This window comes from Pseudomonas sp. GW821-FHT02H09 (assembly GCF_059421425.1).
Window position 1 is genome coordinate 1 of record NZ_JBWKVA010000030.1, and the last position, 56,453, is coordinate 56,453.

The following is a 56,453-nucleotide window of genomic DNA, read 5'->3' on the forward strand; positions in this document are numbered from 1 at the left end:
GACTGGATCCGACTTGCCCGCGAAGAACAATGACGCGGTCATTCTGTTGCACCGCGTTGCTTTCATCGCGGGCAAGTCGGATCGCCGCACCGCTCGCTCCTACAAGAGACAGGTGCTTGACGTATACGTCAAGCAGCCATTAGCTTAGTGCCAGGACCTTTCTTGAGCGCTTCCATGAGCAGCCAGACTTACAGCATTTCCGACCTCGCCCGCGAGCTCGACATCACCACCCGCGCCATTCGCTTCTATGAGGAGCAAGGTCTGCTCGCCCCCGAGCGGCGTGGCCAGGAACGTATCTACTCGCCCCGCGACAAAGTCAGCCTGAAGTTGATTCTGCGGGGCAAACGCATTGGCTTTTCGCTGGCCGAATGCCGCGAGCTGATCGAACTCTACGACCCCACCAGCGGCAACCAGAAACAGTTGCACAGCATGCTGGCGAAAATCGCCGAACGTCGCGAACAGCTTGAACAGCAAATGCTCGATATCGAACAGATGAAGCTGGAACTGGACACGGCTGAAGAGCGCTGTACCCAGGCGCTGGAACAAACCATCGAGAATCAGAAAGCCATTCAATGATCGTTCCCACGCTCTGCGTGGGAATGCATCCCGTGACGCTCTGCGTCACATCCAACAGCGGACGCGGAGCGTCCAGGGCGGCGTTACCACGCGGAGCGTGGGAACGATCACATTACAAAAAACAGGTGACCTCCTTATGTCTCTCCCAACCCATGTGCGCCTCATCGAAGTTGGCCCTCGCGACGGTCTGCAAAACGAAGCCCAACCCATCAGCGTGGCGGACAAAGTGCAACTGGTCGACGCGCTGACCGCCGCCGGTCTTGGCTATATAGAAGTCGGCAGTTTCGTTTCGCCCAAATGGGTGCCGCAGATGGCCGGTTCCGCCGAGGTCTTCGCACAGATCCAGCGCAAGCCGGGCGTGACCTACGGTGCGCTGGCACCGAACCTGCGCGGTTTCGAAGACGCGCTGGCGGCCGGGGTCAAGGAAGTCGCGGTGTTTGCCGCCGCGTCCGAAGCGTTTTCCCAACGCAATATCAATTGCTCGATCAGCGAAAGCCTGGAGCGTTTTGTACCCATCATGGACGCCGCCAAACAGCACGGCGTCAGTGTGCGCGGTTACGTCTCCTGCGTCTTGGGTTGCCCATATGAAGGTCATGTGGCGCCCGAACAAGTCGCCTACGTGGCCCGCGAGCTTTACGCCATGGGCTGCTATGAGGTTTCTCTGGGTGACACCATCGGCACCGGTACCGCCGGCGCCACGCGCACAATGTTCGACGTCGTTGGCGCACAGGTGCCGCGGGAAAAACTGGCCGGACATTTCCACGACACCTACGGCCAGGCGCTGGCCAATATCTACGCCAGCCTTTTGGAAGGCATCGCGGTGTTCGACAGCTCCATCGCCGGTCTGGGTGGCTGCCCATACGCAAAAGGCGCCAGCGGTAACGTCGCCACCGAAGACGTGCTGTACCTGCTCAACGGGCTGGGGATCACAACCGGGATCGACATGGATCGCCTGATCCTCGCCGGCCAGCAGATTTGCACGGTATTGGGACGCCCTACGGGTTCTCGCGTGGCCAAGGCCCGAAGCGCAGTGTGAGGGGGACGGGTGTGTCTGGGTGTTACCGCCAGCTCTAGCCCGTATCAAAAACGAGTAACACGGAAACAGATGACTGGGTTCTGGCAGATTGGATTTTCTTACAAAACTACCAAGCCATTGATTTTAAAGGACTTTATAAAGTTGGCATGGCTTCTGCTATCTCTATGGCATAACAAGAATAAAAAAATTGCAGCAACCCCAATAAAAACAAGACGTAACGACTCTGGCATAACAAAAACAACACGGCAGAGACGCAGCTAACAGATTTTTTTGGAGAAGGTGTGCTTTTCAGGGTGCTTTTCGAAGTAACCCGCAACCGGGCAGAGAACAATAAAACTACCTTCAGGTAGCTCCCGAACTGGTTGGATCGCTCAGCGAAAAAGCAGATCAGCGCTCAAAAAAATACGTTTGCTCTTGATCCCGGATGGGGATCGACAATAACAGCGGTAAAGGGCCACGGTTGCCAAAAACAACAACAGACCGCCCCTCAATAATAAAAAAAGAGCACGTAACAACAAATTAAAGGGGAGCTTCGGCTCCCCTTTGTGCTTTCTGGCTTCTGACGAAATCACCCCAGTGACCTGCAGGAGCGAGGCTTGCCCGCGATGGGAACACCGCGATCCAACGGCCTCCCCATCATCGTTCAGCGCGGGCAAGCCTTGCTCCTACCGTTACTCGGCGTTGCCTCGCAGCTCCTCGATGCTGATCTCCCTCATCCGAAACTTCTGAATCTTGCCGGTCACGGTCATCGGAAACTCTTCGACGAACTTGAAGTAACGCGGCGTCTTGAAGTGCGCGATGCGTTCCTTGCACCAGGTTTGCAGTTCCTGTTCGCTGGCGCTGTGGCCGGGATGGAGCTTGATCCAGGCCACGATTTCTTCGCCATACCTGGCATCCGGGATGCCGATGATCTGCACATCAGCCACCGCCGGGTGAGTGAAGAAGAACTCTTCCAGCTCACGGGGGTAAACGTTTTCGCCGCCGCGAATGATCATGTCTTTGTTGCGCCCGGCGATGCACACGTAGCCTTGCTCGTTCATGCTCGCCAGATCACCGGTGTGCATCCAGCCGGCCTGATCGATGGCCTCGGCAGTGCCTTGCGGATTGTTCCAGTAACCGAGCATCACACTGTAACCACGGGTGCACAGCTCACCCACCTGACCGCGCGCAACCGTGTTGCCAGCCTCATCGATGATCTTGCTTTCCAGCTGCGGCTGGGTTCGACCGACCGTGGTGACACGTAACTCAAGATCGTCCGCAGGACCTGTCTGCAATGACACCGGACTGGTTTCAGTCATGCCATAGGCGATCTGCACTTCACTCATGTGCATTTCGCTGATGACCCGGCGCATCACCTCGATAGGACAGGTCGCTCCAGCCATGATCCCGGTGCGCAGGCTCGACAGATCGAACTCGGCGCGCCGTGGTTGATCGAGCATGGCGATGAACATGGTGGGCACGCCGTACAACCCCGTGGCCTGCTCTTCAGCGACGGTGGTCAAGGTCAGTAACGGATCGAAGGCATCACCGGGGTAGATCATGGTACTGCCATGGGTCACACACCCCAGGTTGCCCATCACCATACCGAAGCAGTGATACAGCGGCACCGGAATCACCAGACGATCCGCAGCAGTCAGCCCGAGGCTTTCGCCGACCATATAGCCGTTGTTGAGAATGTTGTAGTGACTGAGGGTCGCGCCTTTGGGAAATCCGGTGGTGCCCGAGGTGTACTGGATGTTCACCGCCTGATCGAAATGCAGGCTGTTTTGCCGGGCATGCAATCGTTCGGTCTGCACCCCGGCACCCAACGCAGACAACTGTGACCACGGCAGGAAACCCGATGGCGGCTGCGCATCAAGGCTGATGACGCCGCGCAAGTCCGGCAAGCGTTCGCTCTGCAGCTGGCCGATGGAGTGTTCTGCCATTTCCGGGACCAGGCTCTGCAGCATGGCGTGGTAATCAGAGGTCTTGAAGGACCCGGCACAGATCAGCCATTGGCAGCCGGATTGCTTGAGCACATATTCCAGCTCGGAACTGCGGTAGGCCGGGTTGATATTGACCAGAATCACACCGATCTTCGCGCTGGCGAATTGACTGATACACCACTGGGCGCAATTCGGTGCCCAGATTCCGAGGCGCTCGCCAGCCTGCATACCCAGCGCCAGGAACGCTCTGGCATGCAGATCGACAACCTCGGCCAATTGTTTCCAGCTGTAGCGCAGTTGCTGATGGCGAACCACCAACGCTTCTCCTTCTGGATACCGCGCTACAGTGTTATCGAACGCCTGACCAATGGTCTGCGCCAGTAAGGCTTTGTCCTGCGAGCCACGGGTGTAGCTCTGATTTGGGTAAGAACCTGGTTGATCCATAACGACCCCTATTGTCTTTATTGGCGGGTGTGTAGTGGGAGTCGGGCCTGCCCCAGTGCCATGTAGGAGCGAGCTTGCTCGCGATGGACGTTAACGATAACGCGTGTTTTCTGAATAAACGCGTCGCCCTTGAGTCCATCGCGAGCAAGCTCGCTCCTACACATCCCCTTACTGACCGCCTCGCTCCTACAGAAAGCCTCTCTACTCTCGCTCAAGTTGACGTTAACGTAAAGGGTGATTGACAGCCGCCCATCGCAGGCTTACGTTAACGTAAAGGTGAGAGCTGATCAGGCGCTCTCCACTCCTGACAAAAAGACCAAAGGTGACCCATGAACTACCCGACCCTGAACTTCGCCCTGGGCGAAACCATCGACATGCTGCGCGATCAGGTTCAGTCCTTCGTCGCCAAAGAGATCGCGCCTCGCGCCGCACAAATCGACATCGACAACCTGTTCCCCGCTGACCTGTGGCGCAAGTTCGGTGACATGGGGTTGCTCGGGATCACCGTGCCGGAAGAGTACGGCGGCGCCGGCCTGGGCTACCTGGCCCACGTGGTAGCCATGGAAGAAATCAGCCGCGGCTCGGCCTCGGTCGCCCTCTCCTACGGCGCGCACTCCAACCTGTGCGTCAATCAGATCAACCGTAACGGCAACCATGAACAGAAAACCAAATACCTGCCGAAACTGATCAGCGGCGAACACGTCGGCGCCTTGGCCATGAGTGAGCCGAATGCCGGCTCGGACGTGGTTTCGATGAAATTGCGCGCCGACAAACGCGGCGACCATTTTGTCCTCAACGGCAGCAAGACCTGGATCACCAACGGCCCGGATGCCAACACCTATGTGATCTACGCCAAGACCGACCTGGAAAAAGGCCCCCACGGCATCAGCGCCTTCATCGTCGAGCGTGACTGGAAAGGCTTCAGCCGCAGCAACAAGTTCGACAAACTCGGCATGCGCGGTTCGAACACCTGCGAGCTGTTCTTCGACGACGTCGAAGTCCCGGAAGAGAACCTGCTGGGCGCCCTCAACGGCGGCGTCAAAGTCCTGATGAGTGGCCTCGATTACGAGCGCGTGGTGCTCTCCGGTGGCCCGACCGGGATCATGCAAGCCTGTATGGACCTGGTGGTGCCCTACATCCATGACCGCAAACAGTTCGGCCAGAGCATCGGTGAGTTCCAGCTGATCCAGGGCAAAGTCGCCGACATGTATACCCAACTCAACGCCAGCCGAGCCTATCTCTATGCCGTGGCCCAAGCCTGTGAGCGTGGCGAAACCGCCCGCAAGGACGCCGCCGGGGTGATCCTCTACAGCGCCGAATGCGCGACCCGAATGGCCCTCGACGCGATCCAGATCCTCGGTGGTAACGGCTACATCAACGAATTCCCGGCAGGCCGTCTGCTGCGCGACGCCAAGCTGTATGAAATCGGTGCCGGCACCAGTGAGATCCGTCGCATGCTGATCGGTCGTGAACTGTTCAACGAAACCCGCTAAACGGAGCTGTCCATGGCTATCCTGCATACCCAGCTCAACCCGCGGTCGGCGGAGTTCGCGACCAATAGCGCGGCCATGCTCGAACAGGTCGACGCGCTGCACACCCTGCTCGCCCAGGTCCAGCAAGGCGGCGGCCTCAAGGCGCAGGAGCGCCACACCTCGCGGGGCAAACTGCTGCCGCGCGAGCGAATCAATCGCCTGCTCGATCCGGGTTCAGCGTTTCTGGAAATCAGCCAATTGGCGGCCTATGGGGTGTACGGCGAAGATGTTCCGGCGGCCGGAGTGATTGCCGGGATCGGCCGGGTCGAAGGCGTCGAATGCATGATTGTCGCCAACGACGCCACGGTAAAAGGTGGTTCCTACTACCCGTTGACCGTAAAAAAACACCTGCGCGCGCAAACCATCGCCCAGCAGAACCGCCTGCCGTGCATCTATCTGGTGGACTCCGGCGGCGCCAACCTGCCGCGTCAGGATGAAGTGTTCCCGGACCGCGAGCACTTCGGCCGAATCTTCTTCAACCAGGCCAACATGAGCGCCATGGGCATTCCGCAGATCGCCGTCGTCATGGGCTCCTGCACCGCCGGTGGCGCCTACGTGCCGGCCATGGCCGACGAAGCGATCATGGTCCGCCAGCAGGCCACCATCTTCCTCGCTGGCCCACCGCTGGTGAAAGCGGCCACCGGTGAAGTGGTCAGCGCCGAAGACCTCGGCGGGGCCGATGTGCACTGCAAGATTTCCGGTGTCGCCGACCATTACGCCGACAGCGATGAACACGCGCTGGCACTCGCTCGACGCAGCGTCGCCAACCTCAACTGGCGCAAGCTCGGTGAGCTACAACAGCGCGCACCGATTGCCCCGCTGTTCGCCAGCGATGAGCTGTACGGCGTAGTGCCGGCCGACGCCAAGCAACCGTTCGATGTGCGTGAAGTCATCGCCCGGCTGGTAGACGGCTCGGTGTTCGATGAATTCAAAGCGCTGTTCGGTACCACGCTGGTCTGCGGTTTTGCCCATCTGCACGGCTATCCGATTGCGATTCTCGCCAACAACGGCATCCTCTTCGCCGAAGCCGCGCAGAAAGGTGCGCACTTCATCGAACTGGCCTGTCAGCGCGGCATTCCCCTGCTGTTTCTGCAGAACATCACCGGCTTCATGGTCGGTCAGAAATACGAGGCCGGTGGCATCGCCAAGCACGGCGCAAAACTGGTGACCGCTGTGGCCTGCGCCAAGGTGCCGAAGTTCACCGTGATCATCGGCGGCAGCTTCGGTGCCGGTAACTACGGCATGTGTGGCCGCGCCTACGATCCACGCTTTTTGTGGATGTGGCCCAATGCACGAATTGGCGTGATGGGGGCAGAACAGGCCGCCGGCGTACTGGTGCAGGTCAAGCGTGAACAGGCGGAACGCGGCGGTCATCCCTTCTCCGACGCTCAGGAAGCCGAGATCAAGCAACCGATCCTCGACCAGTACGAACGGCAAGGCCATCCCTACTACTCCAGTGCACGGTTGTGGGACGACGGCGTCATCGACCCGGCGCAGACCCGCGATGTCTTGGCCCTGGCCTTGTCGGCCTCGTTGAATGCCCCTATCGAACCGAGCCGCTTCGGTGTGTTCCGCATGTGACTTGGAGCGAAAAAACATGAACGACTTCAACACCCTCGAACTGCTGACCGACTCCCGTGGTTTCGCCACGTTGTGGCTCAGCCGCGAACAAAAGAACAACGCCTTCAACGCCGAGATGATCCGCGAACTGATCATCGCCCTGGATCAGGTCCAGAGTGACACGAGCCTGCGTTTTCTGCTGGTGCGCGGGCGCGGCAAGCATTTCAGCGCCGGCGCCGATCTGGCCTGGATGCAGCAGTCGGCCGAACTCGACTATCACACCAACCTCGACGACGCCCGCGAGCTCGCAGAGCTGATGTACAACCTGGCCAAGCTGAAGATCCCGACCCTGGCGGTAGTGCAAGGCGCGGCCTTTGGCGGTGCGCTCGGCTTGATCAGTTGCTGCGACATGGCTATCGGTACTGACGATGCGCAGTTCTGTCTCTCGGAAGTGCGCATCGGCCTGGCGCCGGCGGTGATCAGTCCGTTCGTGGTCCAGGCCATCGGCGAGCGCGCGGCGCGGCGCTATGCCCTGACCGCCGAACGTTTCGGTGGGCAACGGGCACGGGAAATAGGCTTGCTTGCCGAAAGCTATCCGGCCGCCGAGCTTGAGCAACAGGTCGAGCTCTGGGTCAACAACCTGCTGCTCAATAGCCCCTGCGCCATGCGCGCCAGCAAAGACTTGCTGCGCGAAGTCGGCCACGGTGCTCTGACCCCGGCACTGCGTCGCTACACCGAAAACGCCATTGCGCGGATCCGCGTCAGCCCCGAAGGTCAGGAAGGCCTGCGCGCCTTCCTGCAAAAACGTCCGCCAAGCTGGCAGCCCGACACGACCACCAAGGAGCCGCGTTGATGAGCGCCCCTCTTCTTACCACCCTGCTGGTGGCCAACCGCGGCGAAATCGCCTGCCGCGTGATGCGCACCGCCAAGGCCCTGGGCCTGACCACCGTTGCGGTGCACAGCGCCACCGACCGCGATGCACGGCACAGTCGCGAAGCCGATATCCGCGTCGACCTGGGCGGCAGCAAAGCCGCTGACAGCTACCTGCAGATCGACAAACTGATCGCCGCTGCCAACGCCAGCGGCGCCCAGGCCATTCACCCCGGTTACGGTTTCCTCTCGGAAAACGCCGGGTTCGCCCGCGCCATCGAAGCCGCGGGTTTGATCTTCCTCGGCCCGCCCGCGTCGGCCATCGACGCCATGGGCAGCAAGTCCGCCGCCAAGGCCCTGATGGAAGCCGCTGGCGTGCCGTTGGTACCCGGTTACCACGGCGAAGCCCAGGATCTGGAAACCTTCCGTGACGCCTGCGAGCGCATCGGCTATCCAGTGCTGCTCAAGGCCACGGCCGGTGGCGGCGGTAAAGGCATGAAAGTGGTCGAGGATGTCAGCCAGCTGGCCGAAGCCCTGGCCTCGGCTCAGCGTGAAGCGCAATCCTCGTTCGGCAATTCGCAGATGCTGGTGGAGAAATACCTGCTCAAGCCTCGCCATGTGGAAATCCAGGTGTTCGCCGATCAGCATGGCAACTGCCTGTACCTCAACGAACGCGACTGCTCGATCCAGCGCCGCCACCAGAAAGTCGTCGAGGAAGCGCCGGCGCCGGGTCTGAGTCCCGAACTGCGCCAGGCCATGGGTGAGTCTGCCGTGCGCGCGGCTCAGGCGATTGGTTATGTCGGCGCGGGCACCGTGGAATTTTTGCTGGATTCGCGCGGCGAGTTCTTCTTCATGGAGATGAACACGCGCTTGCAGGTCGAGCATCCGGTCACCGAAGCCATTACTGGCCTCGACCTGGTGGCCTGGCAGATTCGCGTCGCTCAAGGCGAAGCGCTGCCAATGACTCAGGAACAGGTCCCGTTACGGGGCCACGCCATCGAAGTGCGGTTGTATGCCGAAGATCCGGGCAATGATTTTTTGCCGGCCACTGGCCGTCTTGATCTGTATCGCGAATCGGCAGCAGGCCCGGGACGTCGCGTCGACAGCGGCGTGGAAGAAGGTGACATTGTTTCGCCGTTTTACGACCCGATGCTCGGCAAGCTGATCGCCTGGGGCGAGAACCGTGAGCAGGCGCGTTTAAGGTTACTGAGCATGCTCGATGAGTTCGCCATCGGCGGGCTGAAAACCAACATCAGCTTCCTGCGACGTATCGTCGGCCACCCGGCCTTCGCGGCGGCGGAACTCGATACCGGGTTTATTCCGCGCTATCAGGAACAACTGCTGCCCGCACCGAACGAGCTGAACGATGAGTTCTGGCAAGCCGCGGCTCAAGCCTTTGCTCAAAGCCTGCCGGACACCGTGCGTGAAGATGACCGCAGTTCGCCGTGGGCGATTGCCAGCGGTTTGCGTTTCGGGTTGCCGGCACAAACCACCCTGCATTTGACTTGTGAGGGGCAGGACAAAGCGGTCACCCTGGACATTGCCGGCACTCGCTCTGCCGAGCTTTCGGGCGAGCAGTTACTGATCGAGCGCGACGGCCTGCGTCGCCAACATCGGGCAATACGCCACAGCGATACGCTCTATCTGCACTGGGAAGGCGATCTGCGCAGCATCAAGCCTTACGATCCGATTGTCGAGGTCGAGGCCAGCCACAGCCATCACGCAGGCCTCACAGCACCGATGAACGGCAGTATCGTGCGAGTGCTGGTGGAGGTCGGCCAAACCGTCGAAGCCGGCGCGCAATTGGTGGTACTGGAGGCCATGAAGATGGAACACAGCATTCGCGCACCCCATGCCGGAGTGATCAAAGCGCTGTATTGCCTGGAAGGCGAGATGGTCAGCGAAGGCAGTGCATTGGTGGAATTGGAGGAGTAAGCGCGGTGAAGCGATCGGTCCGACGCGTTGCGCAGGACCGATCAGGCTAGAACTTCATCGTGGCTTGCATCACCACGCCGATGATTCGGCATTCATCGGTGTAGAGGGTTTTCGGATAAGTCGGGTTGAGCGGGACGAGATAACGTTGTCCGCTCTCCTCGATCAACTTGCGAAAGGTCGCTTCAGCGCTGCCCGGCCAGCGAGCAATAACCAGTTTGCCTGGCACCGCTTCAACGGCCGGATCGACCAGAATCAGCATATCTTGCGCAATACTGATGCCGCTCGGGGCGGTCATCGCGTCCCCGACCACTACCAGCCAGAACGCCGCGCCCCGAGCATGATAATCGGACAGCTCGTAGCGCCCGCTGGAATAGCCCGCAGGCTCAGTCTCGCGCGCTTCGCACGCACCTTGCCAATCACTGACCGGATAGCGGAAATACGGGTTGTACTTATCTGCCAGTGAAAGTTCGTAGCCCTCGTGCCCGCCCTCCTCATTATTCGAGACTGAGGGTTCCTTGATTACCAGCGCCACTTCCAGAAACCCCAACCCCAGCTCCTGAAGAACACGGTTCATGTCTTCAATCTTGGGTTGGCGACGTTTGCTCAGCCAGTGGCCGACGCCGCCCTGGGACATTCCGAGGCGCTCTGCGAGTTTCTCTTGAGTGATCTTCAGATCACTCATTTTGGCCTTGACCAATTCGATCCATTTATCCATGGCCGGAACAATACTTTGTGTACTCGGGCTCTCAATACACATATTGTAGTATTTAAATTATCGTCACAAATACACTATGTACTAGTCTTGGATCTACTGACTTGACCCATCATTAGAGCACCCGCAATCATGATCAAACCCAGCAATGACTCGTCGGAAATGGAAACAGACGTCGCCCTCACCTCGTTCAAGGGCAACGCCGCAGCGCAGCGCGCCCTGGACTATTACTTGAAACCAGCTGTTTCAGAATCCGAAGTCGAGGAAAAACTCTTTGATGTCAAACGCGGTATCAGCAGCGAAGAAGCCATGGTCCACGCCTCGGGCCTGTTGCGTTGCGCAGCGGCAACCGCTTATGAATCCGCGGAAAACCTCTGTGGCACACACCGCGATCTGGCGTTCTCTGTGGTGCATATGATTGATTTGGCCAAAGCCATGGTGGACAGATCGCTGGATGGAAACCTCGCCGATTGAATAGCGTAGCCGGCACGGTCAACGAAATGACGACGTGATGGATTCAATGCGCAGGCGTATTGGAGCGGACAGGAAAAAGATTTCCAATAAGGCGAGGGAAAACATTTGACTTGCAAATGATAATGATTATTATTGCATGCAGCTGGTCGCGAGATCAGTCGATAGCCCAAGAGACCTTAGGTCGGACTCCTGGAATATCTCCTCATCAGGCTAATCACGGTTTTTGACCCGGCTTTTTGCCGGGTCTTTTTTTGCCAGTTTTTCTGGCTTGGCTTCAGGCTAATGAAGTCTGGGTACTGCGCTGTTCGAAGGCGGCGATGATATCAAAAGAATATCGCTTTGCAAGAGAGCCTTCCCCCGGCAACGCCGGGAAAATCCGCCAAAAATTAACACTTGAGAACCCACCACACAGTCACTAAGCTGCTGCTGCGTCAAGGACGACGCCCCCCCTTCTTTTTCCCGAAATTGCCCCCTGTTTCCTCCCCCCTTGCGTGTAAAGTAGCCGTCATAAAAATCATACCCAGGTATCCAGACTATGGCCGCGGTTCAAGGCTCATTTCAAATTACTGCCAACTTCGACAGCGGCAATATCCAGGTGCTGGACACCAGCAATCCGCTGCAAGTGCTGCTGGCTATCAAGCCAGACACTCGCAGCCCGCACTTCCAATGGTTCCACTTCAAAGCCAGCGGCCTGCATGTGGGTCAGGAACATTGGTTCCGTCTGAGCAACGCGAGCAAATCGTCCTATAACAAAGCATGGGACGGTTACCAGGCCGTCGCCTCCTACGATCACGTCAACTGGTTTCGTGTGCCGACGATTTTCGAGGGCGACACCTTGCGCTTCAGCCTCGAAGCCAGCGCAACGCATGCCTGGTTCGCGTATTTCGAGCCCTATAGCCGTGGACGCCACGACTGGTTGATCGAGCAGGCGCTGACCAAGGCCGGCACCGAACTGCTTGCTACCGGCAAAAGCGTCGAAGGCCGCGACATTCAGCTGTTGCGCAAGGGCTCCGGTGCCGAAGGTCAACGCAAGGTCTGGATCATCGCTCAACAGCACCCCGGCGAACATATGGCCGAGTGGTTCATGGAAGGCGTGATCGAGCGCCTGCAGTTGCGTGAAGATCGCGCGATGAAAAAACTCCTGGCCAGCGCCGACCTCTATCTGGTGCCCAACATGAACCCGGATGGCGCTTTCCATGGCCATCTGCGGACCAACGCCATGGGCCAGGACCTCAATCGCGCCTGGCAGAGTGCGAGCCAGGAAATCAGCCCTGAAGTGTTCTTCGTTCAGCAGCAAATGGAAAAGTACGGTGTCGACCTGTTCCTCGATATCCACGGCGACGAAGAAATCCCCTATGTCTTTACCGCCGGCTGCGAAGGCAATCCTGGCTACACGCCACGGATCGAGAATCTCGAAAGCCATTTCCGCAGCCACCTGAAACACCTGACCCGCGATTTTCAGACCACCCACGGTTACGCCCGTGACAAACCGGGCAAAGCCAATATGACTCTGGCCTGCAACAGCGTCGGCGAGAAATTCGATTGCCTGTCGTTGACCCTGGAAATGCCGTTCAAGGACAACAATGATGCGCCGAATGCGCTGACCGGTTGGTCGGGCAAGCGTTCGATGGACTTGGGTAAGGATGTATTGAGTACGATTGCGGATATGGTCGAAATATTGCGCTAAGCCTGCTTTTGGACTGCATGCCATCAACAGAGGGCTCGCAGTCCACTCACTCCACCGCCACCCGCCGACAATCCTCAGGCCCCAACAACCGCCCATCTTCAGCGCGCAACTCCAGGCGCCGCACCGGTTGCCCATTCTCTCGGTCGACCATTAGCGAATGCGGCTCCCCCGCCTCATAGAAAAACGCCTCGCCCCACTGCCGCAAACCGATGATCAGGTTGAACAGGCCTTTGCCCTTCTCCGTCAGCACGTACTCCTGATAAGCACTGCCGTCGGATGCCGGTACCACTTCGAAAATCCCGTGGGCCACGAGCGTACGCAAGCGCGCCGAGAGGATGTTCCTGGCCATGCCGAGGCTGCGCTGGAACTCTCCGAAGCGGCGAATGCCATCGAAGGCATCACGAATGATCAGTAACGACCACCAGTCGCCAATGGCGTCCAGTGAGCGGGCGACCGGGCACTCGGCGCCCGCAAGACTTGTGCGTTGGACCATGGTTGAACTCGCAGATCGAAGAACAGGAAAGTGGTTGCAATATAAAACCAGCCTCACTACCGTACAACTGGTTTTATTACGAAACTACTTTCCAGGAGTCAGGCATGGCGCTTGAATCACCGATCCGTCACCCTTCTACGCAGCCACGCCTGAACAGTGGCGTGGTGTTGCTGTTCGCCGTTGCCTGCGGGCTAGCGGTCGGCAATGTCTATTACGCGCAGCCTTTGCTTGATGCCATGGCTCAGGCCTTCGCCATGGACCCGGCAACCATTGGCATCGTCGTGACCCTGACCCAGGTCGGTTACGGGTTGGGCTTGCTGCTGTTGGTACCCCTGGGAGACTTGCTCAACCGCAGGCGTTTGATTGTCGGTCAGACGCTACTGTCGACACTCGCACTGGTAATGATCGCCCTCGCACCGAACAGTCTCTGGCTGCTGATCGGCATGGCGCTGACCGGCCTGTTGGCGGTGGTGACTCAAGTGCTGGTGGCCTATGCGGCGACCCTGGCGCTGCCGACTGAACGTGGCCGGGTGGTGGGCGTAGTCACCAGCGGCATCGTTATCGGCATCCTGCTGGCGCGCACGGTAGCGGGGAGCATGGCCGACCTTGCTGGTTGGCGTTCGGTCTATCTGCTTTCAGCGGGACTGACATTACTGATGGCCCTGTTGCTGTTTCGTGTGCTTCCGGGGAGCGAACACGCGAAGCCAGCCAGTTCCTATGTTCAGTTGATTGGCTCGGTATTTACCCTGTTCAAGGAAGAGAAAATCCTGCGTGATCGAGCGGTCATCGCCATGCTGATTTTCGCTGCGGGCACGGTGCTGTGGACCCCCATGGTCCTGCCCCTGAGCGCACCACCGCTGTCGCTGTCACACACCGAGATCGGCTTGTTCGGCCTCGCCGGTGCCTTTGGCGCGCTCGGCGCAGCACGCGCCGGACATCTGGCAGACCGCGGTCTGGCCCAATGGACCAGCGGCCTGGCACTTTCGCTGATGCTGGTCTCCTGGCTGGCCATCGCCTTCACTCAGTCATCATTGTGGGCACTGTTGCTCGGTGTGATTACGTTCGACCTGGGCTTGCAAGCGGTACATGTCACCAGCCAGAGCATGATCTACAGCGTGCGCCCCGAGGCCCAAAGCCGGTTGGCCGCGGGCTACATGCTGTTCTATTCGATCGGTAGCGCGTTGGGTTCGATCAGCTCAACAGCAATCTATGCCTGGTCAGGCTGGATCGGTGTTTGCCTGCTGGGTGCAGGGATCAACGCCGTGGCCTTGGGGTATTGGCTGTTGACCCTCAAAGGCGGCGTGTTCCAACAATGCGCCGCAGAGACCTGATGCGAGGAACAGCAGACCTACGTAGCAGCTGGCGTAGCCTGCTCGCATCAGGGTTCAGCTGTGATCCTTGCCGAATAACATGCTCTGCAATACCCCATCACGACGCACCCAACCATGGAACAGCGCCGCCGCCAGATGCAGCAGCACGGTCAAGAACAGCAGGTACGCCAGATAACCGTGGGCTTTGCGCAGGAAAGCAAAGGTCTGCGCATTGGCCGGCACTATCGACGGCAGTTGCAGCGAACTGCTAAGCATCACCGGATCACCGGCCGCCGAGATCATCGTCCAGCCTAACAGCGGCAGTATCAGCATCAAGGCGTACAGCAACACATGGGACGCCTTGGCCGCCAGCGCCTGCCATCCTGGCAGGTCAGCCGGCAGCGGTGGTTGCCGGGTCGAGAAGCGCACGGCCAGACGCACGATGACCAGCAGCAGAATCGCCACACCCAAAGGTTTGTGGATATGGATCAGCCATTCGTGACGCTCGGACACCGAGGCCACCATGCCCGCGCCGATAAACAGCATGGCGATGACCATCAGCGCCATCAGCCAGTGCAGCAGCCGCGCCAGGGGAGCGAAATGATTCGGTTGGGCGCTCATCGGTGCGACTCCTGTGTAGCGGCGGGCAATTGGCTGACTTCACTGGTGCGACGCAGATAGGACTTGGCGTACGCCGCAGAGCGGGCGGCCAGCAATGGGTCGTCGGAACCTTCGATGCCACTCGGCAAAATCAGCGGGTCGTAGTTGATGTCGCGGCACTCGCCGTTGCTTTGCGGCTGGGTGCTCTCAAGCACCAGCGTGCCGGCATTCAGTACTTTTCTATCGTTAGGCCAGGCTTTGCTGGCGTCATTGGCGGGATCACCGGGATTGGCCAGGGTGATGTTCAGCTGCCAACGCAACGGTCCGGCGGCCAGTCGCTGGACCAGATCTTTCTCTAGAAAATCACCGCCTTCAGGTGCGCTGGCTCCCGCCGCATCCTGACTCAGCGGTACCACGCCCCAACGCACGGCCTGACGCTGACCGGCAGCATTCACCAGATAAAACGCGTTGATACTGTTGTAGGTTTCGGTGGCATAGCTGGCCGACGGTTTAGCGGTCTTGACCCACTGCAGGAACGGCGCGGTTTCCGGATGCGCGGCAAAGAACGCCGCAGGGCCCGCAGGATTCGGCTTGCCGGTGGCCGGGTCCGGAGAACTGGCCTGTTGCAGTTGATAGAAGGCTTCGGGCGTGCCCACCGGGAACACCGGCATGCTGTTCATACCCGTGCGCCACTGTTGACCATTGGCCTGAGTGAAACGCAGCGCCAGGCTGCGGATCGGTACGCTACTGTCCGGCGCATAAGGATTGCCGCCGGGCAACGCGAACCGCCCCACCACTGGCGTACGCGCCTCGCTGAACACCTGTGCGCTGGAAAATTCACGGGCCTGGCTGCTGCTCTCGAAGTAACCGGCCACGCACACGCCTTTGGCGTGATTGCGCCGGAACCCCGGATGCGCCCCATTGTTTTTTTCCAGCACATCGACCAGCGCGTTTGGCGTCAGACGCTGTGGGTCGAAGGTACCGTGAACATAGGCAAACGCCCCGGCAATCGCCGCGACCACCACGGCAATACCCGCCAGGCGTACGGTCAGGCTCATGGCACTCAGCCCAGGCCTGATTGGCCGCGCAGGCGGCGGTGAGCGATCAACCATGAAAAACTCCAGGGCCGTGGGCCGCAGGTGAGAAGGATCAATCAGACGAAGCCCGGAAAGGTTTATTCCATCGCTCGGTATTTATTTTTACAGGCGTGGAATACCCTTCAATGCCGGGCGTCTTCCTAGTCCCAAGCGTAGTGACTAGCCAGCATTTCATGAACGATCTCGACGAACAGTTACGCGAACTCATCCCAAGGCTTCGGCGGTTTGCCGTGTCGTTGACCCATAACCCGAGCAGCGCTGACGATCTGCTGCAATCGTGCCTTGAGCGGGCGCTGTCGAGTTGGGCCGATAAACGTCCCGAGGGCGATCTGCGTGCCTGGCTGTTCTCGATTCTCTATCGGCAGTTTCTCGACGCCCATCGGCGCTCGCGGCGCTATGCGCGGATGCTGGAATTCTTCACCGGCCACGATGATGCACAGCCCTCGGTCGAACGCACGGTGATCGCCCAGTCGACCCTCCAGGCGTTCGATCAACTGACCGCCGAGCAGCGCGCGCTGCTGCTATGGGTCTCGGTGGAAGGCTTGAGTTACAAGGAAGTCGCCGAGATTCTCGACGTTCCCACCGGCACCGTGATGTCTCGCCTGTCCCGCGCCCGCCAGGCCTTGCGCCAGTTCAGCGACGGCGAAATCACCAGCCCTTCTCTGCGGATACTCAAATGATCAGCATGCCCCCAAGCGTCAGCGACCTGCACGCCTACGTCGACCATCAGCTCAGCGATGCCGATCGGCGCCTGGTCGAGACTTATCTGGCGGCTCAGCCTGAAGTCGCGGCGCAAGTCGAAGCCTGGCAGCAGGATGCACAACAATTGCGCGCGGCATTGAGCGGCGCCTTGCAGCAACCGGCCAACCCGGGGCTCGACCCGGCCGTTATTCGCCAGCGCCTCAAGCGTCAGTCGCGACGCAATCTGACCAGCGCCGCCGTGCTGTTGATCGCCGTCAGTGTGGGTGGGTTGAGCGGCTGGCAAGCACGGGAAATGACCATGGTCGGCGCACCACCGCCGATGACTGACGCCATGCAGGCGTACCGGATGTTTGCCCAGCAAGGCATCCTTCCAGCCGATTTTAAAGTGCAGAGCAACGGTGACATGCAATCCTGGCTAGACCGCTATTTCACCCAGGCCAACCGTATGCCCGACCTGCAGAACGCCGGATTCAAAGCGGTCAGCGGACGCTTGTTAAGCACCGAACAAGGGCCAGCGGCGATGGTGCTATATGAGGATCAGAATGGGCGGAAGGTCAGCTTCTACATTCGCCCACCGGGACCGAAAAACAACCTGCTGCCGCGAGGCAGTCGACGGGACGGCGAGTTGCAGGCCGAGTATTGGTCAGGTGCCGGATACAACTACGCGATGGTCAGCCCGGCGGATTCATCGGTCGCGCAGATGTTGCAGCAGACGATAAGGTTTTAAAGCCGCGATCTTTTGGGGCACCCAATGCTTCATTGACGGACACCAGCCTCCCTCACTCCACCTGTCCAAATACCTGCGAAGGCCGGCGCAGCAGCGGGTCGAACGGGTTGATCCGCGGGCCGATCGCGGCGGCTTCGCGCTTGAGCATTTCCACCACTGTAGGCAGGCGGTCCGGCCCCAGTCGATCACTGATGGTCGCCACGCTCAAGGCCGCCACTGCCCGGCCTTCACGGTCGAGAATCGGCACCGCGACTCCGGCCATGCCCTGCAGTACGCCGGTGTTGCGCCCGGCATACCCGAGGCTGCGGACATTCTCGACTTCCGAGCGTAAAAACACCTCGTCATACAGATGGAAGTCCTTGAGGCGCGGCAGGTTGTAGCGGATCACCGTTTCGCGCTCGTCTTCGGGCAGGAAGGCGAGGATCGCCAGGCTGCCCTGACCTACGCCCAGCGCCACCCTTCCGCCGATATCCCCGGTAAAGGTCCGGATCGGAAATGGCCCTTCGCTGCGGTCCAGACAGATCGCGTCGAACCCGCTGCGCGCCAGCAAAAATAGCGAGTCGCCCAACGACGCCGACAGCCGCAACAGCGCCGGGCGCACCAGTTCACGCAGATTGCCGGTGTTCCCGGCGCGGGCCGCCAGGGCGAAGAACTCCAGGCTCAGGCGATAGCGTTTGCTGCGTGCGTCCTGCTCGACCATGCCCTCCTCCATCAGGCTGCGCAGTAAACGGTGGGTGGTCGGCTGCGACAGGCCGATACGCTGGGCCAATTGCGTGACCCGCTCACCACCCTGCGCAGTGTCACCCAGGCTGCGGAGCACGGCGAACAGTCTTGAGACCGCACCTACACCGACTTCATTTTTATTTTCGTTCCGTTCAGTGGAATTCATAACGATTTTTCTCGACGATAAATTTACTCACTGAATTAAATTGAAAATAGTCGTTCTTTCAGTGAAATAGGCCATTGAGCCCATCCTAGTCTTCGTCCTAATCTGCGTCCATACAGGGGCGATTCGAACAACAGCGGCAGCCGACTCAAATCGAGCGCCAACGCACCTGGTGGGCTGTGTGGCTAGTTCTGTTAGCCGTACAGGCCACTGACCTCTTTTCGTATCTGCCCATTACAAAAAGCGCGCCTCGGTGCGCATAACAATCACAGGTGGAACGCAGTTATGGCCTTTGTGCAACTTGAAGGACTATGCAAACGCTATGGCGAGATCGATGCGGTCGTCGCCACACATCTCTCGGTGGAAAAAGGCGAATTCGTCTCGCTGCTCGGTCCCTCCGGTTGCGGCAAGACCACTACCCTGCAAATGATCGCCGGCTTCGTCGAAGTCACCCGCGGGCGGATCCTGCTCGACGGTCGCGACATCACCCACGCCAAACCCAGCAGCCGCGGCCTGGGCGTAGTGTTCCAGAGTTACGCGCTGTTCCCGCACATGAGCGTGCAGGACAACGTCGCCTTCGGCCTGCGCATGCGCAAGGTGCCGAGCGCCGAGGTGCAAAAACGTGTGGCCACCGTGCTGCAACTGGTGCGCCTGACCCAGCACGCCGAACGCTACCCACGGGAGCTGTCCGGTGGCCAGCGTCAGCGCGTCGCCTTGGCCCGCGCGCTGGTGATCGAGCCGCCGGTATTGCTGCTCGACGAACCGCTGTCCAACCTCGACGCCAACCTGCGCGAGGAGATGCAGTTCGAGATCCGTCGTATTCAGCGCGAAGTCGGCATCACTACGCTGATGGTCACCCACGATCAGGCCGAAGCGCTGTCCATCAGCGACCGCGTGGTGGTGATGCAGGCCGGGCGCATCACGCAGATCGACGAGCCCTACAAACTCTACGAACACCCGCGCACCGAGTTCATTTCCGGTTTTGTCGGCAAGGCCAATCTGCTGCCGGGCGAACGTGACAGCGCCGGTATCGCCCAGGTTCGAGGCAGTCGTGGCCAGGGCGAACTGACCTTGAGCCTGCGCCCGGAAAAAATCGATGTGTTGTCAGCAGGTGAAGGTCGTTTGCAAGGCAAACTCCTCAGCCGGTTCTTCCTCGGCAGCCAGTGGCTGTACCGCGTTGACACCGCCCTCGGCGAGATCACGGTAGTACGGCGCAACGATGGCTCGGCGCCCTTGGCCGAGGGCACTGCGGTCGGCCTGGACTGGTCGCCGGGACTGTTGCGGGTGCTCAGCGTCGACGAGGTGCCGGCATGATCCTGCTCGCGGCCATGAAACAAGGGCGCCATGGCTATCTGCTGTCCGCGCCGGCCCTGGCCTTGTACCTCGGTTTGCTGATCCTGCCGCTGGGTCTGAACCTGGTGCTGTCGTTCAACGTCTTCGACTACGGCAGCGGGATAAAAAACGACGCCTACACCCTCAAGCACTACAGCAGCCTGCTCAGTGACTCGTACTTCTACGAGATCTTCTTGCGGACCTTCTGGATCAGCGGCCTGACCACCCTGCTCTGCGTGCTGATCGGTGTACCCGAGGCCTACATCCTCAGCCGGATGGGCACGCCCTGGCGCTCGATTTTCCTTATTCTGATCCTCACTCCGCTGCTGATTTCGGTGGTGGTCCGGGCCTTCGGCTGGAGCTTGCTGCTGGGCGCCGACGGGCTGGTCAACCAGACCCTGCAAGCCCTCGGCGCCGCGCCGATGAAACTGCTCTACACGCCGTTCGCCGTGGTGATCGCACTGGTGCATGTGATGTTGCCGTTCATGATCATTCCGGTCTGGACCTCGCTGCAGAAACTTGACCCCGCCGCCGAGCAGGCCGCTCTTTCGCTGGGTGCCAGCCACGCCAGGGTCATGCGTCTGGTGGTATTGCCGCAGATCATGCCCGGCGTGCTGTCCGGCACCTTGATTGTCTTCGGCTTATCGGCCAGTTCCTTCGCCATCCCCGGTCTACTCGGCGGCCGGCGCCTGAAAATGGTCGCCACGCTGATCTATGACCAGTACCTCTCGGAACTCAACTGGCCCATGGGCGCGGCGATTGCCATGACGCTGCTGCTGATCAATCTGGCGATCATGCTCTCGTGGAACCGGATGATCGAAGGCCGCTACAAGAAGTCATTGGGATAATTCGACATGTCTAGAAACGGTCCTTTCGCCCTGTTGTTCCATGCCCTGGTAGTGCTGTTCATGCTCGCGCCGCTGGCGGTGGTCTGCCTCGTCGCCTTCACCCCGGAAAACACCCTGAGCCTGCCGACCACGGACTTTTCCCTGCGCTGGTTCCGCGCGGTGTTCGAGCGCGCGGACTTTGTCGACGCGTTCTACAACAGCCTGATTCTGGCGTTTTCGGCGGCGAGCCTGGCCACGCTGATCGCGGTACCCGCCGCCCTGGCCATCACCCGTCATCAGTTTCCGGGACGGGACTTTCTCAACGGTTTGTTCCTCTCGCCGATCATCATTCCGCACCTGGTGCTGGGGGTGGCGCTGCTGCGGTTGTTCGCCTTGATGGGGGTCAATGGCAGTTTCAGCTGGCTGATCTTCGCCCACGTGCTGGTGATCACCCCCTATGTACTGCGTCTGGTGCTGGCGGCGGCCATCGGCCTGGACCGCAGCGCCGAACAGGCCGCCGAGTCCCTCGGTGCCGGGCGTTTCACGCTGTTTCGCCAGATCACCCTGCCGATGATCCTGCCCGGCGTCGCTGGCGGTTGGCTGCTGGCGTTCATCAACAGTTTCGACGAGGTCACACTGTCGATCTTCGTCACCTCGCCGGCCACCCAGACCTTACCGGTACGGATGTACGTGTACGCCACCGAATCCATCGATCCGATGATGGCGGCGGTGTCGGCACTGGTGATTACGCTGACCGCGCTGACCATGATTCTGCTCGACCGGGTCTACGGCCTGGATCGGGTTCTGGTGGGTAAACAATGAGGCTGCCATGGCTCTGCTGAAACGACTGGCCGAAGGCGACCGCCCGGCCCTGAACTTTACCCTCGATGGCCAACCGGCCAGCGGCTTGCTCGGCGACACCTTGCTGACCGCCGTCCTGACGAGCGGCGAACACCTGCGCGGCAGCGACTTCAGCGCCGAACCCCGCGCCGGGTTCTGCCTGATGGGCGCCTGTCAGGATTGCTGGGTTCGCTTGGGCGACGGCCGCCGGGTGCGCGCCTGCTCGACGCTGCTCGAAGCCGGGCAAAGCGTCAGCCGTGAACCGGGGCGCAGGTCATGAAGACGCCTGCTGTGGTCATCGTCGGTGCCGGTCCGGCGGGCATTCGTGCCGCGCAAACCCTGGTCGCCCATGGCCTGCGTCCTTGTCTGCTGGATGAGGCAACACGCGGCGGCGGGCAGATCTATCGGCGTCAGCCGGAAAACTTCAAACGCTCGGCGGCCATGCTCTATGGCTTTGAAGCGCGCAAGGCGATCGCCCTGCATGACACCCTCGACGGGCTGCGCGAACAGCTCGACTATCGCCCCGACACACTGGTCTGGAATGCCGAAGCCGGCGCCCTCGATACTCTGCGTCAGGGCCGCGCCGGACACATCGAATATTCCCGGGTGATTGTCGCCACCGGCGCCACCGACCGCATTCTGCCGGTGCCCGGCTGGACGCTGCCCGGGGTCTACAGCCTTGGTGCAGCGCAGATCGCGCTGAAGTTCCAGGGCTGCGCCATTGGTGAGCGTGTAGCGTTCGCTGGCAGCGGACCCTTGTTGTACCTGGTCGCCTACCAGTACGCCAAGGCTGGCGCCAAAGTGCTCGCGGTACTCGACAGTTCGCCCTTCAGCGCTCAGGTTCGGGCCCTGCCCGGCTTGCTCGGGCAACCGACGACCCTGGCCAAAGGCATCTATTACCGATCCTGGCTGACCGCTCACGGCATTGCGGTTCATCAAGGTGCAACCCTCGAACGAATCGACGGTGAGCGAGGGGTGCACTCCCTGACCTGGCGCAACGCCCAGGGTGAACGGCGTCTGGACTGTGACGCCGTGGCATTTGCCCATGGCCTGCGCAGCGAAACCCAGCTCGCCGATCTGCTGGGTTGCGAGTTCAGTTGGAACCCGTTGAACCGCGCCTGGCTACCGCAGCGCGACGCCAGCGGACGCAGCAGCATCGCCGAGGTCTACCTGGCCGGCGACGGTGCCGCAATCATGGGCGCCGAGGCAGCGGAAATGGCCGGCGAACGGGCCGCCCTGGCGGTACTGGAAGACATTGGTTACCCCATCGATCCGGAGCGCTCTGCCGACCTGGAAAAATCCCTGAAACGCATCGGCCGGTTCCGCGAAGGTCTGGAGCAGGCCTTCGTGTTTCCCGAACACTGGGCCAAGGGAGCCACGGATGAGCTGATGGTCTGCCGCTGCGAGGAGGTGCGCGCCGGTGAGTTGCGCAGCGTGGTCCGCGAAGGTCATTGGGAAATCAATCGGGTCAAGGCCCATTGCCGGGTTGGCATGGGCCGCTGTCAGGGCCGGATGTGCGGCGCGGCGGCGGCGGAAATCATCGCCCGGGAAAGCGGTCGCGAGTTGCACGCCATCGGCCGCTTGCGCGCGCAGGCGCCGATCAAGCCGCTGCCTTTCGGTCTGGAGGCAGAGCAATGAACGAAGTCGATGCGGTGATTATTGGCGGCGGTATCGTCGGCACCTCGGCAGCCCTGGCGCTTTGTCGCTCCGGGCGTAGCGTGGTGCTGCTGGAACGGGATTTCTGCGGCTCCCATTCCAGTGGCGTGAATTACGGCGGCGTACGCCGTCAGGGCCGCCCGCTCTCGCAATTGCCGCTGTCGCAACGGGCCCATGAAATCTGGGCCAGGCTACCGGAGTTGATCGGAATCGATGGCGAGTATCAGCGCAGCGGCCATCTCAAACTGGCCAGAAGCTTTCGCGACATGGTCGCCTTGCAGGATTACGCCGACAACAGCCGCGGCTTCGGCCTTGGGTTGCAGGTACTCGATCGCGGGCAATTGCGCGCGCGTTTCCCTTGGGTCGGCGATGTCGCGGTGGGCGCCTCGTTGTGCCCGGACGACGGCCATGCCAATCCGCGTCTGGTATCGCCAGCCTTTGCCCGTGCGGCACGGCAACTGGGCACACAGATTCATGAACAGAGTGCCGTCACTGACGTGTCTCATGACGGACAACGGTTTGAGGTCCGGACTGCAGGCGGGTTAAAAGTCCGCGCACCCTGGCTGCTCAATTGCGCCGGAGCTTGGGCCGACAGCCTCGCGGCGCAGTTCGGCGAGCCAGTGCCAATGCATTCCGGCCACCCGGCAATGTTGGTCACCGAACCGCTACCAATGGTGATGGACGTCAGCACCGGGGTCGAAGGCGGCGGCATTTACGCCCGACAAGTTGCCCGGGGTAACTGCGTACTCGGTGGCGGCCAAGGCTTTGCGCTCGACACCGCACGGGCGCGGCCAGGACAAAGCGCGGTACTGGAGATTCTGCGTCAGGCCGTCGAGCTCTACCCGTTTCTCGAAGGTGCCCAGGCCATCCGAACCTGGAGCGGCACCGAAGGCTACTTGCCGGATCGCCAGCCGGTGATCGGCCCCAGTTCCACCCAGCCTGGTCTGTTGCACGCCTTCGGCTTTGCCGGGGCGGGCTTTCAGATCGGTCCTGCGGTCGGCGAGGTGCTGGCCGAAATGGTCTGCACCGGCGCTTCGTCAACACCGCTCGAAGCGTTTTCCATCACCCGGTTTCACTCCATCCCAGTTGTTTGATAGAGGAAGGTCGCGCCAATGAACCACGCCAAACGCAAAGCACTGATCGGATTGTCCTGCCTGCCCCTGACCGCTCTGCTCGCCGCCGCCCCGGCTCAGGCCGAGCCGACACTTTATCTGGGCATGAACGGCGGGACTATGGAGCGCCTGTATGCCGACAAGGTGCTGCCGCCCTTTGAGAAGGCCAACAACGTCAAAGTGGTGATCGTCCCGGGCACCTCGGCTGACATTCTGGCCAAGGTCCAGGCCAGCAAGGACAACCCGCAGATGCACGTGATCTTCCTCGACGACGGCATCATGTACCGCGCCATCTCCATGGGCCTGTGCGACAAACTCCAGGACAGCGCGCCACTGGCGCAGATCCTGGCCAAGGGGCGGATCAAGGACCAGGCGGTGGCTGTCAGCCTGGGCGTCACCGGTCTTGCCTACAACACGCGAATGTTCAAGGAAAAGGGCTGGAACGCACCGACCTCGTGGATGGACATGGCCGACTCGCGGTTCAAGGACAAAGTGGTGTTCCAGTCTATGGCCTCATCGACCTTCGGCCTGCATGGATTCTTGATGTTCAACCGCATTCAGGGCGGCAGCGAGACCGATGTCGAACCCGGTTTCAAGGCTTGGCCAAATACGGTCGGGCGCAACGTGCTGGAGTACATTCCCAGCTCGGCAAAAATTTCCGAGATGCTGCAGACCGACGAAGCCGCGCTGTTCCCGTTGACCCCGACCCAGGTCACAGCGTTGAAACTGCGCGGTATGCCGGTGGAATATGCGCAACCCAAGGAAGGCGCGGTGGTGCTCAACGTCGCCGAATGCGCCATTGCCAATAACACTCAACCGGAACTGGCACAGAAACTCGCGGCCTTCCTGCTGACACCCGAAGCGCAAGCCGCGGCCCTAGAAGACGGCGACCAGATCCCGTCCAACCCCAACACCCCGACCACCGACAAGACCCGTGGTCAGGTCGAAGCGATGAAGCAGTATCTGCAAACGGCCATCGCCGTCGACTGGGATCAAGTCAACGAACGGCGCCCGGCGTGGAATGCCCGGTGGAACCGGAGTATCGAGCGCTAGGGGGCTCGGATACCAAAAAAATCTAATGTGGGAGCGGGCTTGCTCGCGATGGACTCAAGGGCGGCGCGTTTATCCAGCAAACACGCGTTATCGTTAACGTCCATCGCGAGCAAGCTCGCTCCTACACCAATCTCAACGCCAACGCCTTGGCCTGACTGGCCACATCCGTCACCGCAGTACTTTCCCACCACATCCCGCGCAATGGCGGGCCCATGGTGAACAAGCGGTCGGCGACCTGCCCATTGGCATTGACCAGTGCGCCGCCCGCATCGGCGGCAATCCCCAGCGCCAGCGGTCCCGGCTGAATCAGACCGCGAGCCAGCAGTTGCTGCGGCAAGGGCCGGGCCACGCGGCGCCAGTCGTATTCGATCCCGCTGGAGTTGATCAGCGCCGCACCACTGACCAAGGTGGTGTGCACCTCTCCACGTCGACGAATGCGAATACTCACCTGGCCGTCAGCCGATGGCTCGAGGCCCTTGAATGACGCTGCCTGAATCCGCAAGCGCCCCTCGGCGTGCAAACGCTCCACCAGCTCGGCACTCAACGGCGGCGAACGGTGATGGTGACTCTCCCACCACGGCCGTACATGCCGCACGAACTGCCGGCGTTGCACATCGGTCGCCTGGCTCCACAAACGGCCGATATGCGCCCGCACGGTGTCCAGCGGCGCTTGCCAGTCGATACCGGCCGCCAGTGCCGCCTGGCAATGACGACGCACTTCGCGCAGCAACTGTTTCGGGCTGCGGATGCTGTGATCCTCGGCAAGAAAATCCACCCAGCCCGGGGGTTGGCGGCGGATATGGGGCAACAGTCCGTGCCGGGAAAACACCTCGATCGGCCCGCGATGTCCGGCCTGTTCCAGCGACACCACGGCATCGACCATGGTCAGCCCGGAGCCGATGATCAGCACCGTAGACTGCGGATCTAGTCGGGTCATGGCCGAAACATCCCAAGGGTCCACCGCTGCAGCATTCAAACCGCTGGATTCGGTTTGCGGCGTGCGTGCGGCCGGGAACATGCCCGTGGCCAGTACCGCGAACGCACCGCGCAGTTGCGTGCCGTCGCCGAGGGTCAACAGCGCCCCGGTTTCGTCCGTTTGCAGATCGACCACTTCCCCACGGACATGCTCGACGCTGGAGCCATTGCGCGCGCCAACAGCCTGCGCTTCGGCCAGTCGTTGCTGCACATACAGGCCAAAGATCCCCCGTGGCGGGAACAACTCACTGACCGGCACCTGCTGCTGATCCGACTCCGGCCAGCCACCGGCAGCGATGAACTCGCTCAGCCATTGGGTCAGGTCATCGGCATTGTCCGGGTCGACGCTCATGCGCGCGGCATTGCCGTTCAAGGTATGTCCCAACTCGACCGCGCTGTAGGCCTCGCCCCGACCCAATTCAGCACGGGGCTCGATCACAAGTACCTGACGCTTGCCTGGCAGACGCAACAGCTGCGCCGCCAGCAACGCGCCACTCAAGCCACCGCCGACGATCAGAATGTCAGCGTTGCGGATGGCGTGGGTGGCCTGTCTTTTGGTTTCGCTCATGCCGTTCTCACTTGTCATTCGTCCCAAAATGGTAGTGGTTCCCGCCGCCCGAATCAGATCACCACATTGCGCACGAAACGCGCTGCCACCGGCCCATCGTTGCGGTAGGAGTGAGGCTGGTTACTGGCGAACATGAAGAACTCCCCGGCTTCAAGCGTGCGCGCCTGATCGCCGAGCATCAGCGTCAGACAGCCATCGAACACATAAAGCTGCTCGCTCCAGCCCTCGGCATCCGGTTCGGACAGATACTGCTCGCCCGGTTCCAGCCGCCATTCCCACAACTCGACTTCACGGCTGGCCGTGGCCTTGGCCAGCAACACCGCTTTGCTGCCGGGGATTACCCCGGCCCAGGCCAGCTCATTGATGCGGCTCGAATCCCGGGCATCGGGGGCCTGGATCAGGTCGCTGAAAGCAACATCCAGGGCTTTGGCGACCCGATCCAGTGTCGTCAGGCTGACGTTCTTCTCGCCAGCTTCGATGGCCACCAGCATTCGTCGACTGACGCCGGATTTTTCCGCCAGCGCCGTCTGGCTCAACTGCGCGACATGTCGCAGGCGACGTACGTTCTGACTGACGTGTTGAAGGACGGAGGCGCGCTGCGCAGGATCTTTGTGCACTATATTGCTCACTTGACTGGATTGCGCAGTATACTGCCCAAATTCAGGCGCATTGTGCGTCCCACTCAGGTAGCGCGCAAGGCCATGACGTCGGTGAAATCCCCCCAATCATCTCCCCTGTTCTCGCGATTCAGCAAAGCTGAATGTGCGCTGGTACTGATTACCATGGTCTGGGGCGGGACATTTCTGCTGGTGCAAAATGCGATGACCGTCAGCGGCCCGATGTTTTTCGTCGGTTTGCGGTTCGCTGCGGCCGCAAGCATCGTGGCGCTGTTCTCGTACCGTAGCCTGCGCCATTTGACCCTGTTCGAGTTCAAGGCCGGCGCCTTCATCGGGATGGCGATCATGCTGGGTTACGGTCTGCAGACCGTGGGTTTACAGACCATTCCCAGCAGCCAGTCGGCCTTCATTACTGCGCTCTACGTCCCTTTTGTGCCGTTGCTGCAATGGTTGGTGTTCGGGCGTCGACCGGGATTGATGCCGAGCATTGGCATCATGCTGGCGTTCACCGGTCTGATGCTGCTTTCCGGCCCAAGTGGCGCATCGCTGAATTTCAGCCCGGGGGAAATTGCCACGTTGATCAGCACCATCGCGATCGCTGCCGAAATCATTTTGATCAGCACCTACGCCGGGCAGGTCGATGTTCGCCGGGTCACGGTTGTGCAACTGGCCATTACGTCGGTGCTGGCATTTCTGATGGTGGTGCCGACGCAGGAAGCCATTCCTGAATTTTCCTGGCTGCTGCTGATTAGCGCTTTGGGCCTGGGCGCGGCCAGTGCGGCGATTCAGCTGGCGATGAACTGGGCGCAAAAAAGCGTTTCACCGACCCGCGCGACATTGATCTATGCCGGTGAGCCGGTATGGGCCGGGATCGTCGGGCGCCTGGCGGGTGAACGGTTACCGGCGATTGCCTTGCTGGGTGCAGGGTTGATCGTGGCGGCGGTGATCGTCAGCGAGTTGAAGACCAAGGGCAATGGTGCGGCTGAGGCTGAGGAAGCATTGGAGCGAGAAACCCTGAGGTAACCTGGACCGCCAAAGATGATCGTTCCTACGCTGCGCGTGGGAACGATCGCAGACGGGGCGTCAACACGAGGAAAATCAGCGCTTTTGCACCTACCTTGTAGGATCCTGCCACAGCTTGGCAGTTGGTGATCCGGGGTACGGCACGTATGATCCTTCACAAACCTCCGCAGATTAGAAGCCTATGTCCCTGATAGTTCTACTGCTTTTGCCTTTTATCGGCAGCTTTCTGGCGGCCCTGCTGCCGCACAACGCGCGTAACACTGAATCCCTGCTGGCCGGTCTGGTTGCACTGATCGGCACGATACAAGTCGCCATGCTCTACCCGCAGATCGCCCACGGCGGCGTCATTCGCGAAGAATTCTTCTGGCTGCCCAGCCTGGGCTTGAATTTCGTCCTGCGCATGGATGGCTTTGCCTGGCTGTTTTCGATGCTGGTGCTCGGCATCGGCACACTGGTATCGCTGTACGCGCGCTATTACATGTCACCGGAAGATCCGGTGCCGCGCTTCTTTGCATTTTTCCTGGCGTTTATGGGCGCCATGCTCGGCCTGGTGATCTCCGGCAATCTGATTCAAATCGTATTTTTCTGGGAACTGACCAGCCTGTTCTCGTTCCTGTTGATCGGCTATTGGCACCACCGTGCCGATGCCCGCCGTGGCGCCTATATGGCGTTGATGGTGACCGGCGCGGGTGGCCTGTGCCTGCTGGCGGGAGTCATGTTGCTCGGCCATGTCGTCGGCAGCTACGACCTGGACAAGGTGCTCGCTGCCGGTGACCTGATACGCGCCCATGCCCTTTACCCGATTCTACTGCCCCTGATCCTGATCGGCGCCTTGAGCAAAAGCGCACAATTTCCCTTCCACTTCTGGCTTCCCCACGCCATGGCCGCACCGACACCGGTCTCGGCCTATCTGCACTCGGCAACCATGGTCAAAGCCGGGGTGTTTCTTCTCGCGCGGCTTTGGCCGTCACTTTCCGGCAGCGAAGAATGGTTCTATATCGTCGGCGGTGCCGGTGCCTGCACCCTGTTGCTGGGCGCCTACTGCGCAATGTTCCAGAACGATCTCAAAGGTCTGCTCGCCTACTCGACCATCAGCCACCTGGGTCTGATTACGCTGTTGCTTGGACTCAACAGCCCGCTGGCCGCCGTCGCGGCGGTGTTCCACATTCTCAACCACGCTACCTTCAAGGCCTCGCTGTTCATGGCCGCCGGTATCATCGACCATGAAAGCGGCACCCGCGACATCCGCAAGCTCAGCGGCTTGATCCGGCTGATTCCGTTCACTGCGACCCTGGCCATGGTAGCCAGCGCCTCGATGGCCGGCGTGCCGTTGCTCAACGGTTTCCTGTCCAAAGAGATGTTCTTCGCCGAGACCGTGTTCATTTCCGCCACTGCCTGGGTCGAAATGACCCTGCCGGTGATCGCCACCATCGCTGGCACGTTCAGCGTCGCCTATTCCCTGCGCTTCACCGTCGACGTGTTCTTCGGCCCAGCGGCCACTGACCTTCCCCACACCCCCCACGAACCGCCACGCTGGATGCGCGCGCCGGTCGAGTTGCTGGTATTCACTTGCCTGGTGGTGGGGATCTTCCCGGCTCAGGTGGTCGGCTCGCTGCTGGCAGCGGCCGCTCTGCCGGTGGTCGGCGGCACACTGCCCGAGTACAGCCTGGCCATCTGGCACGGCTGGAACGCGCCGATGATCATGAGCCTGATCGCCATGTCCGGCGGCATCGTGCTCTATCTGCTGTTGCGCAATCAGCTCAAGCGCGGGCGTTTCAACTACCCGCCGATCATCAATTACTTCAACGGCAAGCGGATGTTCGAGCGCAGCCTGGTGTTCATGATGCGCACGGCCCGACGCGTCGAGCGGCGGGTCAGCACCAAGCGCCTGCAAACCCAATTGTTCCTGCTGGTACTGATGGCGGTACTCGCCGGGTTGATCCCGATGCTCCACTACAGCCTGAACTGGGGTGACCGGCCGAAGATTGCGGGTTCGATCGTGTTCGTTGCCCTCTGGCTGCTGGCGATGGCCTGCGCCCTCGGCGCCGCCTGGCAAGCCAAGTATCACCGGCTCGCGGCCCTGACCATGGTCAGCGTCTGCGGCTTGATGACGTGCGTGACCTTCGTCTGGTTCTCGGCACCGGACCTGGCCTTGACCCAGCTGGTGGTCGAAGTGGTAACAACGGTGTTGATCCTTCTCGGTCTGCGCTGGTTGCCACGGCGGATCGAAGACGTCTCGCCATTGCCAAGCAGCCTGCCCAAGGCACGCATTCGCCGTCTGCGCGACTTGCTGCTGTCGACGGTGGTCGGTGGCGGCATGGCGTTGTTGTCCTACGCCATGCTGACCCGTCAGACGCCCAACGATATCTCCTCGTTCTACCTCAGCCGCGCACTGCCGCAAGGTGGTGGCAGCAACGTGGTCAACGTAATGCTGGTGGACTTCCGCGGCTTCGACACCCTCGGCGAGATCACTGTGCTTGCGGCTGTAGCCCTGACCGTATTCGCCCTGCTGCGACGCTTCCGCCCGCCCAAGGAAAGCATGCAGTTGCCGGCTCAGCAGCGTTTGCTGGCACCCGACGTGGTGACCGACCTGGTCAACCCGCGCCACGCCAGCGACACCGCACTGGGCTTCATGATGGTTCCGGCGGCGCTGGTTCGGTTGTTGCTGCCGATTGCCGTGGTGGTGTCGTTCTACCTGTTCATGCGCGGGCATAACCAACCGGGCGGCGGTTTCGTTGCCGGGCTGGTGATGTCGGTGGCGTTCATCCTGCAATACATGGTCGCCGGCACCCAATGGGTCGAGGCGCAGATGAGTCTGCGGCCGGTGCGCTGGATGGGCACCGGGCTGCTGTTCGCCACCGTCACCGGGCTGGGCGCGATGGCCGTCGGCTATCCGTTCCTGACCACCCACACCTGGCACCTCGGGCTGCCGATTGTGGGCGACATCCATATCGCCAGCGCGCTGTTCTTCGATATCGGCGTATACGCCGTGGTAGTCGGTTCGACGCTGCTGATCCTCACCGCCCTGGCTCACCAATCGGTGCGCGGCCATAAACCGGGCATCCAGGCCAAACCCATTGCCACGCCAGGAGCCATTTGATGGAAGCAGTCATCGCAATTGCCATTGGGGTTCTGGCAGCTTCCGGGGTCTGGCTGCTGCTACGCCCCCGGACCTTTCAGGTAGTGATGGGTCTGTGCCTGCTGTCCTACGGAGTCAATCTGTTCATTTTCAGCATGGGAAGCCTGTTTATCGGCAAGGAACCGATCATCAAGGACGGCGTGCCGCAGGACCTGCTGCACTACACCGATCCGCTGCCGCAAGCCCTGGTGCTGACCGCTATCGTCATCAGCTTCGCCATGACCGCACTGTTTCTGGTGGTGCTGTTGGCATCCCGGGGCCTGACCGGTACCGACCATGTGGATGGCCGGGAGCCTAAAGAATGAGCGGGATGCCCCATCTGATTGCTGCACCGATTCTGCTGCCGTTGCTGACAGCCGCCCTGATGCTGATGCTCGGTGAAAAACATCGACCACTCAAAGCCCGGATCAACCTGTTCTCGAGCATGCTTGGTCTGGGGATTTCGGTACTGCTGATGCAGTGGACCGAGCAAACCGGCGTGCCCGGTTCCATCGGTGTGTACCTGCCGGGCAACTGGCAGGTACCGTTTGGCATTGTGCTGGTGGTCGATCGCCTGTCGGCGCTGATGCTGGTGCTGACAGGAATCATCGGCGTCTGCGCCCTGTTGTTCGCCATGGCCCGCTGGGACAGCGCCGGGGCGAGTTTCCACGCGCTGTTCCAGATCCAGTTGATGGGCCTTTACGGCGCCTTCCTGACTGCTGACCTGTTCAACCTGTTCGTGTTCTTCGAAGTGCTGCTGGCAGCCTCCTACGGGTTGATGCTGCATGGTTCGGGTCGGGCACGAGTGTCGTCGGGCCTGCATTACATTTCGATCAACCTGCTTGCCTCCTCGCTGTTCCTGATTGGCGCGGCGCTGATCTACGGCGTCACCGGCACGCTGAACATGGCTGACCTGGCGTTGAAAATCCCGTTGGTGCCGCAGGCTGATCGCGGCCTGCTGCATGCTGGTGCGGCGATCCTCGCGGTAGCGTTCCTGGCCAAGGCTGGCATGTGGCCGCTGAATTTCTGGCTGGTGCCGGCCTACTCCTCGGCCAGCGCGCCGGTAGCGGCGATGTTCGCGATCATGACCAAGGTCGGCGTGTATACCTTGCTGCGCTTGTGGACCCTGCTGTTCTCCGGGCAAGCCGGTGCTTCGGCATACTTTGGCGGTGACTGGCTGGTCTACGGCGGTATGGCGACGATCGTCTGCGCGGCGCTGGCGATCCTCGCGGCGCAACGGCTGGAACGCATGGCGAGCCTGAGCATTTTGGTCTCGGCGGGGATTCTGCTGTCAGCCGTCGGTTTCGCCCAACCGAACCTCACCGCCGGCGCGCTGTTCTATCTGGTCAGCTCGACCCTGGCATTGAGCGCACTGTTCCTGCTGGCGGAACTGATCGAACGTTCGCGCTCAGCCCATGAAATGCCACTGGACGATGAGATCGAAGCCTTGCCGAGACCGCTGGAGTCCTTGCAGCCGCCCAAAGGCACCAACCTCGATGACGATCAAAAAGCCGTGGTCGGTCAGGTGATTCCGTGGACCATGGCCTTTCTCGGCTTGAGCTTCATTGCCTGCGCCCTGCTGATCATCGGCATGCCGCCGCTGTCGGGGTTCATCGGCAAGCTCGGTTTACTCAGCGCCCTGCTCAACCCACTGGGCCTGGGCAACACTGCCGACCAGCCAGTTTCGAATGCCGCCTGGGGTTTGCTGGCGCTGTTGATCCTTTCCGGACTGGCTTCACTGATCGCCTTCTCGCGGATGGGCATTCAACGCTTCTGGACACCCAAGGAGCGCCCCTCGCCACTGCTGCGACGCCTGGAATGCGTGCCGATCATTGCCTTGTTGGGCCTGAGCATCCTGCTGACGTTCAAGGCCGAACCGCTGCTGCGTTATACCCAGGCCGCTGCCGACACCCTGAATGACCCGCAGCAATACGTCATGGCGGTACGAGGCACGCGCACAGTGCCGAGTCCCGAAGCCAAAGCTGCGCTGCCGGAGGTGCAACCATGAAGCGTCTGTTTCCTGCTCCATGGCTGTCGCTGGCGCTCTGGCTGTTGTGGCTGGTGCTGAACCTGTCTGTCAGCCCCGGCAACCTGCTGCTCGGTGCCGTGCTTGGCTTTGCCGCGCCGCTGATGATGAAACCCTTGCGGCCACTGCCGATCCGCGTTCGCCGGCCCGGGGTCATTGTGCGGTTGTTTTTCCTGGTCGGTCGCGATGTGCTGGTGTCCAATATCGCTGTCGCCTGGGGCGTGTTGAACGCCGGGCGCCGGGCGCCGCGCTCCAGGTTCATCAAGGTGCCACTGGAGCTGCGTGACGCCAATGGCCTGGCCGCGCTGTCGATGATCACCACGGTGATTCCCGGCACCGTTTGGTCGGAGCTGGCGCTGGACCGCAGCATTTTGCTGCTGCATGTATTCGATCTGGATAACGACGCGCAATTCATCCAGCACTTCAAGACGACTTATGAGCGTCCATTGATGGAGATCTTCGAATGAGTGCCCTGCTCTCGAATGCGGTTCTGCTGAGTCTGTTGCTCTTTTCCGTGGCCATGGCCCTGACCCTGATCCGTCTGTTCAAAGGCCCGTCGGCCCAGGACCGGGTTCTGGCACTCGACTATCTGTACATCCTCGCGATGCTGATGATGCTGGTGCTGGGTATCCGCTATGCCAGTGACACCTACTTCGAAGCGGCACTGCTGATTGCCCTGTTTGGCTTTGTCGGCTCGTTTGCGCTGGCGAAATTCCTGCTGCGTGGCGAGGTGATCGAATGAATCCTTTCAGCCAATTGCCACTCTGGGTCGAGATTCCAGTGGCCATCCTCCTGGTGCTCGGCAGCCTGTTTGCCCTGATTGGCGCATTCGGTCTGCTACGGATGAAGGACTACTTCCAGCGCATGCACCCACCCGCCCTGGCGTCGACATTGGGTGCCTGGTGCGTGGCGCTGGCTTCGATCATCTATTTCTCGGCACTCAAGTCCGGCCCGGTGCTGCACGCCTGGCTAATCCCGATTCTGCTGTCGATCACCATGCCGGTGACCACCTTGCTGCTGGCTCGGGCAGCGTTGTTCCGCAAGCGTATGGCTGGAGATGATGTGCCGGCGGAAGTGAGCAGTCGCAGAACCGAGGGTGGGAGCTGAGCGAAGTTGTGTCGCCTGACAGGCCGTCATCGCGGGCAAGTCGGATCGCCGCACCGCTCGCTCCTACAAGGGCCGCATAAAACCTGTAGGAGCGAGGCTTGCCCGCGAAAAATTTTGAAGCCGCCCATCACCCCCAGGCCACCGCCAGCAACCCAAAGCCCAACACCACGCACAGCGGTGAAAACGCCCAAGTGTCCAGCCGGGCAAACTTCGAACCACCGACTTGTTTGAAGAACCCCACCAGGTTGGAGTCGCCGATTGCACGAGCGAACATCACCAGCGCAATCGCGGTGATCGCCCATTGCAGCGACCAATGGGAAACCACTGACACAAACAACCCGACTCGCAGACAGACCAGCACCGCAATCACCGCCAACCCTGCGGCCACCAACAGTGTGCCGAGCGCAGAGGGTTTGAACGCCGGTATCAACTCCCCGCCAGACGTGCCCGGCACCTGCGGCACTGCCGCATCACTGCCGGTCCTGCCGCCTAGCGCCCAATACAGATGGATCAGGCTGATCAACGCAAAAATACCGGCAATCCCTTGAGCAACCAAAAGCATCATGACCAGCCATCCTTTTCCAATCCCTTCACTTTAAAGCCGATGACACCTTGTCAGCCACATCCTTGGGCACCCACGCCTGCCACACATCTGGATGCGCCTTCATAAACGCTTCGGCGGCCTGACGTGGCGCCGTGTGTTTTTCGCTCATGCCGGCCAACGCCTTGTTCAAGGGATCGATAGGCAAATCGACCTTGGTGAAGAACTCGGTGAGTTGCGGGTATTGCTTGCGAAACGGCGTGGAGACGCCAATGGACAGCTTCGACGCCAGGGAGCGTGTTGGCTTGGGATTCGGGTTGTCGGCGTCGGTCAGGGTTTTCCACGCCTCGGCGTCGAACGGCGGCTCTTGCAGTTGAATCAGCTTGAAACGCCCCAGTAACGGCGTGGGTGACCAGTAATAAAACAGCACCGGTTTGCCACGACGAATCGAGGAACTGATTTCTGCATCCAGCGCCGCGCCGGAGCCACTGCGAAAATTCACATAGCTGTCGGTCAGGCCATAAGCCTTGAGCTTCTGCTGGTTGACCACTTCCGAGGTCCAGCCGATCGGACTGTTGAGGAAGCGCCCTTTACCCGGACTTTCCGGATCACTGAAGACCTCCTTGTAACGCGGCAGATCGGACACGCTACGCAAGTCCGGCGCCAGGGGCTTGATCCCTTTGGCCGGATCCCCCTTGACTACATACTCCGGAACCCACCAGCCTTCGGTCGCACCCTTGACCGTGTCGCCAAGGCTCGCCACCTTGCCCTCGGCCTCGGCCTTGACCCATACCGGGCTGCGTCCGGCCCACTCTTCGCCGATGACCTGAATGTCATTGTTGGCCAACGCAGTTTCCAGCGTGATGGTCGTGCCGGGAAGCATATCGGTAGGCAGTCCATACCCCTTCTCGACAATAATGCGCAGGATCTCGGTGATCAGGCTGCCGCTTTCCCAGTTCAGGTCAGCAAAATGAATGGGCGCCGGGGCAGCAGATACCGGGACGGACGCAGCCAACAAACCGAGTGTGGTCAATGTGCTGGCCAGCAGCACCCTAAATCCTTTCATGCTTTTGCACCTCGTGCTTTTCACAGCAACAGCAGGATGATCTTCCACAGGAAGACCGCAAGCGTCTCTTAGTCAATCAACTGACTGTAGTAGAGGTTCCTGCATTCGAGGCATGACGGTTACTTTTCGCAGGATTCCTGCAAACGTTTTAACTCCCGTCGAACCATGCTGGCGTACTCCGCCGGGCGCAAGCTGTAGATCTCTGAGGCCACCCAACCCAACCAGGCACCTTGCAGAACGGCCTTCTGCGTGAACAGACGAAGGGCCTGCGCGCGAGCACTCTCAAGGTTCTGCCCATGAAAGTCGGCGCGGGTCAGCGTCATTACTCGCTGGCCTTGAACGTAAGCTCGCCCTTGCGCCATTTCGCCGCTTTGCCCGTCACCGCTTTCAAGGTCTTGGTCAATCCGCCTTCCAACTGCGCGTTGGCGGCAAACACCGTCACGACGGTTTGCCCTTCCTTGAACAGGATTGCGTGCCCATCGGCCGTGGTGACAAACGCATACTCGCCCAGACCATAGACCGTGAGCTTGATCTCGCGAAACTTGATTTCAAACTTGCCACCTTCACGGCTGGGCAATACCGCAGCCCTGAAATGGTCACCCACTTTGAGTTCCAGACGCGGTTTGTCATCGACGACCAATGCCGTTTCGGTATCGATCTCGGCGATGTAGATGCCTTCAGCGCTCTGTTCGGTGATATAGACGAAACGTGATTGAAACTGTTTGACCAGCTTTGCGCGCAAATCACCCAGCACGAACAAAGCGTGCATATCGAGATTACTTACTGCCAAGGAAACGTCCCCGAATCTAAAAATGACTCTGCCCGCACGAAAAGCAGACAGCACAAAAAGCCGCCACGTCGGTATTGTCACGACAATGACTAGCGCTCAAATCCCTGAACAACGTTAAACATCCCTTCAACACAAGGCAGGCGAAGCCCGGCACAGCGACGCTGACGCTGTCTCGCCATGCCGTCGTCAGACCTTGAAGAAAATCGCCCTTCCAGGCGCCAGAGAATACTGAACTATCAACTTCAGGGAGAAAACTCTTTAAAAAAGCACTCTTGCGGCCTATTGCCAGAAAAAATGCTTCAGATACACCTGAACCTCAAGCGTCGAAGACAATTCTAGAGCAGCTTCGGCACGCCGACCAGCGTTTGCCGGTGGTAGTCGTTTCGTCACACCGATGACTTAACTCAGCCGCCGGCAGGCAACAACTGCCATACTGGCCCAACCATTGAAAACCGGCCTGCGCGGCTGTACTTCAAAAACACAATAATTTCCAAGGGAAAGCGTTACGTGACGGAATTTGATATAGGCGAGTTTTTCATCCATGGCGAGGCTAGGGAAGTAGAAGGCGAGTTTCAGGCAGTGATCGTGATGCGCGCCAAACCGCCACTAACCACCGTTACCGTCCATCAGGTGGAAAAGGACCGCTGGTTCAAGACTTCAGACGTTGCCGAAACGGCCGCCAGACAGGCCGCCAAGTCTCTTAAAGCGGCCGTCGATGAAGGAGCGCTGAAGGCCTGATGCCTCCCTGACGTGCTCTGCCCTTGCACAGGCAAAGCACGACCACGTTCAAACAGGCGTCAGATCAGCTTGCGCTTGATCGCTTCGTCCAGCGTGCTTTGGGTCAGTTGTTTGATGACCGCATCGCCACGTTCATTGAAAGGCAATCCGACGATCAGCAGCAATTGCATCCAGGTCCTGGTGTTTTCCCGTTTGACGACTTTGCCAAGCACATTGCCGTCTTTGTCCTTGAAGACCGTTTCCAGCGTAAATGTATTGCTGAACGTCGTAGGGATGACGAAAAATGTAAACCCGGTCAAGTAAGCGCTGACCAGACTTCCTTGCTCGTTATTGGTCAAGTTGGCGGTCACGTACAGGTTAGAGTCGACCTGCTGTGTTGTTACCGCCTGAAACTTGCCGGACTCCTTGAAGGTTTCCAGCAGGTTTTTTTCCACTGCGATTTGATTGACACCACCCCCCGACAGCTCGCCATTGAACTGATTCTGGGTGGTAACGCGCAGATAAACGTCTGGTTTTGTCTGAGTCGTCCGGGCGGGTGGCCATTGATCGACCGGTGCCAGATCATGCTGAGAATAAGAGATGCAACCGGTCAGCGAGCTGCTGGCCAGCAGCATTACGGCCAGGAAAAATCTGTTCATGAGAGGCTCAGTTCGTCGAAGGATTGCGCAGTTGAGGAGTGGCACTTGCGAGCAACTGAGCGATCAGATCGCGCAGCTGAGTGGCGCCCAGGCGGGTATTGAAATAGTCGGAGTTCCACAGGCCGATGTTCTTGTCGAGCTTGAGCTGCTCGACGGACCTGGCCAGTTGCTTGCCATGACGGTCTTCAATGATCAGCTCACCGGCCAGGTCGTATTTATCGACGTAAATCGGACCATTGGCCCAGATCCAGAGGGTCAGCGTAATCACAGATCCCGGGATGTAGGCCGGGTGCATGGTGCGTTTGCCTGCCAGGGACGTCAGATTGAATTTAAGGATGACGTCATCTTCTCCAGCCTTCACCGGAAACACGACGATCTTTTTGAAGTAGTCACTTTTCTCGACATACGCGCTGATCTGATCGGTCAACTGCTTGCTGCCAGCGGCACGCACGTTGTCGTCCAGGCGTGGGGCGGAAATCACCACATCGCTGACCTGCGCACCACGATCCAGCGTGGTGGTGGCGCGATTGGCGGGTTCGCCGATCGGCCCCAATGGGGTGAAAGAGACACAGCCGGTCAACGATAGACCGAGAACTACGGCCATCGCATAGAAAATACGCTTCACTGCTTACATCCTTTTTGGTTCTAAAGAGGATCAGGGGAGCGAAAAAGGCTTCACAGCGAGAGCGGCCGGAATCGATGCGCCGGCAATCATCGCCTCACCCACTGCGGGGTCGTTCGAGCGGATCAGGCCGGGGACGAGAATGAAACAGGCGAAGGGAGAACCCTCCATGGCGTGTAACAACTACATCCATGTGTACGCGACGACATTGGCAGCTCTATGACGCCAAAAACGCGGCGGCAGGTTAAAGCTTGCAGGAGGGATAAGCAATAGCCAATTGCCACTACTTATTTAGAAAGCACTGGCGCGAACAATTCAATGCAGGCTGCCGCTTTTTTCAACATTCAGTTGAGCCAGCCAGGCAGCCTTGCACTCCTCGGCCTCATCACGACTGGAAAACGCCGTGCCGCGCTGCTCGCCATTGAGCAGCACGACCCAGCAGACACTCTGCCCCAATGCCCGCAGGGTGGCCGGCACCCCACTGCCAATCATCACCGCGACATCGACTTTGCTCTGCATGAGGGCTCTCCGTTTTTTTCATTAGCTGCCTAACAGTATCGGCATGTTAATGACTTAACACGGAGGGAAATAGCTATCGCCCTGCACAGGTTTTTTGCATGCCGAGTAACAATCGATTCATCAAACCTGTGGCGCGTTCTCGGGTTTGTAACCCAAGCGCAGTCCACCCCAATGCCGGCCCTTGACCATGATCGGCACCGACAGGTCATGCATCAACTCGCCGGTGTCGCGGGTATAGGTCTGCAGTAAAACCTCCTGCTGATGGCTGCCACAGCGGATCCCGGTTCTGTCCGCAAACTTTCGTTTGGTGCGGTTTTGCAGCGTATCGGCCTGCGCATCGCCAGTCAGCGGCTGGCTGAATAGCTTATTGTGGGTCGGCACGTAGCCCTGCTGGGTGCAGGCAATGGCAAACACCAGGCCTTCATGACGAGGCAGCAGTGGCTCCTGAATCGCCGGCAATACCTGATCGGTGTAGCGGTCAAAACGGGTCTGGTACTTGGTTGGCGTGGTATTGGGAATGGCCTGATAGCTGCGGTCGAACAGGTCATCCAGACTGACGCGCCGCTGTTCGATATCGGCTTCGAATTGCGCCGTGATCTGTCTCGCACCTTCCCGGGCGAGGTCATAGATCCGCTGGTGATAGTCGTCCAGCCCCACTTCAGCAAGACGTTCACTGATGGTCTCGGCCTGACCTTCCATCTGCACCGCCGCTTCAGCCAGACGCCGGGTCTGTTGATCGCTGGCAGCCAGGTCGCTGCGCATCTGTTCTACCGCGTGAAACAAACTGTCGAGCTGTTCGCGATTGGTTTGCGTACCTTTGGCGATGTCGCTCACCTGGCTCTCGACGCCCGCCGCCAGCCGGGCGATGTTCTGCAGAGACTGGCCGGTGTGTTCCACCTGCTCGACCCCGGTGTTCAGATCGCTGGACAACTGGCGAATCTGCTCTACCACTTGCGCCGTGCGCAGTTGAATATCGGCGACCATCACTCCGACCTCGTCGGTAGCGGTCGCGGTGCGCCCGGCCAGACCGCGAACTTCGTCGGCAACCACAGCAAAGCCTCGTCCGTGCTCACCCGCGCGCGCCGCTTCAATGGCCGCGTTCAGCGCCAACAGGTTGGTCTGGCTGGCGATCGACTGAATCACCAGCGTCACCCGCTGGATTTCTTCGCTGCGCACGCTCAGGGCTTCCATCAGTAGACGGCTGTCATTGGCACGCTGGCTGAGCTGATGCATGCGGGTAATGGATTCAGCGAGCACCGAACTTCCCTCGGCACTGCTCTGATGGGCCTCACTGGCCGCGTTCAGAGCTTGTCGACTGAGTTGTGAAGTGGCTTTCTCGGTGTCGATCATCACCTCGGCGCTGCTGACAATCCGCGCAGCAGCATCCAGCTGCGACTGCAGCTTGCCAGCCAGTTGCTTGACCGAAAAGGCCACGCCGGCGGCGGACAGTGCATTGTGACTGGTGGTATAGGAAAGATCGCGAGTCAACTCAGCGATCGCACTGCCGGTGTCCACACGGGTTGCATCGATGCCGGGTTGCGAACGCAGCCGGGGAAGCCAGATGCTCAGCACCACCAGCGGCAGGCAAAGGTAGAGCGACCAGCCGTCGAGTGCCATGCCACTGAGCACCAGCATCAGGACGATGCTTTGCACAGTGGGTGTCAGCCAGCGCAACCCGGCCTTGGGCATTGCCACAGATTGCGGCACTGCGCCAGCCAGAGATCCGTCTCTCGTCATGTTCGTCACCCCCACCGCTTCTATTTATTGTGTCTGCATTAAACGCCGGCACAAGGCCATTATCTATGGTCCCTTAGTCGGGGGGTGCAGCAGATCAATAGAAGTGCACAATGGGTGTCGAACATCGAACCTGTGGCCAGGGAGCAAGCCCCCTCGCCACAAAGGCCTGTCAAGCCTGGCGCTGGTGCTTGTCGATTTGCTCGTGACGTTCTTGAGCTTCGATGCAGTATTTGGTGGTCGGGCTGATCAGCAGGCGCTTGAGGCCGATTGCCTCGCCGCTGTCGTCGCACCAGCCGAAGGTGTCTTCAGCGATACGGCCCAGAGCCATTTCCAGCTGCGGCAGCATACGCTGGTCGCGATCGATGACGTTGACCAGCCAGTGGCGCTCTTCTTCGACGGACGCTGCGTCGGCAGGATCGGCAGGGGTGTCCAGGCTTTCAATGGCAATACGGCTCTGCTCGATACGCGCGTGGGTTTCGACCTTCATGGCCTGCAACAGCTCAGTGAAGAAAGCCAGTTGCTCGGCATTCATGTAGTCATCCGCCGGCATGGCCAGCAACTTTTCCTTTGTCATTGATTTCTCTATAAAAAATACGTGCATTAAGGCGAATAAGGGAGCGTTCCGGCCGACCTGTTCAGATCTTCGGAAAGGCGCCATACATTCCAAGCGCCACCCGGCACTCAATTTACGAGGGGCGGCAGTCTAAGGCCGGTTTGAGGGCTCAGCAACTGAAATGACAGCGAATTTGTCCAACAAAGCTTGAAAGTGCTCTATGGCAGGCTTTGCGGGCGGTAATCGGAGTGTGTTTATAGCAAGAAATTCAATCGGACGGCTCTATATAGAAGACAAACGGCTATGCCACGCGGTCAGGCGTGGCGCAGATCACACTTTTGAGTCGCGATCAGAACACCGTTTCTACCTTCACCCCGCCAATGATTGCCGAGTCGACTTCGCGAACGCCACCGGGATCACGCACGTACTGCAGGTTCGGCCGCACCGTCAGCCAGTTGGTGACATGAAAGCCGTAATACACCTCGGCGCTGTATTCGCTGTTTTGCAACGGAATGCTCGCCGGGTCGTTGAAATCGGTCGCGCCGTTGACCTGGTTCTGCAGTTCTGCCCGCTTACGGAAATCGCTGTTGGTGTGGACGCGCGCCAGGCCGAAGCCGATTGCGTCCTTGGGCCGCGAGTCGAACGGCCCGGTGTAGACCAATCCCGCCTGGACGAAGTTGTCGACCTGATTGGTGTCCTTGTCGTGCAGCGTCAGGTTGGCGAACAGCGACAGACCGCGACTGGCATCACCGCCGTGACTGGTGATCTGCTGCTGCGCCACCAGCCAGTAGCCGGATTTGCCGCTGTGGGATCGAAATTCACCGCCGGTCAAAGGTTGCGGCTGGCCGTTGACGTCCTTGAGCACATCGTTGGCGTTGGCGGTGCTGTAGTAGTAGCCGACGCGGTACTCGCCCGGTAGCCCCTGGACTTTAGGCGACCAGACCAGCTCCACCGGGAATATCGTGCCTTTGGTACCGCTGCCGTCAAGTTTGAAGCCGTTGCCGACCTCCAGGTTCGACGGGTTCTGGTTATAGGCGCCGACCTGCACGAAGACTTCGGGATTGAGGCTGTACTTGACCCGTCCGGCCCATTGGCTGACTGGCCAGTTGAACCAGATGCTGCCGGCCCAGTTGCCGACCTGGGAGCCGCAGAAGGTCAGGCTCTGGAAATCGCAGGGGAAGCTGTTGAAGTCCTCGCCCGGACCAAAGCGGCCAACCTTCACGTCCAGTGCGCCATCCTCCAGGAAGCCCTTGCTCAACCACAGTTGCGTCAGGCGCCAGGTCTGGCCACGACCGAAGACTTCCTGGGACGAGGTGTAGCCACCGACTCGTGGGTCGGTGATCCGGTCGTTGGTCAGGCTGCGGCCGTCGCGCTCAGTGATCGCGACCTTGAACAGCGCGTTTTCCAGGCCCATGGCCTTTTGCAGGTCGACTTTCAGGCCAAACACGAACTGCTCGGTCCAGCGTGCAGTCTTGTCATTGTTGAAGCCGCCCTTGAGGTTGCTGGCGAACTCCCCACCGTGCTCTAGCTGGAAGTCATAGCCCTTGTCCAGCAAGTCGGTACGCAGACCGCCCCAGTCACCGGTCAGCCATTTGGAGTCAGCCGAGAATGCCTCCGCCGCATGGCTCTGGCCGACGCAGCCCAAGGCCGCCAGCAGCAGGCAGGGTGAGAAGTATTTTGTGTTTCTAACGCCCATGGCAAAGCTCCCCTTTATTGTTATCAGGATGTTTTTATCAACGTTGAGAGATGTCTTATTGCGCGTTAACCGTAGGAGCAGCCGGTCGACGCTCGATTGCTCGCGATGAACGATAACGCGGTGCGACAGATGAACCGAGTTGGTCGAGCGCGACCCCGGCCCATCACGAGCAATCGAGCGTCGACCGGCTGCTCCTACAGAACGGGGACCAGGACAGGCCCCCGCTTTTTACCAACCAGGTTCAGCGTTTGAGTTTGCGCTTGTTGCGGTATTGGTCGATGACCACTGCGACCACGATGATCAGGCCTTTGATGATGTCCTGAATGTAGGCATCGACCCCCACGAAGGTGAAGCCGCTGGCCATGACCCCGAGGATCAGTGCGCCGATCACCGTGCCGGTGATGCGCCCTACTCCGCCGGCCAGGCTGGTGCCACCGATGACCGCTGCGGCAATCGCATCCAGCTCGTAGGACATGCCCATCCCCGCCTGCCCGGTCGCGGCGCGGGCCGAAGCCACCACGCCAGCCAACCCGGCCAGCAGCCCGGCGATGCTGTAGACAATCACCAGATGGCGCTTGACGTTGATCCCCGAGGTCCGCGCCGCCTGCATGTTGCCGCCGATGGCGTAGGTATATTTGCCGTACTTGGTGTAGCGCAGGGCAATATGGAAAATCACCGCCACCACCAGAAAGATGATCACCGGCATCGCGCCGTGGCCGATGGCCGTGTACGAATCGGAGAGCATGCTCACCGGCTGCCCCTCGGTGTAGTAGCGCGCCAGACCGCGAGCCGAGACCATCATGCCGAGGGTGGCAATAAAGGGTGGAATCCCGGTGATGGCAATGATGCTGCCGTTGATCGCCCCCGCCAGCAGCCCGACCCCGAGCCCGGCGATCACCGGGATCCACACTGGCAAGTCAGTCAGCGATGGAAAGACTGCCCGGGCAAAGTCCGAGGTCTGCGCCAGACTGGCAGCGATCATCGCCGACAACGCCAGCACCGATCCGGAGGACAGGTCGATGCCCGTGGTAATGATCACCTGAGTCACGCCGATCGCCAGCAAGCCAATGATCGACACCTGCAGAATCATCAGCACCAAACGTTGCGAGTTCATCAAAAAGCTTTGGTCGCGAACGATCCAGCCAAACATTTCGAAGACCAGCCCGATGCCGATCAGCACCAGGAAAATGCTCAGCTCGGTCGGAAGCCGCCGGCGCGTCTTGACCGACGCTGCCGCGGGTTTGTTTTCCAGTATCGCGTTCATAGCCACTCACCCTTCTATAGCGTTGCCGGCGACGAGCACCCTCGTCACCCACAGCAAACCGTTTAAATGCATTGAACCGTCAATGAACCACGGACATTCCGGAAGCCAGTTGCATGACCCGCTCCTGGGTCGCTTCGCTGCGATCGAGGGTGCCCATCAGGTCGCCCTCGTGCATGACCATGACCCGGTCGCTCATGCCGAGCACTTCCGGCAGTTCCGAAGAAATCATGATCACCGCCATGCCTTCGCTGGCGAGGCAGGAAATCAATCGGTAGATCTCGGCTTTGGCGCCAACGTCGATGCCGCGGGTCGGCTCGTCGAGAATCAGGATTCGCGGATTGGTCATCAGCCAACGAGCCAGCAAGGCTTTCTGTTGATTGCCGCCGGACAAGGTGTCGATGCACTGCTCCAGCGACGGAGTCTTCACCCGCAGTTTCTTGCACATGTCTTCGCACAGGGCGCGCAGGGCTTTCTGCTGGATAAAGCCGTTGCCGACGTAATGCGGCAGCACCGCCATCTCCATGTTTTCCAGCACTGACAGGCACGGGAACAAGCCGCTGAGCTTGCGATCCTCGGTCAACAACGCAAAGCCCTTTTCGATGGCCATGTGCGGATCGCTGATGCGCACCGGCTGACCGTCGAGCCTGATTTCACCACCGTCGCTGGGGGTGATGCCGAAAATCGCTTCGGCGACATTGGTCCGCCCCGACCCCATCAGCCCGGCGATGCCGAGAATCTCACCGGCATGCAGGTCGAACGACACGTCCTTGAAAACGCCGTCCAGACGCAAGTCACGCACCGACATCAACAGATCGCCGATTGGCTTCTCGCGAACCGGGAACAACTGGCTCAATTCACGGCCGACCATCATCGAGATCAGGCTGTCGCCATCCATACTGTCGGCCCGTTGCAGGCCGATGTAGGCGCCGTCGCGGAACACCGCCACTTCATCGGCGATGCTGAACACCTCATTCATTTTGTGAGTGATATAGATGATGCCCTTACCCTGAGCCTTGAGGTCGGCAATGATCGAGAACAGGTGGGCGACTTCCTTATCGGTAATCGCCGACGTCGGTTCGTCCATGATCAGGATGTCGGAGTCGTAGGACACTGCTTTGGCGATCTCGACCATCTGCCGCTCGGCGATGCTCAGGTTACCGACCTGCTCCTCCGGATCGAGGTTGATCCGCAGCCGCTCCAGCAGTTTCGCCGTACACCGATGCATTTCCCGGTGATCGATCATGTGCAAGCCGTTGAGCTGCTCGCGGCCGATCCAGATGTTCTCGGCAATGCTCATGTGCGGCATCAGGTTGAGTTCCTGGTGGATCATCGCGATCCCGGCCTGCAGCGCTGCAAGCGGTGTCTCGAAGGTCACTGGTTTACCGCGCAGGCGCAGTTCACCAGCGTCCGGCTGGTAGATGCCGGCAATGATTTTCATCAGGGTCGATTTGCCTGCGCCGTTCTCGCCCATCAAGGCCAGTACAGAACCCGGACGCACGCGCAGTTGTACATCGGACAAGGCCACCACACCGGGAAAGCCCTTGCTGACGTTGATGATCTCCAGCAGGTACGGCTCATCGACAAGTGTCGCAGTTGGCTGGATACCCACCAACGGGGTGCTCGAAGCAGTCGCTGAAGCGAACATGATCAGGTACTCCATCAGCAAGGTCGCCGTAGCCACCTTGCGTGCTTATTGTTGTTATTGAACGGACCGGCTACTTGAACTGATCGACGTTGTCCGGGGTGATCAAACGGTAAGGTACCCACACGGCCTGCTCCACCGGCTCGTTCCTGGCCATCTTCACCGCCGCATCGATGGAGCCTACGGCCTGGCCTTTGGCGTCCTGGAACACCGATACCGCCAGATCGCCTTTCTTCACCGCGCGCAGGCCGTCGGGCGTACCGTCCACACCTGCGATCAGCACACTACCCTTTTCCACCCCGGCCTGCTTGAGGGCCATGGAGGCGCCGATGGCCATCTCGTCGTTGTTGGAGACGATAGCGTCGAATTTACGGCCCTGGGTCAGCCAGTCGTTCACCAGGGTCATGCCTTTGTCCCGCGACCAGGTACCGGTCTGTTCCTGCTCGATCTTGATGTTCGGGTACCTGGCCAGCACCTCTTTGACGCCTTTGGTGCGGTTGGTGGTGGAGTTGTTGGCCAGGTCGCCCAGCAGAATCACGATGTCACCTTTGCCATTCATTTTTTCGGCCAGGTACTGCATCTGCATCTGTCCGGCTTCCAGGTCGTTGGACGCTACAGTGATCACGCCCTTGGGCAGCTTCAGGTCATCCGGACGGCGGTTGACGTAGACCAGCGGAATCCCGGCCTTGACCGCCGCTTCAGTGATCTTTTTGGTTGCCGCGGTATCCACCGGGTTGACCACGATGGCATCGACTTTCTGGCTGATGAAGCTTTCAACCTGGCTCAGCTGCTTGACCACGTCGCTGCGCGCGTCTTCGAATTGCAGCTTCACGCCATCGGGCATGGACCTGGCTTTCTGGTCCATGGATTCACGCAGGTAAGTCAGCCAGGTGTCATCGAACTGCGACATGCTCACGCCAATCTTCATGTCAGCGAGGGCAGCACCGCTGGCAAGCATCAGGGACAAGGCAAGCGAGGTAAAACGGATCTTGGTCTTCATGAAACTCTGTCTCCACATTCTTGTTGGTTTTATGGATAAAGCGTTGGACCGGGATCAACTGACCTGCGCAGACAAACGAACGATCGGCGCGCCGGGAATGCAGCACACCAACGCGCCCTTGCGCTCGACGCACAGGAGTCTGGAAAGAGAAAGGGGCATGGACAGGCGCGGACCGCGAAGCAGATCGCGGGGCATTTGGAACGCGGTACGTAAAACACGCAGAGCAGTGCTGAAGGTTTTCATCGACGGTACCTGTTTGTTTTTGTTGGTTCGTCCTCCACTGCTTCAAGTGGCTTGAGGCAGATCGGAACGTTGATAGTCGGCAACCTGGAAATGACTTTATTGGAAAATAATTTCTATATCAACTGATTTTAGAATTTTATTCTGATTTTATTCCATCGATGGAAACGGCACCCAGTTCGACCACTTGATGCTGTTGCGAACTGAGGCGCGCAGCGTCTAGAACACGGGTGCTCGCCAGTGCATCGCGAGGGTCGACCGGCAGCGGGCCAGCGCTCTGCAACGCCTCTTGCAGCTGTAAATAGAACTGGTTCCAGCAGCCACGCTCAGAGGGAATCCGCTCGCGCTCTTCACCTTGCTCGAACCACCCCCAGCGCCGATGCTCTTCAACGCCCCAGCGCTCGCCCTCGGATTTGGGCGACAGACCGGCCAGCGCAGCGGCCTCCTGCCCGTCCAGCCCCTCGACGGTGTAGCAACCCGCTGTGCCGGTGACCCGAAAACGCGGTGCCGGGTTGTTCTGCAGACAGCTGCCCGACAAATGTGAAATCACCCCGTTGGTGTGGGTCAGCGAAACGAAGAAGCCGCTATCCAATACTTGCGTTTGATTGGCGTATTGCAGTTCGGCGTAAACCCGCGCCACCGGCCCGAACAGTTGCATGGCCTGATCCACCAGATGGCTGCCCAAATCGCGCAGGAAACCACCGCCACTGCCGTTACCCACCGATTGCGGCGCATAGCGCTCAATCCGTGATTCGAAACGGGTGACCTGCCCCAGCGCACCGGCCTCCAGAAGTTTGCGCACCGTCAGAAAGTCCGAATCCCAGCGACGGTTTTGATAGACGCTCAGTGGAACCTTTTGCCGTTCGGCAGCCGCGATCAGCGCGGCTGCTTGCTGCGCGTCGGCGGCAAAGGGTTTGTCGCTGACCACCGCCACACCGTGTTCGATAGCTTGCAGCACTAACGCCGGACGCCCTTGCAGGGTGGTCGAAATCACCAGCACATCGACCCCGGCTTCAACCAACTGGCCGATAGAGTCGAAAGCCGCAACGCCGGGATAGTCCGTCGCCAACAATAGCCGTCGTTCGGCCGAGCGGGTCACCACGCCGACGAAGGTTGCGGCGGGCAAACTGCTGATCAGCGGAGCATGAAAAAAACGACCGCCATGGCCGTAACCGACAAGTCCGATTCGCATAAGGTTTTCCTTAATGATGAAGGTGGTCTGCGTAGCAGCTGGCGAGCCCGCGAGCCTGCGTTCGGTTGCGCAGCAGCCGTAAAACCTGCAATCGCGGTGCATCAGGCACACCGAGTTTGATGGACTACGACCGCTTCGCGCTCGAACGCAGCCTCGCGGGCTCGCCAGCTGCTACGGAGACTCGTGCTTAGCGGCAGAGTTCGCTTTTGACCCGCTGCAGCATCATCCGGTTGGACTCATCCGGCCGGTCTTCCCAGGCGAACACCGAGACCGTGGCAATGCCGTCGAACTTGATCTCGCGCAGGGTGCTGAAAAACGCCTCCCAGTCCACTTCGCCCTGACCGATGTCCAGGTGCTGATGCACGGTGGCGGTTACGCCCGGCGGGTTGACGATGTAGCGCAGGCCCGACGAGGCTTTGTGGTTGTAGGTGTCGGCGATGATCAAGTGGGTCAGCTTATCGCCGGCGTACTTGAGCATCGAGGCGATGTCGCCTTTGCCGTCGTCGTAGAAGAAGGTGTGCGGCGCTGCGTAGAGGTAGTTGATCCAGTCGCGATCCAGACCGCGAATGATGTCTACCGATTCGTTGTTGCGTTCGCAGAAGTCATAAGGGTGCGCCTGGATATCGAGCTTGATGCCTTCACGCTCGAACACCGGCATCAGCTCGTCCATGGAGCGCATGAACTGGTTCTCACAAACCAGCGGGTTGTCCGATTGTCCGGTGAACTCGGTATTGACCAGCTCGCAGTCCATTTCCACGGCGATCTGGATCGCGCGCTTCCAGTTGCGCAATGCCGCCTGGCGCAAGCCTTCGTCGGCAGCGGCCCAGTGGTACATCGGCAACAGCGAGGAAAGTTTCACGCCGGTGTCGCTGAGGGCCTTGCGAAATTCCTTGATCCGCGCCTTGTCGACTCGTGGCGCCTTGTAGAACGGCAGGAAATCTTCCCGGGGGGACAGTTCGATATGTTCGTAGCCAAGCTCGGCAACCTTGTCGACCATCTTGCCCAGGGACAGGTTGCGGTACATGTAGGGATCTAGTGCGATGCGCATAATTTTTCTCCTTCACCAGCTGCTTGATCGTTCCCACGCTCTGCGTGGGAATGCCGCCTTGGACGCTCCGCGTCCGTCGCCAGATGACGCAGAGCGTCACGGGATGCATTCCCACGCGGAGCGTGGGAACGATCGGTCAGCCGTAAAACTTCGGACGATCCGGCAACCCGACCTTCACGATCGTCCCGCTCTGCTGTGCTGCAACGCAGGCATCCGCCGCCACCGCCGCCGCAAAGCCATCCCAGGCCGACGGCCCGCCTACTTGCCCGGCCCGTACGCCGTCGATAAACGCCTGCAACTCGACGTCATACGCGGCGATAAAGCGATCCTTCCAGTCCATCAAAATCGCATTGGAGAGTTTGGCGCCGCTGCGCAGTTGCACCTGGGATGGCTCAGGCAGTTTGGCAATACCGGTCTCGCCGACCACTTCGCACTGGATGTCATAGCCGTACTGGCAATTGACGAAAATCTCGACGTCGATGCGGGTGCCCTTGGCGGTTTCCAGCAGCACGATCTGCGGGTCCTTCAAGTGAGCGTGGGCCTTGCTGGTCTTGCGCGGGAACACCACCTGGACCGACACATAATCATCGGCCAGCAACCAGCGCAGCACGTCCAGTTCATGGATCAGCGTGTCGGTGATCGCCATGTCGGTCTTGTAGTTCTCGCCCACGCTCGGGTTGCGGTGCGCGCAATGCAGCATCAGCGGTTCGCCGATCTGGCCGCTGTCGATCACCGCCTTGAGTGCCCGATAGCCCTGATCGTACGGACGCATGAACCCCACCTGCACCAGACGCTTGCCATGGGCTACTTCGGCCTCGACGATCTTGCGGCAGCCTTCGGCGGTCACCGCCAGCGGCTTCTCGCAGAACACCGGTTTGCCGGCGGCAATCGCCGCGAGTACGAACTCTTCATGGCTCGGGCCCCAGGACGTCACCAGAATCGCTTCGACTTCCGGCGCCTTGATCAGCGCATGGCCATCGGGGTAGACCTCGGCGGTCAGTTTCAAGTCGGCGACAACCTTGGCCGCCTGCTCAAGATTGATATCGGTAACGGCCACCACCTGGCTGTTGAGCAAGGTCTGGCTGCAACGACGGATATGGTCCTGACCGATGGCACCGGTGCCGATGACGCCGATTCGCAACGAATTAGAAAGCAAAGACATGTCTGTTCTCCATTGGAATGTTTGTTGTTGTATCCAGAGCAATCAGTACTGACGGGCCTTGGCCAGTCGTTCATTCAGGGTTTTGGCTACCGCATCGGTGCGTGCGCTGGTGGAGACTTGCGCCACGCCAACGCGCCACCAGGACAGGTATTTGTGAATCATTGTTTTGGGCAGAACCTTGATATCGATCAGTGTCGACACCGTCTGCAAACGCGCATCGGCCAGCGCCGCCTGCAGCTCTTCAACCGTGTTCACTTTGTAGGTTTTGCAGCCATAGGCCGCCGCGCTCATGGCGTAATCCACCGGCACAAAACCACCATCGAGCTTGCCGGTAGCAGGGTTGCGGAAACGGAACTCGGTGCCGAAGCTGTCCATGCCGTGTTCCATCTGCAAATTGTTGATGCAGCCGAAGGTCATGTTGTCGAGCAGGATCACGTTGATCTTGCGTCGCTCCTGGATCGAGGTGACCAGCTCCGAATGCAGCATCAGGTACGAGCCGTCCCCCACCAGCGCATAGACTTCGCGTTCAGGCTCGGCGAGCTTCACGCCCAGCGCGGCATTCACCTCGTAACCCATGCAGGAATAGCCGTACTCGACGTGATAGGTGTTCACGCCCTTGCTGCGCCAGCTGCGTTGCAGGTCACCGGGCAGACTGCCGGCGGCGGCAACGATCACCGCGTCACCGGGCAAGGTTTCATTCAGCACGCCGAGCACCCGGCTTTGGGTCAGGCACGAGCCCGTCAGCTCGATGAACTCGCGCAGTACCGCCGGGTCCATGTGGTCGTTGATTTCCGGGACGAAGTCCTGAGTCTGGTATTGGACCTGATAAACACGGTCGACCTCGGCGTCCAGTTGCGCCTTGGCCTGGCGCGGTTGATCGCCCCACGCGGAGCGATAACCGGTTAGCGCCAACGCATCGGACAAGGCTTGCAGGCCGGATTTAGCGTCGGCCAGCAACTGCACGCCGTCGAGTTTCAGCGCATCGCAGGAGCTGATGTTCAGGTTGAGAAATTGCACCTCGGGATGCTGGAACAGTGATTTCGACGAGGTGGTGAAGTCGGTGTAACGGGTGCCGATGCCGATAATCAGATCAGCTTCCCTGGCCAGCAGATTTGCCGCCAGGCAACCGGTTTCGCCAATACCGCCGACGTTCAGCGGATGGGCTGAAACCACCGCGCTCTTACCAGCCTGGGTTTCCGCGAACGGGATATCGAAACGCTCGGCAAAGGCCTGCAACGCCGCATTGGCGCCTGAGTATTTGACCCCGCCGCCGCAGATAATCAGCGGTGTGCGCTTGCCTTTGAGCAAGGCCAGGGCATCACCGAGCATCGCTTCGGTGGCCAGTCGGCGGTCGATGCGGTGTACGCGTTTTTGCAGGAAATAATCCGGGTAATCGTAAGCCTCGCCCTGCACGTCCTGGGGCAAGGCCAGAGTCACCGCGCCGGTTTCCGCCGGATCGGTGAGCACCCGCATGGCGTGGATCGCTGCGCTCATCAGCTGCTCGGGGCGGTTGATCCGGTCCCAGTATTTGCTCACGGCCTTGAACGCATCGTTGGTGCTGATGCTCAGGTCGTGAAACTGTTCGATCTGCTGCAGTACCGGATCCGGTTGGCGGCTGGCGTAGACATCGCCGGGTAACAACAGCAACGGAATACGGTTGGCAGTCGCTGTTGCCGCGGCGGTGAGCATGTTCGCAGCGCCCGGCCCGACCGAAGAAGTGCAGGCGTAGATCTTGCGCCGCAGGTGTTGCTTGGCGAAACCGATGGCCGCGTGGGCCATGCCCTGTTCGTTGCGGCCCTGATGCACCACCAGCTCGCCGCTGTCCTGCTCCAGTGCCTGGCCAAGGCCCAACACGTTGCCGTGACCGAAAATGGTAAATATCCCGGCGACGAATTTACTCTCGACTCCATCCACCTCGACGTACTGGTTATCGAGGAATTTCACCAGGGCCTGGGCCATGGTCAGTCTTGTAGTAGTCATGCTTGCACCTTGTGTGAATGCAAATCCAGAGATTGACCGGGATCAAGTGTGGGAGCGGGCTTGCTCGCGATGTCGATGTACCAGACGCCACCGTGTCGCGCCCATCGCGAGCAAGCCCGCTCCCACATTAGATCCGGGCAATCCATTAACCGTGTCAGGCCAGCGCGTGCTTCAAATGATCCATGCTCGCGCCAATCGCCTGCTGGATATCCGCCAGCCCATGCACGCTTTCGGCGAAGGGTTCGAACGACAGGTAGCCCTTGTAGCCGGTGCTGAGCAAGGTATCGATCTGCGCGGCATTGCCTAAAATGTCCGCCTCGCCCACCAGCACCCGATGACCGTCGCGAATGGTCGCCAGCGGTGCTTGTGCATCCTCGACACCGGAGATGTGCACCAGCCCGGTCAGCTCGGGGAAGAATTCATGCTCGCAGGCCAAGTGATGGTGAAAGGTGTCATGCACCAGGCGGAAAACATCCAGCCCGCCAATCGCCTTGATCGCATCCACCGCCGTGCGTTTGCGCCGCAGTGAACACTCCTCAAAACCCAGCGGTTCGATAAAGCCGAGAATCCCGTACTCGCGCAGGATCGGCGCCAGTTCGCTCAGTGCCGTGCGCAACCCGGCGTTGCGCTCTGCCTCTGTGCGCGGATCGGCACGATCATTGAGCGGGCACATGACCAATCCTTCCGCACCGCAGTCACGGGCATAGGCGGCGAGCTTGAGGGTTTGCGCCCGGCGTTCGGCGTTCCACACATCGAACGGATACAGCGCGTTGATCGACAGCACCTTGATCCCTTGGGTCGCGCACAACTCACGGACCCGAGCCGGCGGCGTACCGTCTTCGATCTCGACACCTTTGAGGTCGTTGCGGATCTCGATGGCATCGGCTTTCAAGGTCACCGCCAGGTCAATGAAGTCCGGCAGTGACAAACGTGGGGCAACCATACGATTCAGGGCGAAACGCAGGGGCTGGCTCATTTTTCTTATTCTCCGCATTGAAGGTTATGCATTCGGGGTAAACGCTGAATTACTTGGCAGTCGGCATGCTGAATTCCGGGCCTTTGGCGATGCTGTCAGGCCAGCGCTGCATCACGCTTTTGTAGCGGCTGTAGAAACGGATGCCTTCTTCGCCGTAGGCATGGTGGTCGCCGAACAGCGAGCGCTTCCAGCCGCCGAAGGAATGCCAGGCCATCGGTACCGGAATCGGTACGTTGATGCCGACCATGCCAACCTTGATGCTGCGCGCGAACGCCCGGGCGATGCCGCCGTCGCTGGTGAAGCAGGACACGCCGTTGCCAAACTCGTGAGCGTTGATCAGTGCCACGGCGCTGGCGAAATCCGCGACCCGGACAATACCCAGTACCGGACCGAAGATTTCCTGCTGGTAGATGCTCATTTCGGTCGTGACCTTGTCGAACAGCGTCGCGCCGACAAAGAAGCCGTTCTCTGCACCCGGCACTTTGAAGTGTCGACCGTCAACAATCAGTTGCGCGCCCTGGGCCACACCCTCGTCGATGAAACCTTCGACCTTGGCCTTGTGCTCGGCAGTGACCAGCGGCCCCATGTCGCTGTCGCCCTGCATGCCGTTGCCGACCTTGAGCTGGTCGATGCGTGGCAGCAGCTTTTCGATCAGTTTGTCAGCGACGTCGCCCACCGCCACGGCAATCGAAATCGCCATACAGCGCTCACCGGCCGAACCATAAGCGGCACCGATCAACGCGTCGGCGGCTTGATCCAGATCCGCGTCGGGCATGACAATCATGTGGTTCTTCGCCCCGCCCAGCGCCTGCACGCGTTTGCCACGCGCGGTGGCTTGCTGGTGGATGTACTCGGCAATCGGCGTCGAACCGACAAAGGAAACCGCCTCGACGTCCGGGTGTTGCAGCAAACCATCGACCGCGCTCTTGTCGCCCTGAACGACGTTGAACACGCCGTCCGGCAGACCGGCCTCGGTCAGCAGGCGCGCCATCAGCAAACTGGCCGAAGGGTCGCGCTCCGACGGCTTGAGGATGAAACAGTTACCGGTCACCAGCGCGATCGGGATCATCCACAACGGCACCATCACCGGAAAGTTGAACGGGGTGACGCCGGCGCAGACGCCCAGCGGCTGACGCAGGTTCCAGTTATCAATGCCGCCGCCGATGTTGTCGCTGAACTCGGTCTTGAGCAGGCTCGGCGCACCGCAGGCGTACTCGACGATCTCGATGCCGCGAGTGACCTCGCCTTTGGCATCGGAAAAGACTTTGCCGTGTTCGCGGCTGATGATTTCCGCCAGCTCATTGTGATGACGATCCAGCAGTTCCTTGAACTTGAACATCACTCGCGAGCGACGCAGGGACGATTGTTCGGACCAGGACGGGAACGCCTTCAAGGCCGACGCGACGGCTTCGTCGATGGTCTTCTGGCTGGCCAGTCCGACCCGTGCCTGAACGCTGCCAGTGGCCGGGTTGAAGACATTGCTGAAGCGTTCGCTGCCACTGTCCTGCACCTGGCCGTTGATGTAATGACCGATTACCTGGGCGTCACTCATTGTTCTTGTTCTCCGTCTGAAAGTTAAAAGCGCAGTAAGGCCTACAGATCCAGCAGCCAGCTGTGCTGCGGGTCGTTATGGAATTGCCAGACGCGTTTGGGCCCGGCCATCACGTTCAGGTAATACGACTCGTAACCGTAGGGCACGCTGACCGGGTGATAGCCCTTGGGTACCACCACCAAATCACTGTTTTCCACGGCCATGGCCTGGTCGATGCTGCGGTCGTCGGTGTAGACCCGCTGAAACACAAAGCCCTGGGGCGGGTTGATCTGGTGGTAATAGGTCTCTTCGAGAAAGCTCTGGTGCGGCAAGTCGTCGGTGTCGTGCTTGTGCGGCGGGTAGCTCGACGAATGCCCGGAAGGCGTACGCACCTCCACCACCAGCAGCGAATGGGCCGGCTCGGTGTCTGGCAGGATGTCGCAGACATAACGGGTGTTGGCGCCTTTGCCGCGCACGCTGCGCTTCATGTCTTGCGGTTTGATCAGCCGTGGGCCGAGGCCGTTGGTGGTCGAACCGGGGGCGGCGCAGACGGCGATCTGCACATCGCTCAAGGCGACCACTTGCGCCTGACTCTGCGGTGGCAAGTAGGCGGCGAACGGAGACTTGTCCTCGAACACCGACTGCCGGTCGCCGATGTTGTCCCAATTGAACGCACCCTGCCCCGGCGCTTCGCCCTG

Annotated in this window: 55 protein-coding genes (1 of these 55 running past the window's edge); 26 read left to right on the top strand and 29 right to left on the bottom strand. The window is 60.1% G+C overall.

Annotation, left to right across the window (positions count from 1 at the left end; genetic code table 11):
• Positions 1–174 precede the first annotated feature (174 nt).
• Both AC07VR_RS28900 and AC07VR_RS28905 read left to right on the top strand, forming a co-directional pair.
• On the top strand, positions 175–576 hold the full coding sequence (locus tag AC07VR_RS28900) for a MerR family transcriptional regulator (protein ID WP_494995745.1): 402 nt from the start codon (positions 175–177) through the stop codon (positions 574–576).
• Positions 577–712: 136 nt separating this feature from the next.
• Complete coding sequence (locus AC07VR_RS28905; protein ID WP_495013300.1) at positions 713–1,612, top strand: hydroxymethylglutaryl-CoA lyase; 900 nt, start codon at positions 713–715, stop codon at positions 1,610–1,612.
• 671 nt (positions 1,613–2,283) lie between these two features.
• Here AC07VR_RS28905 and AC07VR_RS28910 read toward each other — a convergent pair.
• Complete coding sequence (locus tag AC07VR_RS28910; RefSeq protein ID WP_495013301.1) at positions 2,284–3,981, bottom strand: AMP-binding protein; 1,698 nt, start codon at positions 3,979–3,981, stop codon at positions 2,284–2,286.
• A gap of 329 nt (positions 3,982–4,310) precedes the next feature.
• Here AC07VR_RS28910 and AC07VR_RS28915 point away from each other — a divergent pair, with 329 nt between their 5' ends.
• Genes AC07VR_RS28915 through AC07VR_RS28930 form a run of 4 tightly spaced genes read left to right on the top strand, consistent with a single transcriptional unit; the run spans position 4,311 to position 9,878 of the window.
• Entirely contained in the window at positions 4,311–5,474 is a 1,164-nt protein-coding gene (locus AC07VR_RS28915) for an isovaleryl-CoA dehydrogenase (RefSeq protein WP_495013302.1), read from the top strand.
• Positions 5,475–5,486: 12 nt separating this feature from the next.
• On the top strand, positions 5,487–7,094 hold the full coding sequence (locus AC07VR_RS28920; protein WP_494995641.1) for a carboxyl transferase domain-containing protein: 1,608 nt from the start codon (positions 5,487–5,489) through the stop codon (positions 7,092–7,094).
• Positions 7,095–7,110: 16 nt separating this feature from the next.
• The gene (locus tag AC07VR_RS28925) at positions 7,111–7,926 is read left to right on the top strand and encodes a gamma-carboxygeranoyl-CoA hydratase (RefSeq protein WP_495013303.1); all 816 of its coding nucleotides are present in this window, start codon (positions 7,111–7,113) and stop codon (positions 7,924–7,926) included.
• Positions 7,926–9,878, top strand: coding sequence for an acetyl-CoA carboxylase biotin carboxylase subunit (locus AC07VR_RS28930; protein WP_495013304.1), 1,953 nt, complete (start codon positions 7,926–7,928; stop codon positions 9,876–9,878). The genes AC07VR_RS28925 and AC07VR_RS28930 overlap by 1 nt, the downstream gene beginning before the upstream one ends.
• A gap of 46 nt (positions 9,879–9,924) precedes the next feature.
• On the opposite strand, the gene AC07VR_RS28935 is transcribed toward AC07VR_RS28930, so the two are convergent.
• Positions 9,925–10,593: a LexA family protein gene (locus AC07VR_RS28935; RefSeq protein WP_495013305.1), complete on the bottom strand. Its 669-nt coding sequence runs from the start codon at positions 10,591–10,593 to the stop codon at positions 9,925–9,927.
• Between the two features lie 129 nt (positions 10,594–10,722).
• Here AC07VR_RS28935 and AC07VR_RS28940 point away from each other — a divergent pair, with 129 nt between their 5' ends.
• Both AC07VR_RS28940 and AC07VR_RS28945 read left to right on the top strand, forming a co-directional pair.
• Complete coding sequence (locus tag AC07VR_RS28940; protein ID WP_495013306.1) at positions 10,723–11,064, top strand: DUF6124 family protein; 342 nt, start codon at positions 10,723–10,725, stop codon at positions 11,062–11,064.
• Positions 11,065–11,599: 535 nt separating this feature from the next.
• Complete coding sequence (locus tag AC07VR_RS28945) at positions 11,600–12,751, top strand: M14 family metallopeptidase (protein ID WP_495013307.1); 1,152 nt, start codon at positions 11,600–11,602, stop codon at positions 12,749–12,751.
• Positions 12,752–12,797: 46 nt separating this feature from the next.
• On the opposite strand, the gene AC07VR_RS28950 is transcribed toward AC07VR_RS28945, so the two are convergent.
• Complete coding sequence (locus AC07VR_RS28950) at positions 12,798–13,244, bottom strand: winged helix-turn-helix transcriptional regulator (protein ID WP_495013308.1); 447 nt, start codon at positions 13,242–13,244, stop codon at positions 12,798–12,800.
• Between the two features lie 104 nt (positions 13,245–13,348).
• Here AC07VR_RS28950 and AC07VR_RS28955 point away from each other — a divergent pair, with 104 nt between their 5' ends.
• Positions 13,349–14,575, top strand: a complete 1,227-nt coding sequence (locus AC07VR_RS28955; protein WP_495013309.1) for an MFS transporter — start codon at positions 13,349–13,351, stop codon at positions 14,573–14,575.
• Between the two features lie 54 nt (positions 14,576–14,629).
• Here the strand turns inward: AC07VR_RS28955 and AC07VR_RS28960 are convergent, their stop codons facing one another.
• The gene (locus AC07VR_RS28960; protein ID WP_494995633.1) at positions 14,630–15,175 is read right to left on the bottom strand and encodes a cytochrome b; all 546 of its coding nucleotides are present in this window, start codon (positions 15,173–15,175) and stop codon (positions 14,630–14,632) included.
• Positions 15,172–16,266, bottom strand: a complete 1,095-nt coding sequence (locus AC07VR_RS28965; protein ID WP_495013310.1) for a catalase family peroxidase — start codon at positions 16,264–16,266, stop codon at positions 15,172–15,174. The genes AC07VR_RS28960 and AC07VR_RS28965 overlap by 4 nt, the downstream gene beginning before the upstream one ends.
• Before the next feature lie 158 nt (positions 16,267–16,424).
• Between AC07VR_RS28965 and AC07VR_RS28970 the strand changes: the two genes are divergently transcribed.
• Positions 16,425–16,931: an RNA polymerase sigma factor gene (locus AC07VR_RS28970; protein ID WP_495013311.1), complete on the top strand. Its 507-nt coding sequence runs from the start codon at positions 16,425–16,427 to the stop codon at positions 16,929–16,931.
• Positions 16,928–17,680 carry an anti-sigma factor family protein gene (locus AC07VR_RS28975; protein ID WP_495013312.1) on the top strand — a complete coding sequence of 251 codons (753 nt, stop codon included), beginning with the start codon at positions 16,928–16,930 and terminating at the stop codon, positions 17,678–17,680. The genes AC07VR_RS28970 and AC07VR_RS28975 overlap by 4 nt, the downstream gene beginning before the upstream one ends.
• Positions 17,681–17,732: 52 nt before the next feature.
• Here AC07VR_RS28975 and AC07VR_RS28980 read toward each other — a convergent pair whose 3' ends face one another.
• Positions 17,733–18,569: an IclR family transcriptional regulator gene (locus tag AC07VR_RS28980; RefSeq protein ID WP_494995629.1), complete on the bottom strand. Its 837-nt coding sequence runs from the start codon at positions 18,567–18,569 to the stop codon at positions 17,733–17,735.
• Positions 18,570–18,851: 282 nt separating this feature from the next.
• Here AC07VR_RS28980 and AC07VR_RS28985 point away from each other — a divergent pair, with 282 nt between their 5' ends.
• Genes AC07VR_RS28985 through AC07VR_RS29015 form a run of 7 tightly spaced genes read left to right on the top strand, consistent with a single transcriptional unit; the run spans position 18,852 to position 25,386 of the window.
• On the top strand, positions 18,852–19,880 hold the full coding sequence (locus tag AC07VR_RS28985; protein ID WP_495013313.1) for an ABC transporter ATP-binding protein: 1,029 nt from the start codon (positions 18,852–18,854) through the stop codon (positions 19,878–19,880).
• Positions 19,877–20,746, top strand: a complete 870-nt coding sequence (locus AC07VR_RS28990) for an ABC transporter permease (RefSeq protein ID WP_495013314.1) — start codon at positions 19,877–19,879, stop codon at positions 20,744–20,746. Before AC07VR_RS28985 ends, AC07VR_RS28990 begins: the two co-directional genes overlap by 4 nt.
• Before the next feature lie 6 nt (positions 20,747–20,752).
• A complete protein-coding gene (locus AC07VR_RS28995) occupies positions 20,753–21,547 on the top strand; it encodes an ABC transporter permease (protein WP_495013315.1) in 795 nt (264 codons plus the stop codon).
• A 7-nt stretch (positions 21,548–21,554) separates the two neighbouring features.
• Positions 21,555–21,845: a (2Fe-2S)-binding protein gene (locus AC07VR_RS29000; RefSeq protein ID WP_494995625.1), complete on the top strand. Its 291-nt coding sequence runs from the start codon at positions 21,555–21,557 to the stop codon at positions 21,843–21,845.
• Positions 21,842–23,203 carry an FAD/NAD(P)-dependent oxidoreductase gene (locus AC07VR_RS29005; protein ID WP_495013316.1) on the top strand — a complete coding sequence of 454 codons (1,362 nt, stop codon included), beginning with the start codon at positions 21,842–21,844 and terminating at the stop codon, positions 23,201–23,203. The genes AC07VR_RS29000 and AC07VR_RS29005 overlap by 4 nt, the downstream gene beginning before the upstream one ends.
• Positions 23,200–24,315, top strand: a complete 1,116-nt coding sequence (locus AC07VR_RS29010; protein ID WP_494995623.1) for an NAD(P)/FAD-dependent oxidoreductase — start codon at positions 23,200–23,202, stop codon at positions 24,313–24,315. Before AC07VR_RS29005 ends, AC07VR_RS29010 begins: the two co-directional genes overlap by 4 nt.
• Positions 24,316–24,333: 18 nt before the next feature.
• Entirely contained in the window at positions 24,334–25,386 is a 1,053-nt protein-coding gene (locus AC07VR_RS29015) for an ABC transporter substrate-binding protein (RefSeq protein WP_495013317.1), read from the top strand.
• Between the two features lie 121 nt (positions 25,387–25,507).
• Here the strand turns inward: AC07VR_RS29015 and AC07VR_RS29020 are convergent, their stop codons facing one another.
• Entirely contained in the window at positions 25,508–26,929 is a 1,422-nt protein-coding gene (locus AC07VR_RS29020) for an FAD/NAD(P)-binding protein (protein ID WP_495013318.1), read from the bottom strand.
• A 53-nt stretch (positions 26,930–26,982) separates the two neighbouring features.
• Positions 26,983–27,546 (bottom strand): helix-turn-helix domain-containing protein, encoded by a 564-nt coding sequence (locus tag AC07VR_RS29025; RefSeq protein WP_495013319.1) that lies wholly within the window; start codon positions 27,544–27,546, stop codon positions 26,983–26,985.
• On the opposite strand from AC07VR_RS29025, the gene AC07VR_RS29030 reads away from it, so the two are divergent.
• The 7 genes from AC07VR_RS29030 (at position 27,541) to AC07VR_RS29060 (ending at position 34,820) form a co-directional block, all read left to right on the top strand.
• A complete protein-coding gene (locus AC07VR_RS29030) occupies positions 27,541–28,569 on the top strand; it encodes a DMT family transporter (RefSeq protein WP_495013320.1) in 1,029 nt (342 codons plus the stop codon). The genes AC07VR_RS29025 and AC07VR_RS29030 overlap by 6 nt on opposite strands.
• Before the next feature lie 181 nt (positions 28,570–28,750).
• The gene (locus AC07VR_RS29035) at positions 28,751–31,669 is read left to right on the top strand and encodes a monovalent cation/H+ antiporter subunit A (protein ID WP_495013321.1); all 2,919 of its coding nucleotides are present in this window, start codon (positions 28,751–28,753) and stop codon (positions 31,667–31,669) included.
• Positions 31,669–32,013, top strand: coding sequence for a Na+/H+ antiporter subunit C (locus AC07VR_RS29040; RefSeq protein WP_494995617.1), 345 nt, complete (start codon positions 31,669–31,671; stop codon positions 32,011–32,013). The genes AC07VR_RS29035 and AC07VR_RS29040 overlap by 1 nt, the downstream gene beginning before the upstream one ends.
• Positions 32,010–33,695, top strand: coding sequence for a monovalent cation/H+ antiporter subunit D (locus AC07VR_RS29045; protein ID WP_495013322.1), 1,686 nt, complete (start codon positions 32,010–32,012; stop codon positions 33,693–33,695). Before AC07VR_RS29040 ends, AC07VR_RS29045 begins: the two co-directional genes overlap by 4 nt.
• Positions 33,692–34,180, top strand: a complete 489-nt coding sequence (locus AC07VR_RS29050; RefSeq protein WP_494995615.1) for a Na+/H+ antiporter subunit E — start codon at positions 33,692–33,694, stop codon at positions 34,178–34,180. Before AC07VR_RS29045 ends, AC07VR_RS29050 begins: the two co-directional genes overlap by 4 nt.
• On the top strand, positions 34,177–34,455 hold the full coding sequence (locus tag AC07VR_RS29055; RefSeq protein ID WP_494995614.1) for a K+/H+ antiporter subunit F: 279 nt from the start codon (positions 34,177–34,179) through the stop codon (positions 34,453–34,455). Before AC07VR_RS29050 ends, AC07VR_RS29055 begins: the two co-directional genes overlap by 4 nt.
• Complete coding sequence (locus tag AC07VR_RS29060) at positions 34,452–34,820, top strand: Na+/H+ antiporter subunit G (protein ID WP_495013323.1); 369 nt, start codon at positions 34,452–34,454, stop codon at positions 34,818–34,820. Before AC07VR_RS29055 ends, AC07VR_RS29060 begins: the two co-directional genes overlap by 4 nt.
• A 127-nt stretch (positions 34,821–34,947) precedes the next feature.
• Here AC07VR_RS29060 and AC07VR_RS29065 read toward each other — a convergent pair whose 3' ends face one another.
• The 4 genes from AC07VR_RS29065 to AC07VR_RS29080 form a co-directional block, all read right to left on the bottom strand.
• Positions 34,948–35,385 carry a DUF3995 domain-containing protein gene (locus AC07VR_RS29065; protein ID WP_495013324.1) on the bottom strand — a complete coding sequence of 146 codons (438 nt, stop codon included), beginning with the start codon at positions 35,383–35,385 and terminating at the stop codon, positions 34,948–34,950.
• A gap of 25 nt (positions 35,386–35,410) precedes the next feature.
• A complete protein-coding gene (locus AC07VR_RS29070; protein ID WP_495013325.1) occupies positions 35,411–36,427 on the bottom strand; it encodes an ABC transporter substrate-binding protein in 1,017 nt (338 codons plus the stop codon).
• 119 nt (positions 36,428–36,546) lie between these two features.
• Positions 36,547–36,750: a hypothetical protein gene (locus tag AC07VR_RS29075; RefSeq protein WP_495013326.1), complete on the bottom strand. Its 204-nt coding sequence runs from the start codon at positions 36,748–36,750 to the stop codon at positions 36,547–36,549.
• Positions 36,750–37,217 carry a hypothetical protein gene (locus tag AC07VR_RS29080; protein ID WP_494995609.1) on the bottom strand — a complete coding sequence of 156 codons (468 nt, stop codon included), beginning with the start codon at positions 37,215–37,217 and terminating at the stop codon, positions 36,750–36,752. The genes AC07VR_RS29075 and AC07VR_RS29080 overlap by 1 nt, the downstream gene beginning before the upstream one ends.
• Before the next feature lie 507 nt (positions 37,218–37,724).
• Between AC07VR_RS29080 and AC07VR_RS29085 the strand changes: the two genes are divergently transcribed.
• On the top strand, positions 37,725–37,955 hold the full coding sequence (locus tag AC07VR_RS29085; RefSeq protein ID WP_494995608.1) for a hypothetical protein: 231 nt from the start codon (positions 37,725–37,727) through the stop codon (positions 37,953–37,955).
• Positions 37,956–38,014: 59 nt separating this feature from the next.
• Here AC07VR_RS29085 and AC07VR_RS29090 read toward each other — a convergent pair whose 3' ends face one another.
• The 17 genes from AC07VR_RS29090 to iolB all read right to left on the bottom strand — a co-directional run.
• A complete protein-coding gene (locus tag AC07VR_RS29090; RefSeq protein ID WP_495013327.1) occupies positions 38,015–38,593 on the bottom strand; it encodes a hypothetical protein in 579 nt (192 codons plus the stop codon).
• A gap of 7 nt (positions 38,594–38,600) precedes the next feature.
• The gene (locus AC07VR_RS29095) at positions 38,601–39,218 is read right to left on the bottom strand and encodes a hypothetical protein (protein ID WP_494995606.1); all 618 of its coding nucleotides are present in this window, start codon (positions 39,216–39,218) and stop codon (positions 38,601–38,603) included.
• A 312-nt stretch (positions 39,219–39,530) separates the two neighbouring features.
• Entirely contained in the window at positions 39,531–39,734 is a 204-nt protein-coding gene (locus AC07VR_RS29100) for a hypothetical protein (RefSeq protein ID WP_495013328.1), read from the bottom strand.
• A 120-nt stretch (positions 39,735–39,854) separates the two neighbouring features.
• Positions 39,855–41,471, bottom strand: coding sequence for a methyl-accepting chemotaxis protein (locus AC07VR_RS29105; protein ID WP_495013329.1), 1,617 nt, complete (start codon positions 41,469–41,471; stop codon positions 39,855–39,857).
• Positions 41,472–41,640: 169 nt separating this feature from the next.
• Positions 41,641–42,045: a TraR/DksA family transcriptional regulator gene (locus tag AC07VR_RS29110; RefSeq protein WP_150644317.1), complete on the bottom strand. Its 405-nt coding sequence runs from the start codon at positions 42,043–42,045 to the stop codon at positions 41,641–41,643.
• Positions 42,046–42,373: 328 nt separating this feature from the next.
• Complete coding sequence (locus tag AC07VR_RS29115; protein WP_494995603.1) at positions 42,374–43,720, bottom strand: carbohydrate porin; 1,347 nt, start codon at positions 43,718–43,720, stop codon at positions 42,374–42,376.
• A gap of 241 nt (positions 43,721–43,961) precedes the next feature.
• Positions 43,962–44,984 (bottom strand): ABC transporter permease, encoded by a 1,023-nt coding sequence (locus AC07VR_RS29120; protein ID WP_494995602.1) that lies wholly within the window; start codon positions 44,982–44,984, stop codon positions 43,962–43,964.
• Between the two features lie 79 nt (positions 44,985–45,063).
• Entirely contained in the window at positions 45,064–46,629 is a 1,566-nt protein-coding gene (locus AC07VR_RS29125) for a sugar ABC transporter ATP-binding protein (RefSeq protein WP_494995601.1), read from the bottom strand.
• 70 nt (positions 46,630–46,699) lie between these two features.
• Positions 46,700–47,626: a sugar ABC transporter substrate-binding protein gene (locus tag AC07VR_RS29130; RefSeq protein ID WP_495013330.1), complete on the bottom strand. Its 927-nt coding sequence runs from the start codon at positions 47,624–47,626 to the stop codon at positions 46,700–46,702.
• Between the two features lie 54 nt (positions 47,627–47,680).
• Complete coding sequence (locus AC07VR_RS29135) at positions 47,681–47,869, bottom strand: hypothetical protein (RefSeq protein ID WP_495013331.1); 189 nt, start codon at positions 47,867–47,869, stop codon at positions 47,681–47,683.
• Between the two features lie 136 nt (positions 47,870–48,005).
• Positions 48,006–49,058 carry a Gfo/Idh/MocA family protein gene (locus AC07VR_RS29140; RefSeq protein ID WP_495013332.1) on the bottom strand — a complete coding sequence of 351 codons (1,053 nt, stop codon included), beginning with the start codon at positions 49,056–49,058 and terminating at the stop codon, positions 48,006–48,008.
• 187 nt (positions 49,059–49,245) lie between these two features.
• A complete protein-coding gene (locus AC07VR_RS29145) occupies positions 49,246–50,106 on the bottom strand; it encodes a sugar phosphate isomerase/epimerase family protein (protein WP_495013333.1) in 861 nt (286 codons plus the stop codon).
• Positions 50,107–50,242: 136 nt separating this feature from the next.
• Positions 50,243–51,268 (bottom strand): bifunctional inositol 2-dehydrogenase/D-chiro-inositol 1-dehydrogenase, encoded by a 1,026-nt coding sequence (iolG, locus tag AC07VR_RS29150; protein WP_495013334.1) that lies wholly within the window; start codon positions 51,266–51,268, stop codon positions 50,243–50,245.
• A 42-nt stretch (positions 51,269–51,310) separates the two neighbouring features.
• Positions 51,311–53,248: a 3D-(3,5/4)-trihydroxycyclohexane-1,2-dione acylhydrolase (decyclizing) gene (iolD, locus tag AC07VR_RS29155; protein ID WP_495013335.1), complete on the bottom strand. Its 1,938-nt coding sequence runs from the start codon at positions 53,246–53,248 to the stop codon at positions 51,311–51,313.
• 154 nt (positions 53,249–53,402) lie between these two features.
• A complete protein-coding gene (locus AC07VR_RS29160; protein WP_495013336.1) occupies positions 53,403–54,224 on the bottom strand; it encodes a TIM barrel protein in 822 nt (273 codons plus the stop codon).
• Between the two features lie 49 nt (positions 54,225–54,273).
• Positions 54,274–55,776 (bottom strand): CoA-acylating methylmalonate-semialdehyde dehydrogenase, encoded by a 1,503-nt coding sequence (locus AC07VR_RS29165; protein WP_495013337.1) that lies wholly within the window; start codon positions 55,774–55,776, stop codon positions 54,274–54,276.
• Positions 55,777–55,817: 41 nt separating this feature from the next.
• On the bottom strand, positions 55,818–56,453 hold the 3' portion of the coding sequence (gene iolB, locus AC07VR_RS29170; RefSeq protein ID WP_495013338.1) for a 5-deoxy-glucuronate isomerase. Its footprint extends 174 nt past the window's final position; 636 of the gene's 810 nt are visible here — the last part of the coding sequence; its start codon lies beyond the right edge, outside the window — the gene reads right to left on this strand; it ends in the stop codon at positions 55,818–55,820.

Coding starts and splice junctions, on each gene's coding strand:
- AC07VR_RS28900 (WP_494995745.1), top strand. CDS start 175: ATGAGCAGCCAGACTTACAGCATTTCCGACCTCGCCCGCGAGCTCGAC.
- AC07VR_RS28905 (WP_495013300.1), top strand. CDS start 713: ATGTCTCTCCCAACCCATGTGCGCCTCATCGAAGTTGGCCCTCGCGAC.
- AC07VR_RS28910 (WP_495013301.1), bottom strand. CDS start 3,981: ATGGATCAACCAGGTTCTTACCCAAATCAGAGCTACACCCGTGGCTCG.
- AC07VR_RS28915 (WP_495013302.1), top strand. CDS start 4,311: ATGAACTACCCGACCCTGAACTTCGCCCTGGGCGAAACCATCGACATG.
- AC07VR_RS28920 (WP_494995641.1), top strand. CDS start 5,487: ATGGCTATCCTGCATACCCAGCTCAACCCGCGGTCGGCGGAGTTCGCG.
- AC07VR_RS28925 (WP_495013303.1), top strand. CDS start 7,111: ATGAACGACTTCAACACCCTCGAACTGCTGACCGACTCCCGTGGTTTC.
- AC07VR_RS28930 (WP_495013304.1), top strand. CDS start 7,926: ATGAGCGCCCCTCTTCTTACCACCCTGCTGGTGGCCAACCGCGGCGAA.
- AC07VR_RS28935 (WP_495013305.1), bottom strand. CDS start 10,593: ATGGATAAATGGATCGAATTGGTCAAGGCCAAAATGAGTGATCTGAAG.
- AC07VR_RS28940 (WP_495013306.1), top strand. CDS start 10,723: ATGATCAAACCCAGCAATGACTCGTCGGAAATGGAAACAGACGTCGCC.
- AC07VR_RS28945 (WP_495013307.1), top strand. CDS start 11,600: ATGGCCGCGGTTCAAGGCTCATTTCAAATTACTGCCAACTTCGACAGC.
- AC07VR_RS28950 (WP_495013308.1), bottom strand. CDS start 13,244: ATGGTCCAACGCACAAGTCTTGCGGGCGCCGAGTGCCCGGTCGCCCGC.
- AC07VR_RS28955 (WP_495013309.1), top strand. CDS start 13,349: ATGGCGCTTGAATCACCGATCCGTCACCCTTCTACGCAGCCACGCCTG.
- AC07VR_RS28960 (WP_494995633.1), bottom strand. CDS start 15,175: ATGAGCGCCCAACCGAATCATTTCGCTCCCCTGGCGCGGCTGCTGCAC.
- AC07VR_RS28965 (WP_495013310.1), bottom strand. CDS start 16,266: ATGGTTGATCGCTCACCGCCGCCTGCGCGGCCAATCAGGCCTGGGCTG.
- AC07VR_RS28970 (WP_495013311.1), top strand. CDS start 16,425: ATGAACGATCTCGACGAACAGTTACGCGAACTCATCCCAAGGCTTCGG.
- AC07VR_RS28975 (WP_495013312.1), top strand. CDS start 16,928: ATGATCAGCATGCCCCCAAGCGTCAGCGACCTGCACGCCTACGTCGAC.
- AC07VR_RS28980 (WP_494995629.1), bottom strand. CDS start 18,569: ATGAATTCCACTGAACGGAACGAAAATAAAAATGAAGTCGGTGTAGGT.
- AC07VR_RS28985 (WP_495013313.1), top strand. CDS start 18,852: ATGGCCTTTGTGCAACTTGAAGGACTATGCAAACGCTATGGCGAGATC.
- AC07VR_RS28990 (WP_495013314.1), top strand. CDS start 19,877: ATGATCCTGCTCGCGGCCATGAAACAAGGGCGCCATGGCTATCTGCTG.
- AC07VR_RS28995 (WP_495013315.1), top strand. CDS start 20,753: ATGTCTAGAAACGGTCCTTTCGCCCTGTTGTTCCATGCCCTGGTAGTG.
- AC07VR_RS29000 (WP_494995625.1), top strand. CDS start 21,555: ATGGCTCTGCTGAAACGACTGGCCGAAGGCGACCGCCCGGCCCTGAAC.
- AC07VR_RS29005 (WP_495013316.1), top strand. CDS start 21,842: ATGAAGACGCCTGCTGTGGTCATCGTCGGTGCCGGTCCGGCGGGCATT.
- AC07VR_RS29010 (WP_494995623.1), top strand. CDS start 23,200: ATGAACGAAGTCGATGCGGTGATTATTGGCGGCGGTATCGTCGGCACC.
- AC07VR_RS29015 (WP_495013317.1), top strand. CDS start 24,334: ATGAACCACGCCAAACGCAAAGCACTGATCGGATTGTCCTGCCTGCCC.
- AC07VR_RS29020 (WP_495013318.1), bottom strand. CDS start 26,929: ATGAGCGAAACCAAAAGACAGGCCACCCACGCCATCCGCAACGCTGAC.
- AC07VR_RS29035 (WP_495013321.1), top strand. CDS start 28,751: ATGTCCCTGATAGTTCTACTGCTTTTGCCTTTTATCGGCAGCTTTCTG.
- AC07VR_RS29040 (WP_494995617.1), top strand. CDS start 31,669: ATGGAAGCAGTCATCGCAATTGCCATTGGGGTTCTGGCAGCTTCCGGG.
- AC07VR_RS29045 (WP_495013322.1), top strand. CDS start 32,010: ATGAGCGGGATGCCCCATCTGATTGCTGCACCGATTCTGCTGCCGTTG.
- AC07VR_RS29050 (WP_494995615.1), top strand. CDS start 33,692: ATGAAGCGTCTGTTTCCTGCTCCATGGCTGTCGCTGGCGCTCTGGCTG.
- AC07VR_RS29055 (WP_494995614.1), top strand. CDS start 34,177: ATGAGTGCCCTGCTCTCGAATGCGGTTCTGCTGAGTCTGTTGCTCTTT.
- AC07VR_RS29060 (WP_495013323.1), top strand. CDS start 34,452: ATGAATCCTTTCAGCCAATTGCCACTCTGGGTCGAGATTCCAGTGGCC.
- AC07VR_RS29065 (WP_495013324.1), bottom strand. CDS start 35,385: ATGATGCTTTTGGTTGCTCAAGGGATTGCCGGTATTTTTGCGTTGATC.
- AC07VR_RS29070 (WP_495013325.1), bottom strand. CDS start 36,427: ATGAAAGGATTTAGGGTGCTGCTGGCCAGCACATTGACCACACTCGGT.
- AC07VR_RS29075 (WP_495013326.1), bottom strand. CDS start 36,750: ATGACGCTGACCCGCGCCGACTTTCATGGGCAGAACCTTGAGAGTGCT.
- AC07VR_RS29090 (WP_495013327.1), bottom strand. CDS start 38,593: ATGAACAGATTTTTCCTGGCCGTAATGCTGCTGGCCAGCAGCTCGCTG.
- AC07VR_RS29100 (WP_495013328.1), bottom strand. CDS start 39,734: ATGCAGAGCAAAGTCGATGTCGCGGTGATGATTGGCAGTGGGGTGCCG.
- AC07VR_RS29105 (WP_495013329.1), bottom strand. CDS start 41,471: ATGACGAGAGACGGATCTCTGGCTGGCGCAGTGCCGCAATCTGTGGCA.
- AC07VR_RS29110 (WP_150644317.1), bottom strand. CDS start 42,045: ATGACAAAGGAAAAGTTGCTGGCCATGCCGGCGGATGACTACATGAAT.
- AC07VR_RS29115 (WP_494995603.1), bottom strand. CDS start 43,720: ATGGGCGTTAGAAACACAAAATACTTCTCACCCTGCCTGCTGCTGGCG.
- AC07VR_RS29120 (WP_494995602.1), bottom strand. CDS start 44,984: ATGAACGCGATACTGGAAAACAAACCCGCGGCAGCGTCGGTCAAGACG.
- AC07VR_RS29125 (WP_494995601.1), bottom strand. CDS start 46,629: ATGTTCGCTTCAGCGACTGCTTCGAGCACCCCGTTGGTGGGTATCCAG.
- AC07VR_RS29130 (WP_495013330.1), bottom strand. CDS start 47,626: ATGAAGACCAAGATCCGTTTTACCTCGCTTGCCTTGTCCCTGATGCTT.
- AC07VR_RS29135 (WP_495013331.1), bottom strand. CDS start 47,869: ATGAAAACCTTCAGCACTGCTCTGCGTGTTTTACGTACCGCGTTCCAA.
- AC07VR_RS29140 (WP_495013332.1), bottom strand. CDS start 49,058: ATGCGAATCGGACTTGTCGGTTACGGCCATGGCGGTCGTTTTTTTCAT.
- AC07VR_RS29145 (WP_495013333.1), bottom strand. CDS start 50,106: ATGCGCATCGCACTAGATCCCTACATGTACCGCAACCTGTCCCTGGGC.
- iolG (WP_495013334.1), bottom strand. CDS start 51,268: ATGTCTTTGCTTTCTAATTCGTTGCGAATCGGCGTCATCGGCACCGGT.
- iolD (WP_495013335.1), bottom strand. CDS start 53,248: ATGACTACTACAAGACTGACCATGGCCCAGGCCCTGGTGAAATTCCTC.
- AC07VR_RS29160 (WP_495013336.1), bottom strand. CDS start 54,224: ATGAGCCAGCCCCTGCGTTTCGCCCTGAATCGTATGGTTGCCCCACGT.
- AC07VR_RS29165 (WP_495013337.1), bottom strand. CDS start 55,776: ATGAGTGACGCCCAGGTAATCGGTCATTACATCAACGGCCAGGTGCAG.